General features: G+C 63.5%; 48 protein-coding genes, 1 tRNA gene and 7 pseudogenes (2 of these 56 cut by a window edge). 42 read left to right on the forward strand and 14 right to left on the reverse strand.

The window, feature by feature from the left end:
* The 7 genes and pseudogenes from tnpC (HQ394_RS00215) to HQ394_RS00245 all read left to right on the forward strand — a co-directional run.
* A pseudogene (gene tnpC, locus HQ394_RS00215) lies at positions 1-1077 on the forward strand (IS66 family transposase) (it extends 582 nt beyond the left edge of the window).
* 47 nt (positions 1078-1124) lie between these two features.
* Positions 1125-1247 (forward strand): hypothetical protein, encoded by a 123-nt coding sequence (locus HQ394_RS20320; protein WP_263053750.1) that lies wholly within the window; start codon positions 1125-1127, stop codon positions 1245-1247.
* 12 nt (positions 1248-1259) lie between these two features.
* Positions 1260-1760, forward strand: a pseudogene (locus HQ394_RS00225) (IS91 family transposase); the annotation flags it as partial.
* 5 nt (positions 1761-1765) lie between these two features.
* The gene (tnpA, locus tag HQ394_RS00230) at positions 1766-2260 is read left to right on the forward strand and encodes an IS66-like element accessory protein TnpA (RefSeq protein WP_223291677.1); all 495 of its coding nucleotides are present in this window, start codon (positions 1766-1768) and stop codon (positions 2258-2260) included.
* 62 nt (positions 2261-2322) lie between these two features.
* A pseudogene (gene tnpB, locus HQ394_RS21410) lies at positions 2323-2412 on the forward strand (IS66 family insertion sequence element accessory protein TnpB); the annotation flags it as partial.
* A gap of 261 nt (positions 2413-2673) precedes the next feature.
* The gene (gene tnpC / locus HQ394_RS00240) at positions 2674-4290 is read left to right on the forward strand and encodes an IS66 family transposase (protein WP_190261519.1); all 1617 of its coding nucleotides are present in this window, start codon (positions 2674-2676) and stop codon (positions 4288-4290) included.
* A gap of 40 nt (positions 4291-4330) precedes the next feature.
* Positions 4331-5049 (forward strand): annotated as a pseudogene (locus HQ394_RS00245) (IS91 family transposase); the annotation flags it as partial.
* Positions 5050-5339: 290 nt separating this feature from the next.
* On the opposite strand, the pseudogene HQ394_RS00250 reads toward HQ394_RS00245, so the two are convergent.
* Positions 5340-6695: pseudogene (locus HQ394_RS00250) on the reverse strand (IS1182 family transposase); the annotation flags it as partial.
* A gap of 100 nt (positions 6696-6795) precedes the next feature.
* Here HQ394_RS00250 and HQ394_RS00255 point away from each other — a divergent pair.
* Positions 6796-7329 carry a hypothetical protein gene (locus tag HQ394_RS00255; RefSeq protein ID WP_223291740.1) on the forward strand — a complete coding sequence of 178 codons (534 nt, stop codon included), beginning with the start codon at positions 6796-6798 and terminating at the stop codon, positions 7327-7329.
* Positions 7330-7490: 161 nt separating this feature from the next.
* Here HQ394_RS00255 and istB read toward each other — a convergent pair whose 3' ends face one another.
* The 6 genes from istB to HQ394_RS00280 form a co-directional block, all read right to left on the reverse strand.
* Complete coding sequence (istB, locus tag HQ394_RS00260) at positions 7491-8369, reverse strand: IS21-like element helper ATPase IstB (protein ID WP_317628947.1); 879 nt, start codon at positions 8367-8369, stop codon at positions 7491-7493.
* Positions 8366-9859: an IS21 family transposase gene (istA, locus tag HQ394_RS00265; RefSeq protein ID WP_190261520.1), complete on the reverse strand. Its 1494-nt coding sequence runs from the start codon at positions 9857-9859 to the stop codon at positions 8366-8368. Before istA ends, istB begins: the two co-directional genes overlap by 4 nt.
* A 190-nt stretch (positions 9860-10049) precedes the next feature.
* Positions 10050-10469: a GIY-YIG nuclease family protein gene (locus HQ394_RS00270; protein ID WP_190261521.1), complete on the reverse strand. Its 420-nt coding sequence runs from the start codon at positions 10467-10469 to the stop codon at positions 10050-10052.
* A 724-nt stretch (positions 10470-11193) separates the two neighbouring features.
* Complete coding sequence (locus HQ394_RS19295; RefSeq protein WP_223291741.1) at positions 11194-11358, reverse strand: hypothetical protein; 165 nt, start codon at positions 11356-11358, stop codon at positions 11194-11196.
* Between the two features lie 138 nt (positions 11359-11496).
* Positions 11497-11721 (reverse strand): type II toxin-antitoxin system HicA family toxin, encoded by a 225-nt coding sequence (locus HQ394_RS00275; protein WP_190261522.1) that lies wholly within the window; start codon positions 11719-11721, stop codon positions 11497-11499.
* Positions 11714-11914, reverse strand: a complete 201-nt coding sequence (locus HQ394_RS00280) for a type II toxin-antitoxin system HicB family antitoxin (RefSeq protein ID WP_223291742.1) — start codon at positions 11912-11914, stop codon at positions 11714-11716. Before HQ394_RS00280 ends, HQ394_RS00275 begins: the two co-directional genes overlap by 8 nt.
* A 211-nt stretch (positions 11915-12125) precedes the next feature.
* Here HQ394_RS00280 and HQ394_RS00285 point away from each other — a divergent pair, with 211 nt between their 5' ends.
* Positions 12126-13154, forward strand: coding sequence for an IS110 family RNA-guided transposase (locus tag HQ394_RS00285; protein ID WP_190261523.1), 1029 nt, complete (start codon positions 12126-12128; stop codon positions 13152-13154).
* Between the two features lie 1430 nt (positions 13155-14584).
* Here the strand turns inward: HQ394_RS00285 and HQ394_RS00295 are convergent.
* The 3 genes from HQ394_RS00295 to HQ394_RS00305 form a co-directional block, all read right to left on the reverse strand.
* Positions 14585-18280 carry a vitamin B12-dependent ribonucleotide reductase gene (locus tag HQ394_RS00295; protein ID WP_190261525.1) on the reverse strand — a complete coding sequence of 1232 codons (3696 nt, stop codon included), beginning with the start codon at positions 18278-18280 and terminating at the stop codon, positions 14585-14587.
* Between the two features lie 541 nt (positions 18281-18821).
* Positions 18822-19052: a DUF4170 domain-containing protein gene (locus HQ394_RS00300; protein ID WP_190261526.1), complete on the reverse strand. Its 231-nt coding sequence runs from the start codon at positions 19050-19052 to the stop codon at positions 18822-18824.
* Between the two features lie 169 nt (positions 19053-19221).
* On the reverse strand, positions 19222-19641 hold the full coding sequence (locus tag HQ394_RS00305) for a MucR family transcriptional regulator (RefSeq protein WP_190261527.1): 420 nt from the start codon (positions 19639-19641) through the stop codon (positions 19222-19224).
* A gap of 400 nt (positions 19642-20041) precedes the next feature.
* Here HQ394_RS00305 and rpiB point away from each other — a divergent pair, with 400 nt between their 5' ends.
* From rpiB to HQ394_RS00355, 10 genes are all read left to right on the forward strand, one after another.
* The gene (gene rpiB / locus HQ394_RS00310; protein ID WP_190263038.1) at positions 20042-20485 is read left to right on the forward strand and encodes a ribose 5-phosphate isomerase B; all 444 of its coding nucleotides are present in this window, start codon (positions 20042-20044) and stop codon (positions 20483-20485) included.
* 36 nt (positions 20486-20521) lie between these two features.
* Entirely contained in the window at positions 20522-21832 is a 1311-nt protein-coding gene (glyA, locus tag HQ394_RS00315) for a serine hydroxymethyltransferase (RefSeq protein WP_190261528.1), read from the forward strand.
* A 33-nt stretch (positions 21833-21865) separates the two neighbouring features.
* Entirely contained in the window at positions 21866-22318 is a 453-nt protein-coding gene (gene nrdR, locus HQ394_RS00320) for a transcriptional regulator NrdR (protein ID WP_190261529.1), read from the forward strand.
* 37 nt (positions 22319-22355) lie between these two features.
* The gene (ribD, locus tag HQ394_RS00325) at positions 22356-23450 is read left to right on the forward strand and encodes a bifunctional diaminohydroxyphosphoribosylaminopyrimidine deaminase/5-amino-6-(5-phosphoribosylamino)uracil reductase RibD (RefSeq protein WP_190263039.1); all 1095 of its coding nucleotides are present in this window, start codon (positions 22356-22358) and stop codon (positions 23448-23450) included.
* Positions 23451-23456: 6 nt separating this feature from the next.
* The gene (locus HQ394_RS00330) at positions 23457-24050 is read left to right on the forward strand and encodes a riboflavin synthase (protein ID WP_190261530.1); all 594 of its coding nucleotides are present in this window, start codon (positions 23457-23459) and stop codon (positions 24048-24050) included.
* Entirely contained in the window at positions 24047-25192 is a 1146-nt protein-coding gene (gene ribB, locus HQ394_RS00335; protein ID WP_190261531.1) for a 3,4-dihydroxy-2-butanone-4-phosphate synthase, read from the forward strand. Before HQ394_RS00330 ends, ribB begins: the two co-directional genes overlap by 4 nt.
* Complete coding sequence (gene ribH, locus HQ394_RS00340; RefSeq protein ID WP_190261532.1) at positions 25171-25632, forward strand: 6,7-dimethyl-8-ribityllumazine synthase; 462 nt, start codon at positions 25171-25173, stop codon at positions 25630-25632. Before ribB ends, ribH begins: the two co-directional genes overlap by 22 nt.
* Complete coding sequence (gene thiL, locus HQ394_RS00345; protein ID WP_190261533.1) at positions 25629-27146, forward strand: thiamine-phosphate kinase; 1518 nt, start codon at positions 25629-25631, stop codon at positions 27144-27146. The genes ribH and thiL overlap by 4 nt, the downstream gene beginning before the upstream one ends.
* 253 nt (positions 27147-27399) lie before the next feature.
* A complete protein-coding gene (locus tag HQ394_RS00350) occupies positions 27400-29526 on the forward strand; it encodes a sodium-translocating pyrophosphatase (protein ID WP_190261534.1) in 2127 nt (708 codons plus the stop codon).
* 65 nt (positions 29527-29591) lie between these two features.
* Complete coding sequence (locus HQ394_RS00355; RefSeq protein ID WP_190261535.1) at positions 29592-29900, forward strand: antibiotic biosynthesis monooxygenase family protein; 309 nt, start codon at positions 29592-29594, stop codon at positions 29898-29900.
* Positions 29901-30003: 103 nt separating this feature from the next.
* On the opposite strand, the gene HQ394_RS00360 is transcribed toward HQ394_RS00355, so the two are convergent.
* Positions 30004-30501 (reverse strand): outer membrane protein assembly factor BamE, encoded by a 498-nt coding sequence (locus HQ394_RS00360; protein ID WP_223291743.1) that lies wholly within the window; start codon positions 30499-30501, stop codon positions 30004-30006.
* 78 nt (positions 30502-30579) lie between these two features.
* On the opposite strand from HQ394_RS00360, the gene HQ394_RS00365 reads away from it, so the two are divergent.
* From HQ394_RS00365 to cutA, 7 genes and pseudogenes are all read left to right on the forward strand, one after another.
* On the forward strand, positions 30580-31182 hold the full coding sequence (locus HQ394_RS00365) for a ubiquinol-cytochrome C chaperone family protein (protein WP_190261537.1): 603 nt from the start codon (positions 30580-30582) through the stop codon (positions 31180-31182).
* Between the two features lie 406 nt (positions 31183-31588).
* Positions 31589-32584 (forward strand): annotated as a pseudogene (gene plsX / locus HQ394_RS00370) (phosphate acyltransferase PlsX); the annotation flags it as partial.
* A 54-nt stretch (positions 32585-32638) separates the two neighbouring features.
* Positions 32639-33625 carry a beta-ketoacyl-ACP synthase III gene (locus HQ394_RS00375; protein WP_317629027.1) on the forward strand — a complete coding sequence of 329 codons (987 nt, stop codon included), beginning with the start codon at positions 32639-32641 and terminating at the stop codon, positions 33623-33625.
* A gap of 117 nt (positions 33626-33742) precedes the next feature.
* Positions 33743-34045, forward strand: coding sequence for an integration host factor subunit alpha (locus HQ394_RS00380; protein WP_190261538.1), 303 nt, complete (start codon positions 33743-33745; stop codon positions 34043-34045).
* A 14-nt stretch (positions 34046-34059) separates the two neighbouring features.
* Positions 34060-34497, forward strand: a complete 438-nt coding sequence (locus tag HQ394_RS00385; RefSeq protein ID WP_190261539.1) for a MerR family transcriptional regulator — start codon at positions 34060-34062, stop codon at positions 34495-34497.
* Between the two features lie 58 nt (positions 34498-34555).
* A tRNA-Pro gene (locus tag HQ394_RS00390) sits at positions 34556-34632 on the forward strand.
* A gap of 464 nt (positions 34633-35096) precedes the next feature.
* Positions 35097-35438 (forward strand): divalent-cation tolerance protein CutA, encoded by a 342-nt coding sequence (gene cutA / locus HQ394_RS00395; RefSeq protein ID WP_190261540.1) that lies wholly within the window; start codon positions 35097-35099, stop codon positions 35436-35438.
* Here cutA and HQ394_RS00400 read toward each other — a convergent pair.
* Positions 35419-36582 carry a bifunctional 2-C-methyl-D-erythritol 4-phosphate cytidylyltransferase/2-C-methyl-D-erythritol 2,4-cyclodiphosphate synthase gene (locus HQ394_RS00400; RefSeq protein WP_190261541.1) on the reverse strand — a complete coding sequence of 388 codons (1164 nt, stop codon included), beginning with the start codon at positions 36580-36582 and terminating at the stop codon, positions 35419-35421. The two genes, cutA and HQ394_RS00400, sit on opposite strands and share 20 nt — an antisense overlap.
* A 204-nt stretch (positions 36583-36786) precedes the next feature.
* On the opposite strand from HQ394_RS00400, the gene ccsA reads away from it, so the two are divergent.
* From ccsA to HQ394_RS00465, 13 genes and pseudogenes are all read left to right on the forward strand, one after another.
* Entirely contained in the window at positions 36787-37584 is a 798-nt protein-coding gene (gene ccsA, locus HQ394_RS00405) for a cytochrome c biogenesis protein CcsA (protein ID WP_223291744.1), read from the forward strand.
* A 362-nt stretch (positions 37585-37946) separates the two neighbouring features.
* A complete protein-coding gene (locus tag HQ394_RS00410) occupies positions 37947-39125 on the forward strand; it encodes a two-component system sensor histidine kinase NtrB (RefSeq protein WP_317628972.1) in 1179 nt (392 codons plus the stop codon).
* Positions 39122-40563 (forward strand): annotated as a pseudogene (ntrC, locus tag HQ394_RS00415) (nitrogen regulation protein NR(I)). Before HQ394_RS00410 ends, ntrC begins: the two are co-directional and overlap by 4 nt.
* Complete coding sequence (locus HQ394_RS00420) at positions 40560-42842, forward strand: sensor histidine kinase NtrY-like (protein WP_223291745.1); 2283 nt, start codon at positions 40560-40562, stop codon at positions 42840-42842. Before ntrC ends, HQ394_RS00420 begins: the two are co-directional and overlap by 4 nt.
* A gap of 24 nt (positions 42843-42866) precedes the next feature.
* Complete coding sequence (ntrX, locus tag HQ394_RS00425) at positions 42867-44294, forward strand: nitrogen assimilation response regulator NtrX (protein WP_190261543.1); 1428 nt, start codon at positions 42867-42869, stop codon at positions 44292-44294.
* 47 nt (positions 44295-44341) lie between these two features.
* On the forward strand, positions 44342-45718 hold the full coding sequence (gene trkA / locus HQ394_RS00430) for a Trk system potassium transporter TrkA (RefSeq protein WP_190261544.1): 1377 nt from the start codon (positions 44342-44344) through the stop codon (positions 45716-45718).
* An 11-nt stretch (positions 45719-45729) separates the two neighbouring features.
* Positions 45730-46587, forward strand: coding sequence for a D-amino-acid transaminase (locus HQ394_RS00435; protein ID WP_190261545.1), 858 nt, complete (start codon positions 45730-45732; stop codon positions 46585-46587).
* A 74-nt stretch (positions 46588-46661) separates the two neighbouring features.
* The gene (locus HQ394_RS00440) at positions 46662-47291 is read left to right on the forward strand and encodes an HAD family hydrolase (protein WP_263053752.1); all 630 of its coding nucleotides are present in this window, start codon (positions 46662-46664) and stop codon (positions 47289-47291) included.
* A gap of 144 nt (positions 47292-47435) precedes the next feature.
* Positions 47436-47687 carry an RNA chaperone Hfq gene (hfq, locus tag HQ394_RS00445; RefSeq protein WP_190261547.1) on the forward strand — a complete coding sequence of 84 codons (252 nt, stop codon included), beginning with the start codon at positions 47436-47438 and terminating at the stop codon, positions 47685-47687.
* A gap of 83 nt (positions 47688-47770) precedes the next feature.
* A complete protein-coding gene (gene hflX / locus HQ394_RS00450) occupies positions 47771-49066 on the forward strand; it encodes a GTPase HflX (protein ID WP_223291746.1) in 1296 nt (431 codons plus the stop codon).
* Between the two features lie 249 nt (positions 49067-49315).
* Entirely contained in the window at positions 49316-49585 is a 270-nt protein-coding gene (locus HQ394_RS00455) for a hypothetical protein (protein ID WP_190261549.1), read from the forward strand.
* A gap of 19 nt (positions 49586-49604) precedes the next feature.
* Positions 49605-50435, forward strand: coding sequence for an inositol monophosphatase family protein (locus HQ394_RS00460; protein ID WP_223291747.1), 831 nt, complete (start codon positions 49605-49607; stop codon positions 50433-50435).
* 83 nt (positions 50436-50518) lie between these two features.
* Entirely contained in the window at positions 50519-51409 is an 891-nt protein-coding gene (locus HQ394_RS00465) for an NAD(P)-dependent oxidoreductase (protein ID WP_190261550.1), read from the forward strand.
* 31 nt (positions 51410-51440) lie between these two features.
* On the opposite strand, the gene HQ394_RS00470 is transcribed toward HQ394_RS00465, so the two are convergent.
* A complete protein-coding gene (locus HQ394_RS00470; RefSeq protein WP_190261551.1) occupies positions 51441-52772 on the reverse strand; it encodes a D-amino acid dehydrogenase in 1332 nt (443 codons plus the stop codon).
* A gap of 148 nt (positions 52773-52920) precedes the next feature.
* Here HQ394_RS00470 and HQ394_RS00475 point away from each other — a divergent pair, with 148 nt between their 5' ends.
* From HQ394_RS00475 to HQ394_RS00485, 3 genes are all read left to right on the forward strand, one after another.
* Positions 52921-54312 (forward strand): NAD(P)H-hydrate dehydratase, encoded by a 1392-nt coding sequence (locus HQ394_RS00475; protein ID WP_456151510.1) that lies wholly within the window; start codon positions 52921-52923, stop codon positions 54310-54312.
* Between the two features lie 54 nt (positions 54313-54366).
* Positions 54367-55812 carry a malonyl-CoA decarboxylase gene (locus HQ394_RS00480; RefSeq protein ID WP_190261553.1) on the forward strand — a complete coding sequence of 482 codons (1446 nt, stop codon included), beginning with the start codon at positions 54367-54369 and terminating at the stop codon, positions 55810-55812.
* 123 nt (positions 55813-55935) lie between these two features.
* Positions 55936-56874 carry a complex I NDUFA9 subunit family protein gene (locus HQ394_RS00485; protein ID WP_190261554.1) on the forward strand — a complete coding sequence of 313 codons (939 nt, stop codon included), beginning with the start codon at positions 55936-55938 and terminating at the stop codon, positions 56872-56874.
* A gap of 283 nt (positions 56875-57157) precedes the next feature.
* Here HQ394_RS00485 and HQ394_RS00490 read toward each other — a convergent pair whose 3' ends face one another.
* Positions 57158-57671, reverse strand: partial view of a leucyl aminopeptidase family protein gene (locus tag HQ394_RS00490; RefSeq protein ID WP_190261555.1) — the final stretch only. Its footprint extends 863 nt past the window's final position; only the last 514 of its 1377 coding nucleotides appear in the window; its start codon lies off the right edge, out of view — the gene reads right to left on this strand; it ends in the stop codon at positions 57158-57160.

Below are 57671 nucleotides of genomic sequence, written 5' to 3' on the forward strand. Positions count from 1 at the left end.
ATCGATCGCGTGGGGTGGGTCGCCCGCGGCCGGGCCGGCGCCGGGCTCCTGGCGATGGTCCTCTACGGCAAGTACGGACTTCATTTGCCGCTCAACCGGCAAAGCGAGGGCTTCGCCCGCGAAGGCATCGACATCGACGTCTCGACGCTGGCCGACTGGGTCGGCGCCTGCGCCGCGGCACTGTCGCCGTTGGTCGAACTGATCCGCCGCCATGTGCTGGCGGCCGGGCGCCTCCACGGCGACGATACGACGGTGCCGGTTCTCGCCAAGGGCAAGACGGTGACCGGCCGGCTGTGGACCTACGTCCGCGACGACCGCCCCTTCGGCGGCCCATACCTCGATGGAACCGGGCCGCCGGCGGCGGTGTACGTCTACTCCCGCAGTCGCGAGGGCGAACACCCGCGCCGGCACTTGACCGATTACGCCGGCATTCTGCAGGCCGACGCGTTCGGCGGCTTCAACGCGCTCTACGAGCCGTCGCGCAAGCCGGGGCCGATCACCGAGGCGGCGTGTTGGAGCCACGGCCGGCGCAAGTTCTTCGCGCTGGCAGATGTTGCCAAGGCTCCGCTGGCAATCGAGGCGGTGCGGCGGATCGACGCCGTCTTCGATGCCGAGCGCCCCCTCAATGGGTTGCCCGTCGAGCAGCGGCTGGCGCTGCGCCAATGCCGCGTGGCGCCGCTCGTCGGCGAACTGGAAGCCTGGATGCGACGCGAGCGCGCCCGGCTCTCCCGCCACAACGAGGTGGCGAAGGCGATGGACTACATGTTGAAGCGCTGGCCCGCCTTCACCCGCTTCCTCGAAGATGGGCGGATCTGCCTGACCAACAACGCCGCCGAGCGAGCGTTGCGTGGCATTGCCCTCGGCAGACGCAGCTGGTTGTTCGCGGGATCCGACCGCGGCGGCGAGCGGGCCGCCGCGATCTACACGCTGATCGGGACGGCCAAGCTGAATGACGTCGATCCGCAGGCCTGGCTCGAGGATGTGCTCCGCCGCATCGCCGACCACCCCGCCAGCCGCCTCGCCGAACTCCTCCCCTGGAACTGGCGACCCCAGGCCCTCGACGCCGCCGCAGCCTGAAACGAGGACCACCCGCGGCCTTCGTCGGATGGTTACGCATCATCCAGGTGCTGCTCGGTCACGCCAACCTGTCGAGCACGGCGCGTTACACGCGGGTCTCGAACGTGCTGATCCGGCGAACGCAGAGCCCCCTCGACCGGCTGGCGCTGGAGGTCGTGCCGCCGACCTGACCCGGCCGCATGATGGCGGCTGCATGGGAAGTGGCGGATGTCTTCCGCCGCCACGGCGATTCATATCGGCGCATGCATGACGGTCACCTGGGCCGCGTCGAGCGGCGGGTGATGAGCGCCATCGCCTTGTGCCGGACAGCGGCGCTGGGCGGCCATGCCGAGAGCTGCGCCGATTGCGGCTTCGTTCGCTACGCCTACAACTCCTGCCGCAACCGGCACTGCCCGAAGTGCCAGGGCCGCGCCCGCGTCGCGTGGCTGGCGGCCCGGCAGGCCGAGCTCCTGCCGGTTCCGTACTTCCACGTCGTCTTCACGGTGCCGGCGCCGGCGGCCGAGATCGCCTTCCAGAACAAGCAGACGGTCTACGCCATCCTGTTCCGCACGGCGGCCGAGACGCTGCGCAGGATCGCCGCCGACCCAAAGCACCTCGGCGCCGAGATCGGGCTTGTCGGCGTACTCCACACCTGGGGCCAGACGCTGCGTAACCGTCCGGCGAGGGCCGCCTTCCGACCGGGGCATGAGTGTGGCTTGTCTTTGCACCGGTGCTGACACTGGTGTTTGCACCGATGCGAGAGGCGGTGCGTGGTATGGCGCAGGTTCACGTTCTCACTCACCCCGAGCGGCGGCGGCGGTTCAGCATCGGGCAGAAGCGGGCGATTGTCGCGGCGGCGTTCGCGCCGGGAGCGATCGTTGCGGACGTGGCGCGGCAGGCGGACGTTTGCACCAGTCTGGTTTATCGCTGGCGACGGGAGATCGGGCATGCCGAAGGGTTCGCCGAGGTGCTGGTGAGGCCGCTCGTCGACGCCCGGATCGATCATTGCCGCGATGACGGCGGCGATGACGCGGGTGGCGTGCCGGCGGTCGCGACGGCTGCAGCGGCTCATTCCGGCGCCGGCGAAGGTTCGTCGCTGCCGGCGATCGAGATCGAGTTCTCCGGTGCGTCGCGGGTCCGCATCCCCGCATCGGTGCCGGCGGAGCTGGCGGCGGCGGTGATCGCGGCGCTGCGCCGCCGATGATCCCGGTTCCGGGCGGGGTGCGGGTGTGGCTGGCGGTCGGCCGGACCGACATGCGGCGCGGCATGAACGGCCTGGCGCTGCAGGTGCAGGAGACGCTGAAGCGCGATCCGCATGGCGGCGATCTGTACATTTTTCGCGGGAAACGCGGTGACCTGATCAAGATTCTCTGGCACGACGGGCTCGGGATGTCGCTGTACGCGAAGCGCTTGAGCGTGGCCGGTTCATCTGGCCGTCTCCCGCCGATGGTGTCGTCTCGATCACCCCGGCACAACTCGGCTATCTGCTTGAAGGCATTGACTGGAGGAACCCGCGCCACAGCTTCCGGCCGGACCGGGCGGGCTGACCGCGGCGGCGCGTCGCGGGATAGGTTTTTTCGCGAGTCGAGCGGCCGGTTTTGTGATTCCATCGGCGGCATGACCCCGTCGCCCGACATCCTGCCCGACGATCTCGAAGCGCTGAAGGCGGCGTTGCTGGCCGAGCGGTCGGCCCGGCTCGAGGCGGAGGCGCGGGCGTCGGGCGCCGAGGCGATGGTGGCGCATCTGAAGCTGATGATCGCCAAGCTGAAGCGCGAGCGCTTCGGGCCGTCGTCGGAGCACCGTCGCCGTCTGCTCGACCAGCTGGAACTGCAGTTGGAGGAGCTGGAGGCGACCGCCGCCGAGGATGCCTGTGCCGCCGAAGCGGCTGCGGCCGCCGTGGCAAAGCCCCGCCGTGACGAGAGCGTTGTTCCAGGGACCGGCCGCCGCCGGCCGGTGCGGGCACCGTTGCCGGCGCATCTGCCGCGTGAGCGCGTCGTCATCCCGGCGCCGTCGGTCTGTCCGTGCTGCCAGGGCAAGCTGGTCAAGCTCGGCGAGGACGTCACCGAGACGCTGGAGGTGATCCCCCGGCAGTGGAAGGTGATCCAGACCGTCCGTGAAAAGTTCACCTGCCGGGCGTGCGAGCGGATCACCCAGCCGCCGGCACCGTTCCACCCGATCGCCCGCGGCCGGGCCGGCGCCGGGCTCCTGGCGATGGTCCTCTACGGCAAGTACGGACTTCATTTGCCGCTCAACCGGCAGAGTGAGGGCTTCGCCCGTGAAGGCATCGATCTCGACGTCTCGACGCTCGCCGATTGGGTCGGCGCCTGTGCCGTGGCCCTGTCGCCGCTGGTCGAGTTGCTCCGCCGCCATGTGCTGGCGGCCGGGCGCCTCCACGGTGATGACACCACGGTACCGGTGCTCGCCAAAGGTAAGACCATCACCGGCCGGCTGTGGACCTACGTCCGCGACGATCGCCCCTTCGGCGGCCCACACCTGGACGGAACCGGGCCGCCGGCGGCGGTCTACTTCTACTCCCGCAATCGCGAGGGCGAACACCCGCGCCGGCACTTGACCGATTACGCCGGCATTCTGCAGGCCGACGCGTTCGGCGGCTTCAACGCGCTCTACGAGCCGTCGCGCAAGCCGGGGCCGATCACCGAGGCGGCGTGTTGGAGCCACGGCCGGCGCAAGTTCTTCGCGCTGGCAGATGTTGCCAAGGCTCCGCTGGCAATCGAGGCGGTGCGGCGGATCGACGCCGTCTTCGATGCCGAGCGCCCCCTCAATGGGTTGCCCGTCGAGCAGCGGCTGGCGCTGCGCCAATGCCGCGTGGCACCGCTCGTCGGCGAACTGGAAGCCTGGATGCGACGCGAGCGCGGCCGGCTCTCCCGCCACAACGAGCTGGCGAAGGCGATGGACTACATGTTGAAGCGCTGGCCCGCCTTCACCCGCTTCCTCGAAGATGGGCGGATCTGCCTGACCAACAACGCCGCCGAGCGAGCGTTGCGTGGCATTGCCCTCGGCAGACGCAGCTGGTTGTTCGCGGGATCCGACCGCGGCGGCGAGCGGGCCGCCGCGATCTACACGCTGATCGGGACGGCCAAGCTGAATGACGTCGATCCGCAGGCCTGGCTCGAGGATGTGCTCCGCCGCATCGCCGACCACCCCGCCAGCCGCCTCGCCGAACTCCTCCCCTGGAACTGGCGACCCCAGGCCCTCGACGCCGCCGCAGCCTGAAACGAGGACCACCCGCGGCCTTCGTCGGATGGTTACGACGCTGCAGCATCATCCCTATGTCCATTGCGTCGTGCCGGGTGGTGGCCCGTCGCTCGACGGCGCCCGCTGGATCGCCTGCCGGCCGGGCTTCTTCTTGCCGGTCCGCGTCCTCTCTCGACTCTTCCGCCGGCTGTTCCTCGACGAACTGCGTGTCGCCTTCGAGGCCGGCCAGCTCTGCTTCTGCGGCGATCTCGCCCACCTCGCCGACCCGGGCGTCTTCGCTGTTCGCCTCTGCGACCTGCGGCGCGTGGAATGGGTCGTCTATGCGAAGCCGCCGTTCGGCGGACCCGAGCAGGTGCTGGCGTACCTCGGCCGCTACACCCACCGCGTCGCCATTGCAAACTCGCGCCTCGTGACCGTGACCGAGGATGAAGTCGCCTTCCGCTGGAGGGACTATCGCCACCACGGCAAGTCGAAGGTCATGACCCTGGGCGCCGACGAGTTCATCCGCCGCTTCCTGCTTCACACCCTGNNCCGGACGGCTTTCATCGCATCCGTCACTATGGCTTCCTCGCCAATGGCCATCGCGCCACGAACCTGGCGCTGTGCCGCCAGCTGTTGGGCGCTCCATCGAACATTGAGCCCGCCACGGACGCCCCACCGGAGTCGAAGGAAACCACTGCGTTCGAGCGCTGCCCCTGCTGCGGCGGCGCAATGATCACCTTCGCCATCCTCCTGCTACCATCGTCCCGTCCCCCGTTTCGGCAGGACACCTCATGAGCCGCCCGCATGCTTGCCGCCGCTCCTCCAGACCGGCACCGTCGCTGTCGTGTGCCGGCACGCACCGTCTTGCCCAACAGCTTTCCCGGCAGCGCCAGGGCCGGCGTGGCGCCGCTCGAACGCGCAGTTCCGTTCGCCGCCAGCATCGATCGCCTAGCAGCCTGTCGGACTTGCGTCTCGGGCGTCGCCGGACCTGCGTAGGGATCGGTGCGTCGGCGCCTCTGTCAGCGCCATTTTGGGCGGTGCGGTCGCGCTGGCGCGCCTGCGGAACTGGCCGCGCAGGCTAGACGGCGCGGCTGAGGTGCGAACATCCGCTTCAGGTTCCATGCCATGGTTACAAGCCTCCACTCGCCACGGGCGGCATTGAGCCCGCGCAGCAGGAACTGCCGGAACCCCAGCACGGACTTGATGATGCCAAACACTGGCTCGGGCGTCTGCTTGCGCAGGGCGTAGAGCGCGCGGCCCTGCGGCGTGCGCAGCCGATACGCCATCGCCTGAACCGGGGTGGGGTCTTCGGGCGCCGGTGGCGCCGCAGCGAAGCGCTCTTGCAGGCTGAGATGATGCGCCTCGCGACCAAGTGCGATCAGCGGTTCGATCCCGCCGGCCACACAGGCCTGCACATTCGCCTCGCTGAAGTAGCCATTGTCCGCCAACAGCATGTCCGGCCTGCCGAGCACGTCCGGCAGAGTGCCGATCTTGTCCAGCATGGGTGTAAGCTGCTGCTTGTCGTTGGGCGCCTGCACCACGTCGGCGACCACCACCAGCAGACTGCCCGCCGCCACCGCCGCCTGCGCATTGTAGCACTGCTCAAAACCGCCGCCCGCCACCGCCATGATGCGGCTTTCCTCGTCGGTCAGATTGATCTGATCCGTGGGCAGCGGCGTCGCCACCGGCGGCTTCGGCTCACGGCCCGTGGGCTTCTTGCCGGTGGCCGCTGCCTTGGCGTCCCGTGCTGCGAGTTTCGCCTGATGGTCTGCCTGCTCCCGTTCGAAGCGTTCCTTCGCGCGGGCCTCGATCTTCGCCCGGGCCTCGGCGAGCCTGGACAACCGTTCCTCACGTCGCGCCAGTTCGTCGGGGATCGACATGCCGTCAGCGATGTCCACCTGGTCCGCCGCTTCTGCCTTGGCCATGAGATCGGCCACTTCGGCCTGCAGTTGGGCCTCCAGCTTGCCCGCATGGTCATAGGACAGCGCGCTGTGCCGGCTGGCATTGGCGTGGACCTTGGTCCCGTCGAGCCCGACCGTTCCCAGCTTCAGCACGCCCATCTCGCGCGCGAGCACCAGCACCTGGACGAACAGCTTCTCGATCTGCGGCAGAAAGCGTCGGCGGAACGCGGCGATGGTGTCATGGTCCGGATGATCGTTCGCCGCGATGAAGCGGAACGCCACGCTGTCATAGGTCGCCCGCTCCAGCTTGCGGCTGGAGAACACCCCGGTGGCGTAGCCGTAGATCAGAATGCCCAGCAGAAGGCTGGGGTGGTAGGACGCTTCCCCAGAGCCACGGTAGCTGCCGGTCATCGGCCGCAGATCCAGCCCCGCGATCACCTCCACCACGAACCGCGCCAAGTGCCGCTGCGGAAGCCACTCGTCCACCGACGGCGGCATCAGAAATCCGCTGTCGCGGTCGATCGGGCGGAAGTTGCTCATGCCGAAGAGGTCCGGGCCGGGGGCGTGAATCCATGCCCGGATTCTATAACCCACAGCTCCGCCTCGCGTTAAGTCCGACAGGCTGCTAGGCGATCACCGTATGCTGTGCGGCGACAGCACGAAGGCCGACGACGTCATCCGCGTCATGAACGGCGAGAAGGCAATCCTGTTCGCCACCGACCCGCCGTATCTCGTCGACTACGACGGCACCAATCATCCGTCGAAGCAGGGCGCGGCTGACAAGAACAAAGATTGGGGCAACAGCTACGGCATCACCTGGGACGACTCCAGCCAAGGCCCGGAACTCTACGAGGGTTTCATAAAAGCCGCCATCGAGCACGCGATCCTGCCGAACGCCGCTTGGTACTGCTGGCACGCCAGCCGCCGCCAGGCGATGGTCGAAGGCGTGTGGGAGAAGTTCGGCGCCTTCGTCCACCAGCAGATCGTCTGGGCGAAGGACCGCGGCATTTTGACGCGCTCGTATTACCTCTGGCAGCACGAGCCCTGTTTCTTCGGTTGGCTGAAGGGCAACAAGCCGCCCCGGGTGTCGGACGATTATCCGAGCACGGTGTGTGCCTTATGCCGAAGTCGGCATAAGGCGCATTATGCCGACCTCCGGATTATGCCGACGTAGGCTGGTAAGGTTCTGATTGTCCTCATGTCTGTTGTGTCAACGGCGGAGCAATTCTGGGCCACTGTAGCGGAGTCAAAGCAGGCCATTTGGGCGAGAGCGGTGCAATCACGGCAAGGGGCCCGATCGGGCCCCCTTGCCGTGCGTCGGCTTTGCCTCGGGGATCAGGGCTTGCTGGTTTTGCCGGTCTCGGGATCGACGGTCTCGGCGGTGGTCTGGTTTTGCTCCGCCCGATCGGCTGCGGTGGGGGGACGGCGACGTCCGGCGGATTGCTTCAACCGGTAGCTGTCGCCGTTCATGGTGAGGATATGGACGTGGTGGGTCAGGCGGTCGAGCAGCGCGCCGGTGAGCCGTTCCGATCCCAGCACCGAGGTCCAGTCCTCGAACGGCAGATTGGAGGTGACGAGGGTCGAGCCGCGCTCGTAGCGCTGGGAGAACACCTCGAACAGAAGTTCCGCCCCGGTCGGCGACAGCGGCAGGTAACCGAGTTCGTCGACGATGAGCAACATCACCGACTGGAGATCGCGTTGCAGCTTCAGCAAGCGGCGCTCGTCACGCGCCTCCATCAACTGGTGCACGAGGGCGGCTGCGGTGGTGAAGGCGACGGTGAACCCCTTCTGGCAGGCGGCAAGAGCGAGGGCGAGCCCGACATGGGTCTTGCCGGTGCCACTGTTGCCGAGCGCGATGACGTTCTCCCGGCGCAGGATGAACTCGCAGCGGGCCAGCTCGAGCACCAGCATCTTGTTGAGGCTGGGAATCGCGGTGAAGTCGAAGGTGTCGAGGCTTTTGACCGCCGGGAAGCGTGCTGCCTTGATCCGCCGCTCGACCATTCGGCGTTCTCGGTCGATCAGTTCGAGTTCCACCAGGCGCAGCAGATAGCGGGGATGATCGACGCCGTCGCGTGCGCATTCGCGGGCGATCTTGTCGTATTCCCGCAGAACGGTCGGCAGCTTCAACTGCTTGAGGTGATGCGCCAGCAGAACCTGCGGTGTGCCGCTTGTCGTTCCCGCCGGCATCGCATCAGCGCCCGCCTTGCCGGTCATGCCGTTGTCCCGGGAACGAGAACGGCGTAGTCAGCCGCCGCCGTCATCCTGACGTCCATTTTCGGCAGATGTGGATAGGCCGTCAGGTCGAGCCGGGCCGGCCGCCGCTCGACGCGCGCCAGAGCAATCTGCTTGACCGCATCAAAGCCGATGACGCCGAGCCGGATCGCTTCGCTGACCGCGCTCGCCACCATCTCCATCGGGATCGCCTCCATCAGCCGCAGCACCTGGATGAACTCCCGCCTGCCGCGGTTGCCCATGCGCGCCTCGAGGAGATGGCGCAGGTGCTGGAACGCCTCCGGCAGATCCCAGTCTTTCAGCGCCGCCGCCTGGTCGAGGGCATTCGGCTTCGTCTCGATCAGCGCCAGATAGTGCAGCGGCTCGAATACGAAGGTGCCCGTGCCATAGCAGCGACGATGCCGGGCGATCGCCTCGCCGGCACAAAGGATCACCACCTCGTCGACGAAGCCCTTCACCACAACATCCCGGAAGCCGTATGCCGTCGGTACCGAGTAGTCGTTGCCGCGGTAGCGGACCAGGGCGGTCGATGAGACACGGGCCGCCCGCTTCTCGCTCGGCTCCAATGGCACCGCCGGCAAATCCCGGAAGGCTTCGAGGTCGGCGACGAGACGCTCGCCGATGGTTTCGCCGTGGCGACCGGCGCGTTCGCCTCGTCGCTGCCGGCAGCGCTCTTCCAGCATGGCATTGAGATCGTCGAAGCTTGCCGCCTGGGGGATCGGCGTCAGGAAGTTCGATCGAGCATACTTCACCAGCCCCTCGACCTTGCCCTTGTCGTTGCCCTTGCCGGGACGGCCGAAGCGATCCTGGAACAGGTAATGGCTCTGCAGTTCCGTAAAGGCCCGGGTGCGCTCCCGCCTGCCGTCGCCGCAGATCTTCGCCACCGCGAGCGTCGTGTTGTCGTAAAGCACCGACAACGGCACGCCGCCGAAGAATGCGAATGCCGACACATGCCCGTCGAGGAAGGCTTCCGTCGTCTCCGCCGGATAGGCCTTCACGAAAGGAGTATCCGATTGCGGCAGGTCCATGCAGAAGAAGTGGATCTTCTGCCGGACGCCGCCGATCACGCCGATCGCCTCGCCAAAGTCGACCTGCGCATGACCGGACGGATGAGCCAACGGCACGAAGGTCTCCCGCAATCTCCCCCGAGCAACCCGGACGTAGTCCCTCACCACCGTCAGACCGCCGGCATAACCGTGCTCGTCGCGCAGTCGCTCGAAGATCCGCTTGGCCGAATGCCGCTGCTTCGAAGGCGCCGTCCTGTCGGCCTCGAGGATGGCGTCGATCACCGGCAGCAGCACCCCGAGCTTCGGCTTCTTCACCGGCTTCGTTCGCGTGTAGCCGGGCGGCAACGAGAACCGGCACATCTTCGAAACCGTCTCACGGCTCAGCCCGAACACCCGGGCCGCCTCACGCCGGCTGTTGCCCTCGATGAAAACGAAATGCCGAACGGCGGCGTAGACTTCCGGCAAACATCCCCGGCCGCCCCCACAAAAAAGAGACAGCCTAACCACTGGCCAGATTTTACTCCGGCGCGGCAGCACCAATCACCGCCGCTACGTGGCCTAATTTGTCACCGCCATACACAGCGATCCGCTGCGCTTCGGCTTTTGGCTATGATCCACTTCGAGGGTGGTTGCCGGATGCTATCTTCGCAATGAGCTAGCGGCTGCTCCTGTTCAGCTTGGGCTTGTACCGCGCTAACAGAACGCATTCCTCATCGAGATATGCTGATATCTCTCCGAGCGGCGTATGCACTGTGGTTCCTGGGCGAGCATAGATGATGCCGTGACACCCTTCGTGCAACGCATCCCGCCATCGATGACCCTCCTCAATCGGCGTTGCTGATTTCTCGCCATTCAGTGCCTTTGATACATCTCGCCGCCATGCGCCGAACCGCTTTTTCAAAGGTGCCTTGCTGGAACCGACGCGGACGATTTCATCCTCAACCGTGAAAGCGTATACGCATTTTTTGAGCGCTGTCGTTTCAAGATCGGTCAGCTCAATACGAAACTGATTCTCCTCGATCCAGAATTCGGCGACCGGCTTCAAACCATATTCTTTAATCTTTTCCGCGTGCATGGTGCTCCCCGTTGAGAAATCTATTACACAGCACGTGACGTAGCCAGTGTGTGGACGGCCCCCGGGTGCAAGGGTTGAGGGCGAAAAATCTGATCTGGTGCGATGGCAGTCGTGTGTCCGGCCTGTTTTGCGCGGCACGCTGTCCGCTGGCCCAGATGGGTTCCGCGATCCACGCCCAAACGGATGGGCGGCCTTGATGGCCACCAGGCTACCCGGGCTCTTTAGATCGTCGGCTCGACCGATCAGCATCTCTCCGTCCTCAGCCCTGCACCTGCGGCATCAACGAGTGGTCAAGCGGTTGCCGGCTGGCGATACGCCTCTCCACTCGTCATCATGGCCCAGACGATGCGGGCCATCTTGTTGGCCAGCGCGCATAGGGCGGAATAGCCCCTTGGCGTATTCCGCCGGATGTTGCAGCCTCGAAGTCTGCCGTACTATTGGCAACTCTAAATAGAGGGCATCTCCTTAGTCCTACTGCGTCATACGGCGCAATATGCAAGAGTTATTGCGCCCTATGCGGATTGATTGACCCCGGCTGGAACACGTTGACACTATGGGGGAAGATCCTGGCGTGTCGGCGTTTACCTATCGCCGATCCCGATCTCCCCGTGTTGTGACGCTGTGGGCACCATAGCGGACCGCAACGCGGCATTGTCCTGCAACGACGCGCCTGGGATATCGCTGCAGTACTTTCGCTCTGAGGACAAAGGGTGTGGCCGAAGGCTCAGCAACGCCCCTTCTTCGCCTGTCCGGGCGGGCAGAAACCACCGTCGTTGCCGGAGTCGATGTCGATAGTGGCCGGCTTCACCCTGACGGACGGCCCGTCCACGCGAGCGGTACACGACGCTAGCAGCGCCAGTATCAGCGCGGCAGAGAGCACTCTGAACATTGACGCAAAATCCTCGTCAGACGGTTGGGCGCACATGTGCGAAGCGGAGGATACACCGTCGCCGGGTTTCGACGATGTGAGGGTCATTACAGACGCAGGCGCAAGCCGAGCTCGAAGCGTTGGTTATGGGATTTCTGATCAGTTCGTTCGAAATGCATCCATGAACTGCTCAGGCGTGACGCCGGCCTGTTTCAGGACGCCGATGAGCGTTCCAGTTTTCAGCTCTCGATGATTTGGGACCACGCAACCTACGGCACCGCGTCGCATGACGATGTGGCTGCCGCGCTGTCGGGCGACGACAAAGCCTAGCGATTCAAGTGTTCTGACGACCTCCACGGCGGAAACGCGCGGCAGCTTACCCACGGACCTCCACCTCGAACGTGGTCACAAGCGGGCGCCCCGAGGCGACGAGCGGAAACTCTTCGAGATAAAGCGCTGTCGCCTCGCGAAGATTGGCCAGCGCCTCTTCCACCGTTTCACCTTGCGTCGTCGTTCCGGTCTCGGGATTGAAGGCGGTCAGCCCACCTTCCGTGGCAGGCATGAGAACGGCGGTCAACAGCATGTCTACCTCTCGAAACATGGTTGGTAAGTAGGGTATTCCGAGCCTGGACCGCTGCCAAGCGGAACGTCGGAGAGGGAGGAGAAGCGGACTCGATTTCACAGCCGGCGATCGACGCACCTGATGCTGTGGACGGCTCTCCACCCGGCATCGGAGTGCCATAGAGTGGTTATTGCTGAGGTAACCACGCTGAAAAGGAGAGCCGCCCGTGGGACAGGTTACGACGATTGGTCTTGATATCGCCAAGTCCGTATTTCAGGTCCATGGCGTCGACGCCGATGGACAGGTCGTCCTCCGCCAGCGCCTGACCCGCGCCCGCGTCTTGCCATTTTTCCGCAAACAGCCGGCATGCCGCGTCGGCATCGAGGCGTGCGCCACGGCGCACCACTGGGCGCGTGAACTCCTCACCCTTGGCCATGAAGTCCGGCTGATGCCGCCGGCCTACGTCAAACCCTACGTCAAGCGGCAGAAGAACGACGCCGCCGACGCCGAAGCGATCTGCGAGGCGGTCGGGCGGCCAACCATGCGCTTCGTCACACCGAAGACGGTCGAGCAGCAGAGCGTGATGATGCTGCATCGCGTCCGGCTGATGCTGACCCGCCAGCGCACCCAGGTCGGCAACGCGATCCGGGCGCACCTGGCCGAACTGGGCATCGTGGCGCCGGTCGGCCGCAAGGGGCTGGCGAGCCTGCTCGCGATCATCGCCGACGAGACCGACGCACGGCTGCCGGCGGCCATGCGCTGTTGCCTCGCAATGCTGGCCGAACAGCTGCAGCTTCTGAGTGTGCAGATCCAAGAGAACGACCGTGCCATCCGTGAAACGATCCGCACCAGCGAGGTCGCCCGCCGGCTGATGGCAATCCCCGGCGTCGGTCCGCTGCTCGCCAGTGCCCTGGTCGCCAGCATTGCCGATCCGGCCACGTTCAAGTCCGGCCGCAACCTCGCCGCCTGGATCGGCCTCGTTCCGAAGCAGAACTCGAGCGGCGGCAAGGAGCGATTGGGGAGCATCAGCAAGCAGGGCAACCGCTATCTGCGGCAGTTGCTGGTTGTCGGCGCGCTGGCCGTCATCCGCCAAGCCCAGCGATACGGCAGCAAGCGGGCCTGGCTGATCGGGCTGATGGGCCGGCGGGCCACCCGGGTCGCGGCGGTGGCCCTTGCCAACAAAACGGCGCGGATGGCCTGGGCGATCATGACCTCGGGTGAATCCTACCGCGAGCCGAAGGCGGCCACGGCCTGATCTTGGAAGTAAAGACGCGATCCACCGAGCAGGACAAGGAGATTGGCAAGGGCAATCAGGCAGGTGATGCGGACAACGGTCGACACCGTCGGGGCGGGAAAACCCATTTATCCCAGCGCACGTCTTTCGAGTGCGGGCTCTTGGTTGGGACTCGTCCCCGCGAAGAAGGCATCAGGGCCTGCGGCCATGTACGCGCCGCATCACAAGGCCGAACACATGGTCGCACCGACCAACGCCGCAGATCTCGCACGAAAATCCTTGCCAACGGAGAGCCGTCCACACATGGGATATCGCGACCTCCCGCAGCTTTACTGATCATGCCTCGGAGCGCTGCGGTTTGGCGCGGCAAAGAGCGGGTGCGGCAGAGGTGGTTTATTGTCGAAGGCTGGGCCGAAGATGTGGCGCCAGTGGGTGAGGGCGGCGGGGGTGTCGTTTTGGCGCTCCAGGTCGGCGGCGAGGCGGGCGGTTCGATGCGCCTGTTCTGCCGCGGGCCGCCAGCGGTCGCCGAGGGCTACGTGCTCGATGGTCCCTGGAACCGGCAGTGAGCGGCCGCTTTGCGCAACGAGCCAGAAGAAGAAATCGCGCACCATCCAGTCGTAGAAGAGGAGACTGCGGCGGCGGTAGATCCAGGCCAGGAGAAACTCCACCACCAGGAGTTCGATGGCAAAGCCGCTGAGAGGCACCTNGCACCGCGTTCCGCCCGCCTTGACCAGACGGATAAGATGCCGTGCCTTGCCATGGCTGAGGCCATCGGCATGCTCCAGCGCCCGTTGCTGCGCCTCCACATCCAACTGTCGCCAGCGCACCGGCGCTGCCAGCCGCGGCGCACCGACGACGAGGACGCCACCGGTGGCGCAGCGGTACGCCGGCAGCAGCCGCGCCCGAATCGGTGCCCCCACCGCCGTCCGGTCGCTGCGAACACTGATCCATCCCTGCCGGTCGATTGCCACCGCGCCGTAGCGCTGGTTGAGCAGTTCGGTGATCCGCTGCAGCGCCGGCGAGGNTCGCCGGCCGGCCGGAGCGGCCCGCCTGGGTCGGCCGCGCTGCATCGCCCAGCACCAGCAGCAGATCGAGGGTGCTGTCGCCGGCGAGCGCCGTGGCGTGCGCGTGGGCACCCAGGATCCGCAGCGGCGGCAGACCGGCGCAGAGCCGCGGCTCGACAANNCGGCACGGACCCGCAACCAGCGGGTCAGCAGCGCCTCGATGTCGGTGGCGGTGGCGGCGATCGCGGCCGTCGTTGCCGCGTTCGGTGTCAGGTCGCAGAGGAAGCCGGCGAAACGCCGTACCACGTGCTGCCAGAGCGGCGGTGACAGGCGGTAGCCGTCCATGCGCCGCCTATGCCGGCAAGGACGGGCCGTGTGCGGCGCAGGCAAACACCGCAGCACGGCCCAAGGTGGCCGGGAGGGACCGGCAGAGGCAGAGCGTCGATCCTAGGAGCATCCGGTAGTCGAGCCGCAGGTCATGCATTTCAGGCAGGTGCCATTACGAACCAACGTGAAATTACCACACTCGTTGCAGGAGTCGCCCTCGTAGCCCTGCAGCTTGGCAAGCCGGGCGAGTTCCGCCTGGGCGGCGCGCGGGTCACCCGGTTCGGCCGCAGCGAAGGCGAGGGAGGCCGTCTCGTCGCGGGCGAGGGCGATGCTATTGCTGTTCACGGCAACGCTGGTAAAGCTCTCGCTGCTCGCTTCGCTCGCCACCACCTCGCTGCTGCTGCCGCTGCGCGAGCCCTGGTAGACCTTGAAGCGGTTGCGGACGTAGCCGCGGCTGGCGAAGCGGGTCACCACCGGAATCGGGTCGTCCTCCACCTCGCGACTGGCCGGTGATGCCGACGACGGATTCCCGACCGTATCGAAGTGGAGATCGTCGGGGACGGTGTGGGCGAGGTCGAAGCGGCCAAGGTAGGAAACGGCGAGTTCACGGAAGATGTAGTCGAGGATCGACGTCGCCATCTTGATCGAGTCGTTGCCTTCCACCATGCCGGCCGGCTCGAACCGGGTGAAGGTGAAGGCCTCGACAAACTCTTCAAGCGGGACGCCGTACTGCATGCCGATCGAAATGGCGATGGCGAAGTTGTTCATCAGGCTGCGGAAGGCGGCGCCCTCCTTGTGCATGTCGATGAAGATCTCGCCGATGCGGCCGTCTTCGTATTCGCCGGTGCGCAGATACACCTTGTGACCGCCCACCTTGGCCTTCTGGGTGTAGCCNNCCTTGCGCCGGTTCGGCAGCCCCAGGCGCTGCGGCCGGGCCACCACTCGCTCGATCACCCGTTCGGTGATTCGCTCCGCCTGCAGGGCCGCCGGCTGCTGCAGCACGTCCTCGATCGCCTCGTCGGCATCGTCATCGATGTCTTCGAACAGCGCCGCCGACAGCGGCTGGGACAGTTTCGATCCGTCGCGGTAGAGAGCCGTCGCCTTCAGACCCAGTTGCCAAGCGAGCAGGTAGGCGTGCTTGCAGTCGTCGATGCTGGCGGCGTGCGGCATGTTGATCGTCTTCGAGATGGCACCGCTGATGAAAGGTTGCACCGCCGCCATCATCCGGATGTGGCTTTCCACCGAAAGCGAGCGGGTGCCGGTGCGGCCGCAGGCGCTGGCGCAATCGAAGACGGGCAGATGCTCCGGCCGCAGGCCGGGCGCACCCTCCAGCGTCATCGTGCCGCAGACATAATTATTGGCGGCATCGATCTCGCTGCGGGCGAAGCCGAGCGCGCTCAGCAGGCAGAAGCCAGGGGCGGCCTGCTGTTCGACGGTGATGCCGAGACGCTCGCTGCAGAAGGCCTCGCCCAGGGTCCAGCGATTGAAGACGAAGCGAATGTCGAAGGCGTCGGCGAGGGCGGCTTCGACGGTGCCGATCGCCTCATCGGTGAAGCCGCAGCGCTGCAGTGCGGCATGATCAATGGCGGGCGAGCCAGCCAGGGTGCCGTGACCGACGGCGTGGCGAATGATGTCGTCGATGCTGTCGCGGTCATAGCCGAGCCGCGCCAGCGCTGCCGGAACGAGGCGGTTGATGATCTTGAAGTAGCCACCACCGGCCAGCTTCTTGAACTTGACCAGGGCGAAATCAGGCTCGATGCCGGTGGTATCGCAGTCCATGACTAGGCCAATGGTCCCGGTGGGCGCGATCACCGTCGTCTGCGCGTTGCGGAAACCGTAGGCTTCGCCAAGGATGAGCGCCTGATCCCAGGCGGCGGCAGCAGCGACGGCCAGCGGCCGGTCCGGAACATGGATCGCTTCCAGCGGCACCGGCGGCGTCGACAGGTCGTCGTAGCCATTGCGGGCGCCATGCGCTGCCCGGTGGTGGTTGCGCATCACCCGCAGCATAGCCGCCCGATTTTCCTCGAAGCGGGGGAAGGCGCCCAACGCACGCGCCATCTCCGCCGAAGTGGCATAGGCGGTGCCGGACATCAGGGCGCTGATCGCCGCGGCAATGCTCCGCGCCTCCACCGAATCGTAAGGGATGGCGGCGGCCATCAGGTAGCCGCCGATGTTGGCAAAGCCGAGACCGAGGGTGCGGAATTCGTAGGAAAGCTGGGCGATCCGGCGTGAGGGGTACTGCGCCATCATCACCGAGATTTCGAGCACCATCGTCCACAGCCGCACCGCGTGGGCGAAGGCATCCACATCGAGGCTGCCGTCCTCGCGTTGGAAAGCGACCAGGTTGAGCGAGGCGAGATTGCAGGCCGTGTCGTCGAGGAACATGTACTCGGAGCACGGATTCGAGGCGTTGATGCGGCCGCTGACCGGGCAAGTATGCCAAGCGTTGATGGTGGTATCGAACTGCAGCCCCGGATCGGCACAGCTCCAGGCCGCATAGGCGATGCTGTCCCACAGGGTGCGGGCGCGCAGGCGCTTGGCCACCGTGTGGTCGGTGCGCCGGGTCAGTTCCCAGTCGCCATCCTTGCGCACTTGGTCGAGGAACGCGTCGGAGACGCGGACGCTGTTGTTGGCGTTCTGCCCGGCGACGGTGAGATAGGCCTCGGAGTCCCAATCGGTATCGAACACCGGGAAGCTGATCTCCCGCTGGCCCTGGCGGGCGAGTTCGAGCACCCGCTGGATCATCGCCTCGGGGATCATGCTGCGCCGGGCGGCGCGGATCGCCTTTTTCAACGCCGGATTGCGGGCGGGATCGAAGCGCCCATCGCCGTCGCCGCTCAAACAGGCGGCCAGCACCGCCGCCAGTCGGCGTTCGGCCATCCGCGAGCCGGCAACGAGGGCGGCAACCTTCTGTTCCTCGCGCACTTTCCAGCCGATGAAGGCTTCCACGTCCGGATGGTCGATATCAACGACCACCATCTTCGCCGCCCGTCGGGTGGTGCCGCCGGACTTGATGGCGCCCGCCGCCCGATCGCCGATGCGCAGGAAGCTCATCAGCCCCGAGGACTTGCCGCCGCCCGACAGCCGCTCGCCTTCGGCGCGCAGACGGGAGAAGTTGGTTCCCGAGCCTGAACCGTATTTGAACAGGCGTGCTTCGCGGACCCACAGATCCATGATGCCGCCCTCGTTGACCAGATCGTCGTCGATGCTCTGGATGAAGCAGGCGTGCGGCTGCGGCCGCTCGTAGGCTGACTCCGACGCTGCCACCTCGCCGGTGCTCTCATCGACGTAGTAGTGACCCTGCGCCGGACCGTCGATGCCGTAGGCCCAGTGCAGCCCGGTGTTGAACCATTGCGGTGAGTTGGGGGCGGCTTTCTGGGTCGCCAGCATGAAGCAGAGTTCGTCATGGAAGGCGCGCGCGTCGGCGGCGGTATCGAAGTAGCCGCCCTTCCAGCCCCAATAGGTCCAGGTGCCGGCCATCCGGTCGAAGACTTGCTTGGCGCTCTGCTCGCCGCCGGCGCGGGCGGCCTCGGGCAGTTGAGCCAGCGCGGCCGCATCGCCCGTGTGCCGCCACAGCCATGCCGGCATGCCCTTCTCCTCCACCGCGCAGAGTTGGGTGGGGATGCCGGCCTTGCGCAGGTACTTTTGCGCCAGCACATCGCAGGCGACCTGCGACCAGGCGGNCGGAACTTCCAACTGCTCCTGGCGGAAGACGACCGAGCCATCGGGATTGCGGATCTCGCTTGATCCGGTGCGAAACTCGATGCTGGCGTAGGGGGAACGGTCCGGATCGGTGAACAGCCGCGCTATCTTCATGTCTACGCCGTTTCTCTGCCTGTTTTGCTGTCTGGCCATGTTGGGGAAGCGACCGACGGCAGCCACTCAGCCACAACATCATGGGGCCCTGCTCAGAGTTAGGACCATACCTTGATGTCAGTGTTCAGGCAACGACATTTTGTCCTAGCCTGGCGGCCAACTTACCGCATATTGTGCATAACCCCCATACAGGGGGCAGCTAAGCGCGTTGAGCGAGCCGATCACAGGCCGATGCGGGTCGAGCGCGCCGGCGCCAGCCGCGAGGCTGGTGCTGTAGCGCACCGATCCGGCGCCGGTATATGGATCACACGCGAGCGCGCATTTGACTTTTTGCAGGCAAAGGGGGAACGGCCGACGTCCGTGGACATCCAGGGCGGACCGGCAGGAGAGCCAAGTCAGCCGGCAGTCATCGGCACGTCTGGCTGCATCAAGACCAGAGACGGTATCCTTTGATAACCGGCCCACATACCCAACAGGGCCTCAGCAGATCTTCGATCTGCGGCACCAACCAGTCGCTCCAGTCGATGACGAGCGATGCGAGCTAAGCGCCCTCGTCCTCGTCCGGCTCCATCAGGCGATGCAGATGGACGATGACGTACTTGGTATGGGCGTGGTCCACATTACGGTGGCTTGCCGCGCGCCACGCCTTGAGCGCTTCAGCGTAGCTGGGGAAGATGCCAACCACATCGAGAGCCGCCGTGTCGACAAAATCCTGACCGCGCGGGTCTGCGACCTCGCCACCGAAAACCAGGTGCAGGAGCTGCTTTTCCATCACTGTGTTTTTCCAAGGTTAAAGGTAAAGCGCCAACAACACCCAACACGAAAGGGTTATGCAGCAACACCCAAAAATGAACAGAAACGATAAACAGACGATTGGCACCAGCACTCGACCGATGGCAAAAGCGGGTTAAGCCCGCTCTAGACGATCTGGGGGCAGCCGTTTAACCGTCCTTCTTGCCAAGTCCGATTTTCTTGGCAAATTCCGACCGCTGCCGGGCGTAATTCGGCGCAACCATAGGATAGTCGGGAGGCAGGTTCCATTTGGCGCGGTAATCTTCAGGAGTCATGCTGTAATTGGTCCTGAGATGCCGCTTAAGCATCTTTAGTTTCTTGCCGTCTTCAAGACAGACCAGATATTCTGGAGTGACTGATTTGCGAATGGTCGTTGCCGGCTTGGGCAACTCGGTCATCACTTCAACAGTCTCGACTTCCAGAGAAGTCAGCGAGTTGAAAACGCTATTGATTATTTCAGGTATCTGAGTGGTGGATACTTGGTTGTTGCTCAGATATGCGGCGACGACATCAACCGCCATGCGCAGGAGGTCATCGCGTGTTACCTTGTCGCTTGCCGTATCAGTCATGATGCCGCCACCAAAAAAACGCTAATTGAAACGACTTACTTCTAGCATGCTATGTCGCGTCGTTGTCAAGGGTGTTTAAAGACATTCGCAGTATTCGATCCCTGGTTCTGCCCACTCACCGCGTCGAAGTCGCAGTTTGTCGCTCTAATCGCCAAGGCAATTGGTTGAACTTTTCCCCCGATCAGGTGACATGCCATCCAGGGTCATTTTGTTGCCTGATCACGTTGGTGGATGAAGGCACTTTGCCGTGGAGGGAGATGAGGTGGGTAAGACAGGCGGGCGCGGTCGCTTTGCCAAATTCGGCGATAGCTTGTGGCGACCTAGTCATGCGCGGCGATATGTGGTATAGGCGCAGCAGTCTAAAATCAATACATTACGCTTCGAGGATGCGGTGGGGTTGGTGGCGAAGGACCCGGTGGCTGTCGCGAGCGATCACGCCGGTTATGAGTTGAAAATGTTGCTGGCAGAGGAACTCCGGGCGCTTGAGCATCCGGTTTTAGATCTGGGATCCGGTGACGGTCAGCGGGCTGATTACCCGGACATGGCTTACGCGCTCGTTCACGCCTTGCGGGCGGGACAAGCAGTGCGCGGAGTTCTGGTCTGCGGCAGCGGCATCGGCATATCGATGGCAGCGAACCGCTTTCCGGATGTCCGCGCCGCGCTGGTGCATGACGCACTGGGGGCGCGACTGGCACGGCAGCACAACGACGCCAATGTCATATGTTTCGGTGGACGGATGATCGGAGCGGAGGTAGCTCGGGACTGCCTGCGCATCTTTCTCGAAACCGAGTTCGACGGCGGGCGCCATTGTCCGCGGATCGAGAAACTTGCTAATCCGGTCTGATCCGCACGCAAACAGATCTCTAGGGAGACGAAGGACATGACAACGGCCGTCAGGCGCGGGGAGGCTTTGACCGACGAAGGGATGTTTTCGGCGCGGCTGGAGGATGCCGACCCCGAGCTCTTCGCGGCAATCCGGCAGGAATTGGTGCGGCAGCAGCAGCACGTGGAACTGATCGCGTCCGAAAACATCGTGTCGCGTGCAGTACTGGAGGCGCAAGGCTCGGTCCTCACCAACAAATATGCCGAGGGTTATCCGGGTCGACGCTATTACGGCGGTTGCGAATACGTAGACATTGCCGAGTCGCTGGCGGAAAGTCGCGTTCGCGCCCTTTTCGGCTGCGAATTCGCCAACGTCCAGCCGCACTCGGGAGCGCAGGCGAATACTGCGGTGTTCCTTGCCCTGCTGCAGCCGGGTGACACGGTGATGGGCATGTCGCTCGCCGCTGGTGGTCACCTGACCCACGGCGCGGCGCCGGCGCTGTCTGGCAAGTGGTTCAATGCGGTCCAGTACGGCGTCCGCCGCGACGACTCGCGGATCGATTACGACGAAGTGCAGCGACTGGCGGAAACGCATCGGCCCAAGCTAATCATCGCCGGTGGCTCGGCGTATCCGCGGATCATCGATTTTGCCCGCTTCCGCGCCATCGCCGACAGCATCGATGCCTACCTGATGGTGGACATGGCGCACTTCGCCGGGCTGGTGGCGGGCGGTGCGCACCCGAGCCCGTTCCCGCACGCGCATGTAGTCACATCGACGACGCACAAAACGTTGCGTGGTCCGCGCGGCGGTCTGATTCTCACCCAGGATCCAGATCTCGCCAAGCGAATCAACTCTGCCGTCTTCCCCGGCCTGCAGGGTGGGCCGCTGATGCACGTNGTTGCCGCCAAGGCGGTGGCCTTCGGCGAAGCGTTGCGGCCGGAATTCCGTCGTTATGCCGCCGATGTGGTGGAAAATGCCGGCGCCTTTGCGCTGCAATTGCAGACCCGCGGGTTCGACATCGTCTCCGGCGGTACGGATACGCATCTGATGCTGGTTGACCTGCGCTCCAAGCAACTCACCGGCAAGGCAGCGGCGGCCAGCCTTGGCCACGCGCACCTTACCTGCAACAAAAACGGCATTCCCTTCGATCCGGCAAAGCCGGCGGTAACATCGGGGATCCGCCTCGGCACACCTGCGGGAACCACCCGNGGGTTCGGACCGGTGGAATTTCAGCGCATCGCCGACATGATCGCCGAGGTTCTCGACTCGCTGATTCGCAACCCTGACAACAACGCCGACGCGGAAGCGGCGGTGCGCGAGAAAGTTCTGGCGCTGTGTGGGCGCTTTCCGATCTACCCGTCGCTGTGAGTGTGTGAGCTGTGAGCGTGTGAGGAGTGGGGCATGCGGTGTCCGTTCTGTGGCCATGACGATACCCAGGTAAAGGATCTGCGCCCCACTGAAGACCACGCGGCCATTCGCCGCCGACGCTACTGCCCGGCGTGCGGCGCCCGTTGGACCACGTTCGAGCGGGTGCATCTGCGCGAGTTGACCGTGATCAAGAAGAACGGCGAACGGACGACGTTCGATCGCGAGAAGCTGCTGCGATCGCTCCGGATCGCCCTCCGCAAGCGGCCGGTGGATGACGATCGCATCGAGCGCGTGGTCAACAGCATTCAACGCCGGCTGGAGACGCTGGGGGAATCGGAGATTCCGTCGAAGGTCATCGGTGAAATGGCCATGGAACAATTGGCCCAGCTCGATCAGGTGGGCTACGTCCGCTTTGCCTCCGTCTATCGGAATTTCCGCGAGGCCAAGGATTTCGAGGATTTCGTGGAAAGCCTCAGTGATCGCTGACGGCGGGGGCTCGCCGGCCGACGACATGCACGAGTTCATGCAAACGGCGCTCAGTCTTGCCAAGCGTGGACTCGGACAAACTTGGCCCAATCCGACGGTCGGTTGCCTGATCGTCCGCGACGGCCAGCCCGTGGGCAGAGGATGGACGCAACCAGGNGGGCGTCCGCATGCGGAGACGCAAGCGCTTGCCCGCGCCGGCGATTTGGCAAGCGGCGCCACCGCGGTCGTCACCCTGGAGCCCTGCGTGCATCATGGCGCCACGCCGCCCTGCGTCGATGCGCTCTTGAGCGCCGGGGTGCGGCGGGTGGTGATCGCGATCGAAGATCCGGATCCGCGCGTTGCCGGGCGCGGGATCGCCGCCCTCAGTGCCGCCGGTGTCGAGGTGTCGGTTGGTCTGCTGGCAGCGCCGGCGAAGCGGCTGAACCATGGCTTTATCCTTCGCATCACCGCGCGGCGGCCGATGTTTACGCTCAAGGTTGCCTCGACGCTGGATGGTCGTATTGCCACCGGCAGCGGCGAGAGTCGCTGGATCACCGGCGACGAGGCGCGGGCACGGGCCCATTGGCTGCGCGCCAGCCACGACGCGGTGCTGATCGGCAGCGAAACGGCGGTGCAGGATGACCCAGACCTCACCTGTCGGCTGCCGGGGTTGGCACCGCGATCGCCGTTGCGAATTGTCGCCGATGGCCGCCGCCGCGTCCTCTCGGCAAGCCGACTGATGCAGACGGCGGCGACCTATCCCACTTGGGTGCTGAGCGGGACTGACAGTGACTCGCGCGCGAACTGGCCGCTATTGCCGGCGTTGCTTCCGCCTGGTGTGACGCTGATAGGGGTGGACAGGGACGCCGGCGGCCAATTAGATCCGGTGTCCATTGCCCACACCCTGGCCGACCGTGGTCTTACGCGTGTGCTCATCGAAGGTGGTGGAGTGCTCGCGGCCTCCTTCCTGAAGGCCGGTCTGGTAGATCGGCTCGCTTGGTTCCATGCACCGAAAATCATCGGATCGGGTGGACGACCAGCGATAGCGGATGCGAAGGTCGAGCGCCTGATTGATGCGCATCAGTTTCGCCGCGACAGCGTCCATCAGGTCGGCTGCGATATCGTCGAAACGTACGATAGACTTGAACAGTAGAAATGAATGTTTACTGGTATTATAACTAACATTGGTGAAGTGGAGGAAATTCGCGAGCAAGGGGATCGCTGGTTTCGCTTTCGCACCGATTTTGATCTGTCCGCCGTGCCGCTCGGAGCCTCCATTGCCTGTTCCGGCGTTTGCCTGACCGTGATCGAGACGGGGGTGGACTGGTTTGCCGTGACCGCCTCGGGCGAGACACTGGCGCGAACCACCATGCGCGACTGGTCCGTCGGTACCCGCATCAACCTCGAACGGGCGCTGCGTCTGGGCGACGAACTTGGCGGCCATATCGTCAGCGGGCACGTGGATGACACCGCCCTTATCGCCACGATCGAAGACGACGGAGCGTCGAAGTGCTTTACCTTTCGCGTGCCGCCGCGGTTTGCCCGCTACCTCGCGCCAAAGGGATCGGTGGCGCTTGACGGCATTTCACTGACGGTGAACGCGGTGCTCGACACCACGTTCACCGTCAACATCATTCCGCACACGCTTGCCGTGACGACGCTGGGTAGCAATCGAACGGGCGATCTGGTCAATTTCGAAGTCGATCTGCTGGCCCGCTACGTGGCCCGCCAACTTGGGACGGATTCGGCGTGAACGAAGCTTTGGAGTTGTCACCGATCGAGGACGTCATCGAAGACGCCCGCAATGGACGGATGTTCATCCTGATCGATGACGAGAACCGTGAAAACGAAGGCGACCTGGTTGTTCCGGCGCAGATGGCAACGCCGGATGCGATCAATTTCATGGCCCGCTTCGGGCGAGGGCTGATCTGCTTGGCATTGACCCGGCAGCGGGTGGCGGAGTTGAAGCTGCCGCTGATGCCCAGGCGCAATACCTCGCGGCACGAGACCGCTTTCACCGTCTCCATCGAAGCGCGCGAAGGCGTTTCCACCGGCATTTCCGCCTCGGATCGGGCGCGGACGGTTGCCGCGGCGATCGATCCCGGCAAGGGTGGTGACGATCTGGTCTCGCCTGGGCACGTGTTTCCCCTGGAAGCGCGCGATGGTGGCGTCCTGGTGCGCGCCGGGCACACGGAAGCGGCGGTGGATATTGCTCGTCTTGCCGGCCTCAACGCCTCGGGCGTCATCTGCGAGATCATGAACGACGACGGGACGATGGCGCGGACGCCGGACCTGCTGCTGTTTGCCCGCCGCCATGGGCTCAAGGTGGCTACCATCGCCGATCTGATCGCCTACCGTCTGCGCCACGATCGCATCGTTGATCGCCTGCTCGAAGCTGCCTTCGACAGCCACTACGGCGGCGCCTTCCGCCTCTACGTCTACATCAATCGTGTTGCCTACGCCGAGCATCTGGCGCTGGTGAAGGGCGATCTTGCTGACGAAGGTCCGATCCTGGTGCGCATGCACGCGCTGCATGTTCTCGACGACATCCTGGGCGATGCGCGCAGCGGCAAGGCGAACGAGTTGCATGATGCGATGGAGATGATCGGCAAGGTGGGGCGNGGGGTGATCGTATTGATTCGCGAGCCGTACGCGGCCAGTCTCTCCGACCGGGTTCGTGCTCGCCTCGTTCACGCGGAGGAGCACGCCGGGTCGTTGCGTGACTACGGCGTCGGCGCGCAGATTCTCGTTGATCTTGGTGTTCGCGAAATGATTCTATTGTCGAACACACAGAGGACCGTCGTCGGTCTACAGGGGTATGGTTTATCCATTGTTGGCCAGGAACAGATCGCTATTTCGGCAGAAGGTGACAAATGTCTCGGCCCCACGTATTGATCGTCGAGGCACGGTTTTACCAAGACCTTGCCGATCAGTTATTTTCCGGTGTTGCTGCGGTACTTGACGCTGCGGATGTAACTTATGAGCGGCAGTGGGTGTTTGGTAGTTTCGAACTGCCTGCCGCCATTCGCTTTGCCCTCGATGCACCGCCTGAAGGTGATGCGCCGCGGCGGTTCGATGGCTTCATCGCCCTTGGCTGCGTCATCGAAGGGGAGACCGATCATTACGAGCACATCTGTCGCGAGGAGAGCCGCGGGCTGATGGATCTCTCCTACCAGTTCGCGGCGCCGCTGGGGTTTGGTCTGCTCACCTGCCGCACCTACGAGCAGGCGATCGCGCGGGCTGCCGTCGATCGTAAGAACAAGGGGGCCGATGCTGCCCACGCATGCCTGCGGATGATCGAACTCAAGCGGACGCTGTCGCAGGCACGCCCATGAAGCCGCCGCAGCGTGTCGGTAGCCAGCTGTCGCGCAGCGCGGCGCGGTTGGCGGCCGTCCAGGCCATCTACGAAATGGAGGTTACGGGCGCCGCGGCGGATACCATTCTCGAGAACTTCCTTCGCCAGCGTTGGCCCTGGTCGGGCGCCATGGAGGCATTGCCGCCACCCGACCTGGATCTGCTGACGCGTCTGATCCAAGGCGTGCAGGCGAGTACGGAGGATCTGGACAGCGCCATCGATACCATCCTCGAAGGCCGGCAGGGCTCGACACGGATTGAATTGCTGTTGCGGTCCATCCTCCGCGCCGGCGCCTACGAGCTGCGCGCGTTGCCGGAGATACCGGCGAAGGTTGTCATCAACGAGTACATCAACCTGGGGCACGCGTTCTACTCCTCCGGCGAGCCGGCACTGGTGAATGCGGTGCTCGACCGACTGGCCGCNGCGCTACCGCGACAATCTCCCGGCGACACCCTGAGACGACGGCGGCCGCCGGTGTCAGGGGAGTTCGACCTCATCCATCGCTTCTTTCGCCCCCTGGCAACTGCGCCGGGTGCGTTGGGGCTGAGCGACGATGCGGCGCTGCTGGCGGTGGGTACTGCAGACGACCTCGTGCTCACCACCGATACCATTGTCGAGTCGGTGCACTTCCTGCCGGGTGACCCGGCAGACAGCGTCGGCGGCAAGCTTCTCGGCGTCAATCTGTCCGACTTGGCGGCGATGGGGGCCGAGCCGCTGGCCTATCTACTGTCGGTGGCTGTGCCGCAGGCTTGGTCGGACGAACGACGCGAGGCGTGGCTGGGCGGATTTGCCCGTGGTCTGGCGCAGATGCAGCCGCTGTTTCGCCAGGGCCTGCTGGGAGGCGACACCGTCGCGGCTCCTGCCGATCTCTGCCTGACCGCCACCGCACTCGGCCGTGTTCCCTCAGGCAGTGCGCTCAGGCGCACGGGTGCCCGGATCGGCGATGCGATCTTCGTTTCCGGCACCATCGGCGATGCGGCGCTCGGCCTGCGACTGGCGACGGATGGGCTGCCACCGGGCGTTGCCACTGCAGCGGCGGCGACGCTGATCGATCGTTACCGCTGGCCGCGCCCGCGCGTCACCCTCGGTCCTCGCCTGCGAGGGCTGGTGCACGCGGCGGCCGATGTATCGGACGGCCTCGTCGCCGACCTAGCGCACATCTGCCGTGCATCGGGGGTGACGGCGGAGATCGACGCGACGGCGATCCCGCTGTCCGATGCCGCGCTCCACGTGCTCCAGTTCGCTCCGGCCTTACGTTCGCTCATCCTCACCGGCGGCGACGACTACGAATTGATCTTTACCGCACCGGCAGCAAACCGGGCAGCAATCGATGCGGCCGCAGTTGCAGCAGAGGTTGCAATTAGCTGCATCGGCACGATCGGGCCGGCGTCAGTGCCACCAGAGGCCGAACCGGTGCGGGTGATGGTGGCAGGCGTGACGATGGCGCTCGAAAGCACGGGCTTCGAGCACTTCTCTTGCAATCGCAAGAAATAGTCTTTCCGTTTCCGGCACCTCACTGTCCGTTCAGGCAGCCAATTCGATTGGTTGCTGGCAATGCACAAGCACCGACACGCTGTTTATGCTGCAGTGCAGCAGCGGCGTATTTTGGTCGGTGTGTTGCGATCGGCGTGTTCATCTGTCATGTTTACCAATCTGTTCCGGTAAAACGACAAACATCCACGCTGAAGGCGGGAGAGCGAAAGCGATAGCCCTCCCATCGACGGTGATAAAGAGGGGGCCAGATATCATGGCAGCTGACTACTCGGGCGTTTATTTGTTCGTCATCGTCTGCGGACTTGTAGCGCTCGCCTATGGGGCATATGCAAGTAAATCTGTTCTAAGTGCCAGTGCAGGTACGGCACGAATGCGAGAAATATCCGGCGCGGTGCAGGAAGGCGCGGCCGCCTATCTTAATCGGCAATACAGTACGATCGGTATCGTTGGTGTTGTCGTCGCCGTTCTGCTGTTATTCCTGCTCGGCTGGAAAGTTGCGGTCGGCTACGCCATTGGTGCCACCCTTTCCGGTGCTGCCGGCTATGTCGGGATGAACGTATCGGTACGCGCCAATGTTCGCGTCGCCGACGCTTCCCGGCACGGACTTGCGCGTGGTCTATCGGTTGCGTTCAAGGCGGGCGCCGTCACCGGGATGCTGGTTGCCGGCCTCGCACTGATTGCGGTTGCGGCGTACTTTGGTTTCCTTGTTTTTGTGCTTGATGCGCAAGGGCGGGATCTGGTCGATCCGCTGGTGGCACTCGGCTTCGGTGCCTCGCTGATTTCAATCTTCGCCCGCCTCGGCGGTGGCATCTTCACCAAAGGAGCCGATGTCGGCGCCGACCTTGTGGGCAAGCTCGAAGCGGGCATCCCGGAGGATGATCCACGCAACCCGGCGGTGATCGCCGACAACGTCGGCGACAACGTCGGCGACTGCGCTGGCATGGCGGCCGATCTGTTCGAGACTTACGTCGTCACCGTCGTCGCGACGATGGTGCTGGGATCGATCTTCTTCTATGGTAAGCCGGAAATGGGCGCGATCCTGATCTATCCGCTCGTGATCTGTGCTGCCTGCCTTGTCGCCTCGGTGATTTCAACCTTCTTTGTCCGTCTCGGCGCCAGCAACAACATCATGGGGGCGCTGTATAAGGGCTTCATTGCCTGTGCCGTCATGTCGGCGGTAGCGCTGTGGCCGGTAACCTCCTGGGTCATCGGCATGGACACGCCGCTCGTTGCCGGCGGTCACAGCTTCACCGGCTGGTCGTTGTTCCTATGCGGGATCATTGGCCTCGTCGTGACCGGACTGATCATCTGGGTCACCGAGTATTACACCGGGACCAATTTCCGTCCGGTCAAAATCATCGCCGCCGCCTCACAAACGGGCCACGCTACCAATATCATTCAGGGGCTTGCCATCTCGATGGAGGCAACAGCGATCCCGGCGGTGATCATATGCATTGCCATCATCATGACCTATTCGCTGGCGGGCCTGTTCGGCATCGCGATCGCGGTCACCGCAATGCTGGCGGTGGCGGGAATGGTGGTTGCCCTTGATGCGTACGGACCGGTGACCGACAACGCCGGCGGCATTGCCGCGATGGCCGACCTTGATGCCGATGTGCGCAAGACTACTGACGCGCTCGACGCAGTCGGCAACACGACAAAGGCGGTTACCAAGGGGTACGCCATCGGCTCGGCCGGCCTGGGCGCCCTAGTGCTGTTCGCCGCCTACACCCAGGATCTGACGTTCTTCAGTTCCAATCCGCGGGACTATCCGTATTTCGCCGGTATTGCAGTCGACTTCAGTCTGTCCAATCCATATGTGGTCGTCGGCCTGCTGCTCGGCGGCCTGCTGCCGTATCTGTTTGGTGCGATGGGGATGACCGCCGTCGGTCGTGCGGCTGCCTCGGTGGTGATCGAAGTTCGCCGGCAGTTCAAGGAAATCAAGGGAATCATGGAAGGTTCGGCGAAGCCGGAATATGGGCGCTGCGTCGACATGCTGACCAAGGCAGCGATCAAGGAGATGATCGTGCCGTCGCTGTTCCCGGTGCTGGCGCCGGTCGTCTTGTTCGTCATCATCAATCTGATCGCCGGCAAGTCGGCAGCGTTCTCGGCCTTGGGCGCCATGTTGCTCGGCGTCATCGTCACCGGACTGTTCGTTGCCATCTCGATGACCGCGGGCGGCGGCGCCTGGGACAACGCCAAGAAGTACATTGAGGATGGTCATTTCGGCGGCAAGGGGTCCAACGCCCACAAGGCGGCGGTCACCGGCGATACCGTCGGCGATCCCTACAAGGATACCGCCGGTCCGGCGGTCAACCCGATGATCAAGATCACCAACATCGTCGCATTGCTGTTGCTGGCGATTTTAGCGCATTATTAGGCGAACGTCGTGTCGAGGCGACCGCCGGTCGGCGGCGACCGAACCGTCACAAGGGGAGTGAAGGGGTGTCCGTCGTCCTGATCAATGCGTTCGACGTTCCGGAAGGCAAGCAGGCGGAAGCGCTTGCCTTCTGGGAGCGGGTTGCCACGTTCATGCGCGTGCAGCCGGGATTTATCTCAACCCGGATGCATCGGGCGGTCGTGCCCTGGGCACGCTTCGAACTGGTGAACATCGCCGAGTGGGAGTCCGTGGCCCACTTCGAAGCGGTGGTCGGCAGCGAAGGCTTCCGTCGACTGGTTGAGCCCTACATACAAACCTTTCCGCACTTTCCGGGACTTTACGAAGTCATGCAGGCTGAGGACGCCAGCGGATAGCGCGATCGGCGATGCGGTGGTGGTGTCACTTACCGCTTCCCGCATGCGGGCTCCCGAGGAGCCCGCCGGTACCCGCCGCGTAGCGACGCAGGGAGGTCTTCAACTATCGCTTGGGACCTTCTTCCTTGTTGAATTTGCCAAGGTTACCAAGCAGTTGTTGGATCACGGTGGGGGACTGACCGAAGGACGGGGTCTCGCGGCTGACAATCTCCACTTCCCGTCCGCTCTCCAGACCGACCAATCGCACCGAGCCGAGGACTGCCTGATCATCGAACAACAGCACCACCACCTGCCGCTCGACCGTTTCCGGTGCAAAGAAGGCAAGGGTGCTCTCACGATCGCTCATGTAGTACCAGGTGTTGTCGTCGAAGGGAGGCGTGCTCGATGGTGATCCGAGCAACCCCACCACGTCCGCCTTCGATTGCTTGCCGGGTGCCAGACGGGCAAGTTCATCGGCATCGATCGGGTTACCATGGACGGCGACACGTCCTTCACAGGCGCCTAGCGACAGACCGCCAAGGGCGATAAGGCTCAACCAGGCGACGGCGGCGAGGGGCGATCGACCTTGCTTCGACCGTGGTGTTTGTGGTCGTTGCATCATCAACGGTTCGCGCTGAAGGTGGTAGAGTGGCAATCATGCGGCCAAGTCAAAAAGCGCGTTTGAACGGTGTTCATATCCATGCTTACTGCAGCCCTCCAAAGTCTCGGCCAGCGGGTTCGCCGCTTCCTCGGCGCACCGAACGACGGTGCCAGCGCCGGGGAGACGTTACCCTCCGCCGCGGTTGCCCGGCAACTGTATCGTGAAATCGTCGCTCAGGCCCGCTCCCCGATTTTTTACGAAGCCTATGCGGTTCCGGATACTCCCGATGGCCGCTTCGATATGATTGCGCTGCATGCAGCGTTGCTGATGCATCGCCTGCGCGGCGATACTTCGGTGCCGCCCGCTGTCGCCCAGGCCGTGTTCGATCACATGTTCGCCGAATTTGACGAATCGCTGCGCGAGATGGGCGTCGGTGACCTGCGGGTGGGCAAGGTGGTGAAGGGCATGGCGCGGGCATTCTATGGCCGGCTTGGAAGCTACGGCACCTGCCTAGATCAGAGCGACCAGGCAGGGCTGGGTGAAGCGCTCCGCCGCAACGTTTATCGGCATGGCGTTGCCGACGAGCGGGTGATTGGCGCGCTCGCGGACTACGTTATCGGCGAAGCTGCGCGCCTGAAGACACGGGACGGCGCCCGTTTGCTAGCCGAGGGACCAAACTTCCAACCGCCGGCGCTGCCTTGAGCGGAGTAGCCCTCCTGCCGGTTCCGGCGGTGCGACCGTCGCGCTGCCGAATAGCGGGCCGCGGCTGCGAACGCTACCGTGCCCGGAATGCTGCTTGCGGGAGTAGGGCAATTTGACTAAGTGTCCCGTCGCAGGCGAGTGGCAGAGGACGCGTAAGAAGTGGAGCAGTTGGTCTCATCTCGTCACTTCACGGCGCATTGACTTGTTTGACGGAGCAGCACGGGGAGTTGCGCCTTCGTTGGTTCGCTGATCGCCATCTCGATGCTGGCGCATAAGTCAGCATTTTCGCGCTAAATGAGATACAATTGCGGCTAGTCGAGGGGGGCCACCTTCTCGCCGACGGCATTGGTCAGGAAAGCCGAACCCATCGCGTGGCGACCATTCCAGACAGGGAAAACGACCGAAGTTGGCAGATTCGATAACGATTGCGATCGATGGCATGGGCGGCGACCAGGCGCCCCGGATGGTCATCGACGGACTGAGGCGATTTCGCGAGCCGGGAGTGGATGTTCGATTTCTCGTATACGGTCAGGCGCAGGAACTGCTACCGCTGGTGCGCCGTCATAAGAAGCTATGTGACGGGATTGAAGTCCGAGACACGCCAGACGTGATCACCAATACGGCGAAGCCATCGGTTGCCCTTCGTACCGGTCGGAACTCCAGCATGCGTCAGGCGATCGACGCAGTTGTCAGGGGCGAAGCGCACGGCATTGTCTCCGCTGGCAACACCGGTGCGCTGATGGCAATGGCGAAGGTCGTCTTCAAGACGCTCCCAGGCGTCGATCGCCCGGCGATCGCTTCGGTCTTTCCGACGATGCGCGGCAAGACGGTGCTCCTGGATCTCGGTGCCAACATCGAATGCAGCGCCGAAAATCTGGTGCAATTTGCCATCATGGGGGAGGTTTTTGCTCGTCAGGTCCTGGGGCTGCCCCGTCCGACCGTTGGCATCCTCAATGTTGGCGAGGAGCAGCTGAAGGGCAACGATGCGGTGCGCAAGGCCGCGGCGGTGCTGCAATCCAGCGCCCTGGCGCTTGATTTCCACGGCTTCGTCGAGGGCAACGACATCGCTGCCGGAACTGTGGATGTGGTGGTGACAGATGGTTTCACCGGCAACGTCGCGCTGAAAACAGCCGAGGGCACGGCCAAACTGTATGCGCACCTGCTACGATCGGCGCTGACCGGCAGCCTGCTCGGGCGGATTGGTGCCATCTTCGCCAGGCCGGCCCTGCAGGCCATGCGCCACCATGTGGACCCCCGCCTTTACAATGGTGCCATGTTCCTCGGATTGAATGGCGTTTGCGTTAAGAGCCATGGCGGTGCCGATGGCCTGGGCTTTTGCAATGCGGTGCGCGTCGCAGTGCAGTTGATCGCGGATCGGGTCAACGAGGGGATAAAGCAGGACTTCCTTTGCCTCGACCAAACAACAAATAGNCAATCCAAAGTTTGCAGCACAGTAATGGATAGAATATATGCGCGAATCATCGGTTGCGGATCCTATCTGCCGCAGCGGGTGGTGACGAACGAGGAGCTTGCTCTGCAGGTTAATACGTCCAATGACTGGATCGTTACTCGCACCGGCATCCGCCAACGGCATATGGCTGCTGAGGGAGAGTTGACGTCGGACCTGGCTTCACACGCTGCGGCGCGGGCCCTTGAGGCGGCGACGCTGAGCGCCGACCAGGTGGATCTGGTTGTTGTGGCGACCAGCACGCCGGACGACACCTTTCCGGCGACGGCGACGCAGGTACAACGCAAGCTCGGCATGACCCGCGGCATTGCCTTCGATGTGCAGGCGGTATGTTCCGGCTTTGTCTACGCGCTGGCTATTGCCGATAATTTTATCAAGGCCGGGCAGGTGCGTACCGCCCTCGTCATTGGCGCCGAAACCTACACCCGCATCGTCGACTGGGAGGACCGTGCAACCTGCGTCCTGTTCGGCGATGGTGCCGGCGCCGTGCTGCTGCGCGGCGAAATCGAAACGCCAGATCAGGATAAGGCAGTCCGCCAGGGTATCCTCTCGACCCACCTGCACGCGGACGGACGCTACCGTGACATTCTGTTTATGGACGGAGGCCCATCATCGACGCAGACAGTCGGCCACCTGCGCATGTCCGGCAAGGAAGTCTATCGGCATGCGGTGTCGTCCCTGGCGTCGGTGGCTGCAGAGGCACTCACCACCAACGGCTTCACCGTTGCGGACGTGAACTGGCTGGTACCGCACCAGGCCAACATGCGCATTCTTGATAGCCTCTGCAAACGGCTTGGCGTGGATCACGAGCGACTGGTCGTCACCGTCGATCGGCATGCCAATACCTCGGCCGCTTCGATCCCGCTTGCCGTTGACGAGGCGGTGCGTGATGGTCGGGTGCAGCCGGGTGATCTCGTTCTGCTGGCGGCGATCGGCGGGGGCTTGACCTGNGGGGCGGCCCTGGTGCGCTGGTAAATCGGCGCTTCGCATGATTGTTATTGCTTTCCAAAGAGATACGTGGCAACTGTTGGCGCATTGACGCAATTTATGCGCGGATGTAGGTTAAACTGAAGGGATTGGGGTGCATTCCGCATGTCTGAAAAGACGATCACCCGCGCTTACCTGACAGAGGCCGTCTACCAGGAGGTGGGGCTGTCGCGGAACGATTCGGCGGATCTGCTGGAATCGGTCCTGGCGGAAATTACCGAGGCGCTGACGCGCGGCGAAACCGTCAAGCTTTCCTCCTTTGGCAGTTTTTCCATTCGTCAGAAAGGGCGGCGCATCGGGCGCAACCCGAAAACCGGTGAAGAGGTGCCGATACTGCCGCGTCGGGTGCTGGTTTTCCGCCCGTCGCAGGTGCTCAAGAGCCGAATCAACCGGGGCCTGGACGGATAGCACGTCGTGAGGTGATGGCCGCTCTCGATGAACACAGGCAACTTGAGCCGGCACGCCGAAAATCAGCAGCAGCCTTTCGCACCATTGCCGAGGTCGCTGGCGAACTAGATCTGCCAGCGCACGTCTTGCGCTTTTGGGAGAGCAAGTTTCCCCAGATCAAGCCGCTGAAACGGCGCGGCGGTCGCCGGTATTATCGTCCAGAAGACGTCACACTGCTGCGGTATATCCGCTCGCTGCTTTACACCGAAGGCTATACCATCCGTGGCGTCCAGAAATTGCTGCGGGAGGCGGGTGGAGGCAGCCCGGAGCCGCTCGTGCCACCGGCAACAAGCAATGAGCTCGAGACGGCAGGGGGTGGGGCAGAGGGCGATGAGCCCGTTTCCTCGAGCCTCAGCGAAATCCTTGCCGAACTGGAGGCGATCCGCGCTTTGCTTGATGGCGGCAAGCCGTGATTTCGTAGCAGAGCTGTTGTGCAATACCGCGTCCCCTGCCTATAGTGCCGCCCTGGCTCGGAGCGTGGCGCAGCTTGGTAGCGCACTAGACTGGGGGTCTAGGGGTCGCCGGTTCGAATCCGGCCGCTCCGACCAGTATGCCGCAGGCGATCCCTAGCCTGCTGCTGAATAACCCTTCCGCGTTTGCCTTATTTTTGGATGTTTGCGTGGCGCCATCGCCACCTCAGGCGCGGCTACCGCCGATGTTCCAGGCGGTGATGCCTGTTTTCTAAGCATGTCTGCGTCCGCCGCCCGGTTTTGACGTCTTCAAGCGATGCGATGGCCGCGCGAGAGGTCCGAGTATCGGTTGAAAGCTGCGCCAAAGGCGGTGGGCAGCGACGGAATGAGGCTATTTGGCCGACTGGCATAGGTGTTGCATTGATTAGCGCGGCAACCAGGGTGTTTCCCTACCCTCCGCCCAGTAGCCGATGTCGGTGATGGGCCGCCGCGTTGCCCCCTCAGAGACCCGGAAGACTTGAAGGGTCCGCGCATTGCGCGGACCCTTTTTTATCCGCGTGATGCAGCTAGAGAGCCTGCTGGTCGCAGAGGAGGCGGATGGGATGGGTGAAAGCGCGGAGATTGTCGTGGTGTATGTGACGGCCGCCACCGACGCAGAGGCGCGCGCGCTCGCAGCATCGGTGGTCAACGAACGGCTTGCGGCTTGTGCCAATATTCTGCCGCCAATCCGTTCCATCTATTGGTGGCAGGGCGCGGTAGAGGAAAGCGTCGAGGTGGCGCTGCTGCTGAAGACGCGGGCCGACCTTGTTCCGGCGCTGAGCAAACGCGTCCGCGCCCTCCACTCCTACGCCTGTCCCTGCATCGTCGCTTTACCGGTGGTGGGCGGCAATGCCGCCTATTTGGCGTGGATCTCCAGCGAGACGACTACGAAGCGGAGCGACTGACGGTCGCAATCGCCTGGGCAGCGATTCCTTCCTCGCGACCGGTAAAGCCCAGGCGCTCGGTGGTCGTCGCCTTGACGCTCACCCGGTCGGCGGCGATGGCGAGAATTTCGGCAATTCGCTGCTGCATCGCCGGGCGATGCGGGCCGATCTTTGGTCGCTCGCAGATCAGCGTCAGATCCACATGGACGATCGTACCGCCCCAGTCGCGTACCAGCGCGGCCGCATGGGCAAGAAAGAGATGCGACGGCGCCCNCCGCCACTTGGCATCGGAGGNGGGAAAGTGGCTGCCGATATCTCCCGCGCCGATGGCACCCAGCAGTGCATCGGTGAGCGCGTGCAAGGCGACGTCGGCATCGGAATGACCTTCGAGGCCGGCACTGTGGGCGATTGGCACGCCCCNCAGCACCACCCGGTCGCCCGGGCCGAAGCGGTGGACGTCGAAACCAAGACCGGTGCGGGTTTCCTGTGGGCGCTCCATCATCCGTTCCTGCCGTGTGAGGTCCTCTTCGGAGGTAATCTTGATGTTGTCCTCGCTGCCGGCAACCAGGGCGACGCGCAGCCCTGCCGTCTCGGCAATGGCAGCATCGTCGGTGAGTTCGGCGCCGCGCAGGGCCCGGTGGGCGGTGAGAATCGCATCGAAATGAAAGCCTTGCGGCGTCTGTGCCCGCCAGAGCCCAGCCCGCTCGACCGTGGTGGCGACTCGGGTCGGACCGTCGGTGGCCGCCTTCTTCAGCGTATCGACCACCGGCACCGCCGGAAGCGCCGCCGGAGCCTGCTCCAGGGCATCTAGCACCCGGTCGATGAGTGCCGCGTCAACAGCCGGCCGCGCCGCGTCGTGGATCAGCACGTAGGCAGGAGAGGTTGCCGAGAGACCCTCAAGGCCGCGGCAAACCGAATCCTGCCGCGTGGCACCTCCGGCAAGCGGTGGCGGCAGGTCGAGCCCGGCGACGGCCGCGTCGTAGCAGTCGCGGTCGTCGGGATGAATGACAACCTGCACCCGATGCACCCGCGGGTGAGCGAGAAACACACTCAGTGTCCGTCGAAGCAGCGGCAAACCCGCCAACAGACGGTACTGCTTCGGCATTCCTTGACCGAAGCGGGTTCCGCGGCCGGCGGCAACGATAAGGGCGACAGTCTCGCGCATGACAGATGTGAATTCAGTAAGGGGGAGGTGATAGTGGGGTGACAGGTGCAACGCTGGATATTCCCGCGCGTCTGCAGGATAACATTGCGCCCTGGGTGGCGGCAGCCGAATTTACGCTGGCGCGGATACCCTGACTGCAGCATCGGAAGGGACGGTGACGTCGACATGTGGCAGAGCTGGTTAGCAGTCGCCGGCGCGGTGCCCATGGCATTGCACGGGGCGAGACGGCAGCCCCGCCGGGACGCCTGGACGCTGATTTCGCCATTGGTTGCGCTCGCCGGTGTGCTCTGCTGGGTTGTTAGCATCTTTGCTCCGGTCACCCTCGGCCACTGGCCGGCAACGCTTGCCAGCACCATGCTGACCAGCGCCGCCGCCAACCTGACGTTGTTCGTGATTCTTTGCTTGGTGGTTCGCGAGGCCTGGCGTCTCACCGGCTTGGTGGGCATTCATTCGCTGATTACCCTTATTTTCGCTGCTATGTGGACGAGCAATCCCGCAGCAGCGACGACAGAGGAAATCTACCTTTCCCCTTGGGCCGTTACGCACATTGCCACCGCGCTTCCCACCTACGCCCTGGTAACGCTGGCGGCGATCGCCGCCTTCGCCGCCTTCCTGCAACAATCGACCTTGAAGCAAAAACGGCCATCGCCGTTCAGTCGTGGTCTGCCCTCGCTCGCCGACTGCGACGTACTGCAGTTGCGCTTGTTGCAGATCGGCGAGGCGGTGCTGGCGCTGGGGCTGATGACCGGCATGGCGCTGGAATACGTCAATACCGGCCACCTCCTCATCCTCAATCACAAGATCGTGCTTACGGCGTCGGCATTCGTGGTCATCGGCGCGATGCTGATCGCCCATCAGCGCAGTGGCCTGCGTGGTCGTCGGGCGGCACAACTGGTATTGCTGGGCTATCTGCTGCTAACGTTGGGCTATCCGGGCGTCAAGTTCGTCACCGATATCGTGCTTGCATCCGTGCTCGCCAGTGGGGTGAACGGCCTTGGCTAAAGACAGGGCAAGCTTTCGCTGCAATACCCTGTTGCTCATGGAATAGGCAAAGCGTACAGTCTCGGGAAGTTGGTTTCAGCACTGGTTGGCGATCGCGAACGCCAAACATGCTAATCCGGGTGCGAAAGGCTGTCGTGGACACCTTCAGTCTGTCTGGTCGGTGCTCAGCGGAAAAAGACGCTGGGGTCGGCGCGTTGCCATATGCGCTTCGCGCCATGGTGTTAGCCGCTCCGTGGGGGCGAGTCGCAAGAACGCCGGCGATCGAACGGCGTGGCATGTTGCCTCCATATTCGCCCTAGTCGGCAAGGATCACATTCTCGTCCCCTGCGAGACTAAAAGACTCAGAGCGGTACCAGCTTGTCTTGTTCATAAAGGCTGACGAGCGCAAGAATGGAGATGAAAGATTGGGTTTCATGGGAGATGTGAAGAGCAGACTGTGGGGCGGTGGGTCTACTCCTCCACGTGTACTCGACATGGACCTCGTGTTGAACGCGATGCCGTCCGTTGTGTTTCTTGTAGATGCCGAACATGAAATTCAGTACGCCAACACTGCCGCCGAACAGTTTTTTCAGCACAGCGAAGCGAACCTGCGACGGCAACGTCTGGAACACTTGCTGCCCGCCGACAATCCCTTGTTCTCTCTTGTGCGCCAGGCCTTCGCCGGCAGCCAATCGGTGTCGGAATATCACGTGACGTTGGCCAGTCCACGCATCGGCCACCATACGATGAACATTCAGGCAGCGCCGGTGGGCGATCCGGTCCAGGCGGTGGTGGTCTCGATGCAGGAGCGAACCCTGGCGGCAAAGATCGATCGCCAACTGACGCATCGCGGCGCTGCCCGTTCGGTGTCGGCCATGGCGGCGATGCTCGCGCATGAAGTGAAGAATCCACTGGCCGGCATCCGTGGCGCGGCACAGTTGCTTGAGCAGAGCGCGCGACAGGAAGATCGTTCGCTGACCCAACTCATCCGCGACGAGGCCGATCGGATCTGCGGGCTCGTGGATCGGATGGAAGTGTTTTCGGTCAACGGGCCACTGCAGCGCGGCGCGGTCAATATTCATGAGGTTCTCGGACGGGTGCGGACCCTGGCCGAGAACAGCTTCGGCAAACACCTGCAGTTCACCGAGAACTACGATCCTTCGCTGCCACCTGTTCTGGGCGACCGGGATCAACTGGTTCAAGTCTTTCTTAACTTGGTCAAGAATGCTGCCGAAGCGGCGCCGGAGGAGGGCGGCGAGGTGGTGGTCAGCACGTCTTATTCCCATGGCGTCCGATTCGCTGTTTCCGGTCGTCACTCCCGGCTGAAACTCCCGCTCGTCGTCACCGTTCAGGACAATGGCGAAGGCATCCCGGAGGACATCAAACAGCACCTGTTCGATCCCTTCGTGACCTCGAAGCCGCGCGGTAGCGGTCTGGGCCTGGCCCTGGTTGCCAAGATCATCGGCGACCACGGTGGGGTGATCGAATGGGAAAACCAGCCACGTCGCACTTTGTTTCGGGTGATGTTACCCATCGCCGCGGCGTCGGAGGAGCAATCGTGACCGCACACACTGTCCTTGTTGCCGACGATGATACGGGTATCCGCACGGTGATTGGCCAGGCGCTGGAGCGTGCCGGCTACCAGACGCGGGTGACCGGCAACGCGGCGACGCTCTGGCGGTGGGTCAGTGACGGCCAGGGCGATGTGGTGATCACCGATGTGGTGATGCCGGACGAAAACGGCCTCGACCTCATTCCGCGCATTCGCAAAATCCGCCCGGAACTGCGGGTGATCGTGATGAGTGCGCAAAACACGCTGCTGACCGCGGTGAAGGCGACCGAGCGGGGGCGTTCGAGTACCTGCCGAAGCCCTTCGACCTGAACGAGTTGATCGCCGTCGTCCGCCGAGCGCTGGAATCGCCGCGGCAGATCACCGCGGCGGCGACCACCGCCGAGGATGCGGCCGACGAAAAGCTGCCACTCATCGGCCGCTCACCGGCGATGCAGGAGATCTATCGGACGCTGGCGCGGTTGATGGCCACCGATCTCACCGTCCTGATCACCGGCGAATCCGGGACTGGCAAGGAACTGGTGGCGCGCGCCCTGCACGATTACGGCAAACGTCGAGCGGGCCCCTTCGTCGCCATCAATATGGCGGCCATACCGCGCGAGCTGATCGAGAGCGAACTGTTTGGTCACGAGAAGGGCGCCTTTACCGGCGCCACCCATCGGAGTGCCGGCCGGTTCGAGCAGTCGGAAGGCGGCACGCTGTTTCTCGATGAGATCGGCGACATGCCGGCGGAGGCGCAGACACGGCTGCTACGGGTGCTGCAGGAAGGTGAATACACCACCGTTGGCGGCCGGGCGGCGATCAGGGCCAACGTGCGTATCGTCGCCGCGACTCACCACGACCTGCGCCAGCTGATCAGCCAGGGGCAATTTCGCGAGGACCTGTACTTCCGCCTGAACGTGGTGCCGATTCGCCTGCCGCCCTTGCGCGAACGCACGGTGGATATTCCGGAACTGATCCGCCACTTCATGGGACGGACAGGCAGCGAGGGGCTGCTGCCGAAGTTGATCGACGCGGCGGCGATGGAACGGCTGAAAGCCTACCGCTGGCCCGGCAACGTGCGCGAACTGGAGAACTTGGTTCGCCGGCTGGCGGCGCTGTATTCGGAAGAGGTCATCGGTGTCGATGTGGTCGAAGCCGAACTCGCCGACGTGTCCTCCTCTTCGATTGAGCCCGACGCCGATGGGCTGGGCGGTTCGGTTGAGCGGCACCTGCGCACCTATTTCGGTATCCACGGTGATACGCTGCCGGCTGCCGGGCTGTTCGACCGGGTGATCCGGGAGGTGGAGCGGCCAATGATCATGCTGACGCTTGAGGCGACACGTGGAAACCAGATTCGCGCCGCCGAGGTGCTCGGCCTTAATCGCAACACGCTGCGGAAGAAAATACGCGAGCTGAATATTCCCGTCATTCGCGGGGGAACGAGGTGACGTCAGCGGCGAGGGGACAGTCACTCCGGCGACTCGCTCTCGGCTGGAAGAGTCTCGACCGTCGCCATGATCTGGAACGCAAGCTGGCGTTTGCCGTGGCGGTGGCTGCCCTGGTTTGCGGCGTCGCCACTGTGGCGATGTGGACCGGGGCGACTGGTTTCGGCCCGAATCCGCAGACGGTCATCGTTCTCCTCTACCTCGACTCGATCCTGCTGCTGCTGCTTGGCGCGATCGTCGCAGTCAAATTGGTGCGAGTCTGGGCGGAACGCCGGCGTGGCCTTGCGGGTTCTGGTCTGCATGTGCGGATCGTGGTGTTATTCAGCGTCGTGGCCGTTACCCCGGCGATTCTGGTCGCCGCGTTCTCGGCGTTGTTTCTCAATTTCGGCATTCAGGCTTGGTTCAGCGAGCGCGTTCGCACCGCCATCGAATCATCGGACCGAGTGGCGCGCGCCTACCTGCACGAGCACCAGCAAAGCATCGGCGCCGACGCTTTTGCCATCGCCAACGAGCTCAACAAGAGTGCCGGGGAACTGATGCAGGACCCGCGGCTGTTTGAAGAGCGGCTGTCGGTATTGGCTGCGCTGCGCGGCCTCTCCGAGGTGGTCGTCGTCGACGGTAGCGGCCACGTGGTGGCGCAGGCCTCGCTCAGCCTGTCGCTCGATAAGGACATGATCCCGTGGCAGGCGGTGGATGACGCGACCAAGGGACAGATCGTCATCCTGACCAACGCCCCCGACGATCGGGTGCGGGCGGCGATCAAGCTTAACCGTTTCATTGACGCCTATCTCGTCGTTGGCCGTTTCATCGATCCGGCGGTGCAGGAGCCCATCGAGCAGACGGAACGGGCAGTGGCTCAGTACCGCCGGCTCGAGGAAAGCCGCGAAGGCATTCTGATCACCTTCGTAATGATTTTTGGCTTGGTGGCGTTGCTACTGCTGCTGGCGGCGGTGTGGATCGGCTTGACGTTGGCTTCGCAGATAACCCGACCCATCAGTACGCTGATTGCCGCCGCCGAGCGCGTGCGCCACGGTGACCTTTCGATTCGGGTGAAGTCCGATGCTTCGGTAGGCGAGATCGGCACCCTCAATCGCGCCTTCAACCGCATGACCGGTCAGTTGCAGAGTCAACAGGAGACGCTGATCGAGGCCAACAGCAGCCTCGACGAGCGACGGCGCTTTACCGAAGCGGTGCTCAGCGGCGTCTCCGCCGGGGTCATCGGTCTCGACGCGCACGGATTGATCAAGCTGCCAAACCGACCCGCCTCGGAATTGCTCGGTGTCAATCTCGAGCAGGCAAAAGGGGTGGCACTGAAGGACGTGGCACCGGAAATGGCAAAGCTGCTTGAACTGGCAGTGGAGCGACCGGATCGGCAATGGCAGTCGGAGGTTCGGCTGGTTCGCGATGGGCGATCACACACCTTTGTGGCGCGGATCGTCGCCGAACGAGTGGATGGCGAAGTGGTGGGCTATGTGGTCACCTTCGACGATATTACCGCCCTGGTATCGGCAGAGCGCAAAGCGGCGTGGGCGGACGTGGCACGTCGCATTGCGCACGAAATCAAGAACCCACTGACACCAATTCAACTTGCATCGGAGCGGCTGAAGCGCCGATATCTTAAGGAAATAAAGACGGATCCTGAAACATTCATCGCCTGTACTGAAACGATTATTCGCCATGTTGAAGATATAGGCCGAATGGTTGATGAGTTTTCCTCCTTTGCCCGCATGCCACGGCCACAGCTTCAGATGGAAGATTTGCGAATGATTGTGGAGCAGGCGGTCTTTCTTGAACGCAACCGCTATCCAAAAATATCCATCTCGACCATATTGCCGCCGGAGCAAGTAATGCTCCTCTGCGACAATCGGCAGATTGCGCAAGTGATTGTGAATCTCCTCAAGAACGCGGCGGAGGCGATCGTCGGTCGCGAGTCAACCGTGGATATCCCATTGCCTCCGGGCGAAATCACCGTCAGTATCACTGCCCGTTGCGTGCGAGGAGAGAGCGAGATCGAACTGGCCGTCGAAGACAACGGAAGGGGGTTGCCGCTTGAGAACAGGGATCGCCTCACCGAACCGTACGTGACCACCCGGGCAAAGGGCACCGGTTTGGGTTTGGCGATCGTCAAAAAAATTCTGGAGGATCATCAAGGAGAACTGGTCCTGACCGATCGGGAAGGTGGAGGAACAAAGGTCGTGTTAGTGTTTCACGGCAGCGCTGCGCAGGATCGCCATCAGATTGACGAAGTCCGGGCAAAGCAACCAACCACAGTCGCACCCTGACAACGGCGATCGAACATCGCGCTCATGTCAAACATCCGAACTTCTTACGCTGAAGACATTCTTATCGTTGATGACGAGGCGGATATCCGCAGCCTCGTTGGCGGTCTTCTGAGCGATGAGGGCTACGAGACGCGCGAAGCGGCGGATAGTGATGCCACGCTCGCCGCGATCAGCGCCCGTCGTCCCGGCCTCGTCCTGCTGGACATCTGGCTGCAAGGCAGTCGCCTCGACGGCATGGAACTGCTCGAAGTGCTGAAGCGTGATCATCCGCACCTTTCGGTGGTGATCATGAGCGGTCACGGCAACATCGAGACGGCGGTTCAGGCGATCAAACTCGGCGCGTACGATTTCATCGAGAAGCCATTCAAGGCGGACCGGATGATTCTCATCGTCAACCGCGCCATCGAGGCAGCGCGGCTAAAACGTGAGAACGAGGAACTGCGCCTGCGTACGGGCAACTACTGGGAACTCATCGGTCAGTCGGTGGTGGTTAGCCAGTTGCGCCAGTCGATCGAACGGGTTGCTCCCACCAACAGCCGGGTGCTGATTTCCGGTCCGGCCGGCACCGGCAAGGAGTTGGTTGCGCGCCTCATTCACATGCAGTCACGGCGTGGCAGCGGGCCGTTCGTCGTTGTCAACTGCGCCTCCATGGCCCCCGAGCGGATGGAAGTGGAGCTCTTCGGCATCGAAGGGTCAAGCGATGGCGAAGGGGCAAGCCGCAAGGTCGGAACCTTTGAGGCCGCCCACAACGGCACGCTTTACCTCGACGAAGTGGCGGACATGCCGGCGGAAACGCAGGGCAAGATCGTCCGAGTGCTGCAGGAGCAGGTGTTTTTCCGCGTTGGCGGACGGACCAAGGTCGAGGTGAACGTTCGGGTGATCGCGTCGACGACACGTGATCTCACCGAGGAAATCCGTCTGGGGCGGTTTCGTGAGGACCTCTTCTACCGGCTCAGTGTGGTGCCGGTGAAAGTGCCGGCGCTGCGCGAGCGTCGCGACGATATTGCCTTGCTCGCCCGCCACTTCATGCTTCGAGCGGCGGAGAGTTGCGGCCAGCGGGCGCGCGAGATCAGCGAGGATGCGATGGCCTCGCTGCAAACCTACGACTGGCCGGGCAACGTGCGCGAATTGCGCAACATCATTGAACGGTTGCTGATCATGGCACCCGGCAGCACGGAAGATCCCATCCGCGCTGATATGCTGCCGGCGGAGTTCGATTCAAAACTGGCATCGACGCGGCGGGCCGATCGCAGCAGCGAGATCATGGGGTTGCCGCTGAAGAACGCCCGCGAGATTTTTGAACGTGAGTACCTGCTGGCGCAAGTGAACCGCTTTGGAGGTAATATTTCGCGCACGGCCGCGTTCGTCGGCATGGAACGGTCAGCGTTGCACCGGAAATTAAAATCATTGGGTATTCAAGGCGATGAAAAAACAAGACAACCCCAGGAATAGTCCATCCCCTTGAGTAGCATTTCTTCCGCAAGATTACGCGGACTCTCATGAAAATCCTGATCTGCGGTGCGGGTCAGGTAGGGTATAATATTGCCCGCCACCTGGCGATGGAAGGGAACGACGTGGTCGTTGTCGACCAGTCGCCTGATCTGGTGCGCCGGATTAATGACAGTCTTGATGCCCAGGGCATTGTCGGCCACGCCTCTCGTCCGGATGTGCTTGAGCGAGCGGGGGCGGGCGACGCCGATATGCTCATCGCCGTCACCCAAACCGACGAAGTGAACATGGTGGCCTGCCAGGTGGCTCACTCCGTGTTCGAAGTGCCGATGAAGATCGCCCGCATCCGTAACCAGAGCTACCTGGATCCGGCATGGGCGAACCTGTTCTCGCGCGAGCACTTGCCCATCGACGTTATCATCTCGCCGGAGCTCGAGGTGGCAAAGGCCATCGGCCGCCGCCTGCTCGTTCCCGGCTGCTTCGAGATGATTTCCTTGGCCGAGGATAAGGTGCGCCTGCTGGGTGTCCGCTGCGGCGCCAACTGCCCCTTGATCAATACCCGCATGCGCGAACTCTCGCAGCTGTTCCCGTCGCTGAACATCATCATCGTCGGCATGCTGCGCAACGACGAGCCGATTCGCCTCACCGGCGACGATCACATCCTGGTGGGTGATGACGTCTACTTCGTCGTCGAAACAAGTCAGCTGTCGCGGGCAATGGCGGCCTTCGGTCATGAAGAGCCGGAGACCCGGCGGCTGTTGATCTGTGGCGCCGGTAGCATCGCACTGCAGCTGGCGAAACTGGTTGAGCAGGACTTTCCGGACGTCATGGTCAAGATCATCGAGGCCAGCGCCGAACGGGCCGCTGCGGTCGCCAGCATGCTGAGCGGAACCGTGGTCCTGCACGGCGATGTCCTTGATCCGGTAATTCTGGAAGAAGCAGGGGTGGTCACCACCGACACCGTCGTCGCGGTCACCGACGATGATGAAACCAATGTGCTGGGTTCGCTGCTGGCCAAGCGTCACGGCGCCAGCCGGGCGATTACGCTGCTGAACAAGGAAACATACGAGCCGCTGGTGAAGACGCTGGGCATCGATGTCATCGTCAGTCCCCGCAACATCACCGCATCCACCATTCTGCAGCACGTACGTCGTGGCCGAATCTATTCGGTGCATACCTTACGCGAGGGATTCGGCGAGCTGATCGAAGCGGAAGCACTGGAGACGTCGAGCCTGGTTGGCGCGCCCTTGCGTGATATCAAGCTGCCGCCCGGGGTCATGGTCGGTGCCATTGTCCGCAATGGCGATTTCATCAGTCCGCGCGGTGCCACGGTCATTCAAAACAAGGATCGCGTGGTCTTGTTTGCCGTTTCCGAAGCTGTTCGCAAGGTTGAGCGCCTGTTCTCGGTCCGGCTGGAATATTTCTGAGAAAGAGACGAATGGGGCATATCAGCTACGTCAACGGCCACTATGTACGGCATGCTCGGGCCCGGGTGCATATCGAAGACCGGGGTTTTCAGTTCGCCGATGGTGTGTACGAGGTGTTCGCCATTCGCCGAGGGCGCGTGCTGGACGCTGAGCGGCATTTCGAGCGTTTGACCCGCTCGCTGGCGGCCTTGCGCATCCCGGCACCCATGTCGCGGGCGGCGCTTCAGATGGTTTTTGCTGAATTGATCCGGCGCAACAACTCTCCGGCAAACGGTGTCCTCTATCTGCAGATTACCCGTGGGGTGGCGCCGCGAACCCACGCCTTTCCGCCGCGGGCAGTGCCGACACTGGTGGCTACTGTGAACTCCTTGCGGCCCGTTGATCCCGAGGTGCTGCGTGCCGGGGTCAGCGTGATCAGCCTGCCGGACATCCGCTGGCGCCGACCGGACATCAAGTCGGTCTCGCTATTGCCGAACGTGCTGGCCAAACAGCAAGCGCTGGAGGCGGGGGCCTACGAGGCATGGTTGCTCGATGATTCGGGAATGGTGACCGAAGGGACCGCGTCCAATGCCTGGATTGTCACCGCCGACGGCGACCTGGTAACCAGGCCAGCCGATATGAGTATCCTGAACGGGATTACCCGGCTGGTGGTCCTCGAACTGGCGCATCGTTCTAACATTCGTACGGTGGAACGGCCGTTCAGCCTTGCCGAGGCGAAGGCCGCCAAGGAGGCCTTTCTCACCGGGACCACATCCCTGGTCAAACCGGTGATTCGCATCGATGGCGCGACAATTGGCGATGGCCGCATGGGAACAATCACCGCGGCGTTGCAGGCGGCCTACCTCGAACGCTTAGAGGACGAAGAGTAAACCGGTCGATGATCCACTCACCAAGACGTGAACGCGGATCGGACGATGCACGGCCATTATCCCGGCCACGGGCGGTGATCTTTGACTGGGACAATACTTTGATCGACAGCTGGTCGGCAATCCAGGATGCGCAAAATCACACCCTCGTTGCCTTCGATATGCGTCCCTGGACAATGGAGGAAACGCGCCAGCGCGTCCGCGGCTCGATGCGGGAAACCTACCCGACGTTATTTGGCGACAAATGGGAAGAGGCGGGGAAAGTATTTCATAGCCGGTTTATGGAACGGCATCTTGAAAACATGGTGCCGTTACCCGATGCAGAAGACATGCTTGCTACTTTGAGTGAAGTGGGGCTTTACTTGGCAGTCGTCAGCAACAAAAAGGGGGATCTTTTGCGTACAGAGGTGGCGCACTTGAATTGGTCACGATACTTTTCCCGTGTCGTTGGTGCGCAGGATGCGGTCCGCGACAAGCCGTCGCCCGAACCGGTCATGCTAGCGCTGGATGGCAGCAATATCGCCTCCCGGGACGATGTCTGGTTTGTGGGTGATACGGATGTGGATTTGGAGTGCGCAGTCCGCGCCGGATGTGTTCCAGTGCTGCTACGCGAGACGGCCCCCGAAGCAAAGGAGTTCGTCGACTACCCACCGGTTGTGCATGTATCAGGGTGTTTGACGCTTTCAAAGGTACTGCAGACGCTGTAAGGTTAAGCGTATCCGCACGCTTGCCATCTTCTATCGGTGGCCGCAGCTGCAGGGAGCAAAAACGACGCAGCGAGCCGAATAAGTTAATTGGGGGAACCAAATAACAAATCGGCGACGTGCGCGAGTTGTAAAAGGATCGGACCGATGTCCTCGGAAAAATCACAAAATGTGCAGGACGTGTTTCTTAACCATGTCCGAAAAAACAAGACGCCAGTAACGATCTTCCTTGTCAACGGGGTGAAGCTTCAGGGTATTATAACTTGGTTCGATCAATTCTCAGTTTTGTTGCGACGTGACGGTCATACTCAGCTTGTTTATAAGCACGCGATTTCAACCGTTATGCCGTCCATACAGATACAGCTCTTTGAGCCTGATAAAGAGAATTCAGTCGCTTGATCTGAACCGTTCGGTCTTCAGTGATCGCTGACACACGCTCGCTTTCAAGCACAAAGCTTTGTATTGTCATTCATCCGCACTTCGTGAAAGGGCGGAGTGCTTCGGCTGCGGATCCGGAGGCGCGGCTGGCGGAGGCCGTTGCTCTTGTCAACGCTCTTGGTTTGGTGGTGGCGCATGCCGAGGTGGTGAACCTGCCGGTGCCGCATCCGGGAACCCTGTTCGGCGCGGGAACCGTCGATCGTCTGGCTGAGCTGATCGGTGCGCTGGCTGAGGACAGCGTCGCCGATCCGCTGCGTATTGCCTTTATCGATTCGGCAATGAGCCCGGTCCAGCAGCGCAACCTCGAACGACGCTGGCAGTGCAAGGTTCTCGACCGTACTGCGCTGATCCTGGAGATTTTCGGCGATCGGGCACGTACCGCCGAGGGCGAGCTTCAGGTCGAACTGGCAGCACTCAATTACCAGAAAAGTCGACTGGTACGCAGTTGGACCCACCTGGAGCGGCAGCGCGGTGGCCATGGTTTTCTCGGCGGACCGGGCGAGGCACAGATCGAAACCGACCGCCGGCTGATCCGCGAACGGATCACCAAACTCCGGCAGCAATTGGCTTCGGTCCGTCGTACCCGCGCCCTGCATCGTCGCGCCCGCAAGCGCGTCCCGTTCCCCGTCGTTGCTCTCGTCGGCTATACCAACGCTGGAAAATCGACGCTGTTCAATCGCTTGACGGAAGCGGAGGTGTTTGCAGCCGATCAGGTTTTCGCAACCCTCGATCCGACGATGCGACTGGTTCGCCTGCCATCCGGGAGGTGCATCATCCTCTCCGATACGGTCGGATTTATTTCCGATCTGCCAATCGAACTGATCGAGGCTTTCCGCGCTACCCTTGAGGAAGTGACCGAGGCCGATTTCATCGTCCATGTCCGCGATGTCTCGCAACCGGACAGCGACCGGCAAAAGGCGGACGTCAACAGCGTGTTGGCCAGCCTTGGCCTCGGCGACAGCGAGCCCGAGAATCTGCTTGAGGCGCTGAACAAGACGGATCTGCTGGCGGACGAAGAGCGTGAGCAACTGGCAAACCGGCTTCGTCGCGACCAGCGGCCAGGCATTATGCTGTCGGCGAAAACCGGCGAGGGGTGCTCTGACCTCCTGGCGACCCTTGACAGCTGTCTGGCGAGCCAGGCGCTGTGCGTGGAGCTGCATCTGCCATTGCAGGCCGGCGCCGAGCTGGCGTGGCTCTACGCTCACGCCGAAGTGATCGAGCGCCACGACACCTCCGCTGGTATCAACCTGCGCTTGCGGCTGAGTCCTGCCGATGCTGCTCGCTTCTTCCGTCGCTATCCGGATCTGGGGTCGATCGAGTCCTGCGCGGTGAAGAACTGAAGGTGCAGGCAGAAACCTCTGCGCAGCTGCAGCAGGCCTGCCGTAACATGCGACCTGCTGCAACCAACTGATCGCCCATGGCTGCCGGTTGCCTCCCGGCCTGTGATCTCTATGATCAAACGCTTACAAAGGCGTGAGCGAGGATCCCTGCGGCTGCCGGCGTCAATCCAGGGCTCGGCGGGCCGGCAGCAGTCGCAGCGAGAGGCGGGGGCCGTCTCGCGTCATCCTTAGGCAAGCGAGGCGCAGTCCATGGCCCAGGCCGAGGCACAAGACCGTTGGCGACGTAAGAATCAGCTGGTCAAGACCCAGCTCAATGTCATGGCGCGCCGGCAGACGCACCACGCGCTTGATCATATCGCTGCCCAGTTTGAGCTTCGCGGCAAAGGCGAAGCCGTCGCGTTCTGCTCTTTCGTGACCCGGGCGCTGCTGCAACGGGCGGAGTACGATCCCGAAGTTGCCCGGATGGTGGAGGATTTCGCCACCGGTTATCACCGTGATCGGGAGATCTACGCCGCGTGATCCCCTTGGATTTCTGTCGATGATGCTTGCCATCCCTTCCGATGTCGTCCTTACCGAGCTCATCCGCGACGTGGCCGCGGCCGAGATCTTGCCGCGTTTTCGCAACCTGGCAACGCACGAAGTCCGCGCCAAGTCGAGCCCGCTGGATCTGGTCACCGAGGCGGATATCGCCGCCGAGCGTCTGCTGACCGCAGCGCTGTCGTCGCTGCTGCCGGGCAGCCGGGTGGTCGGCGAAGAGGCCTGCGAGGCCGCTCCGCAGACCCTCGACTGGCTTGCCGGGTCCGATCCGGTGTGGCTGGTGGACCCGGTCGACGGGACGGTGAACTTCGCCCATGGCCGCGAATGCTTTGCCGTGGTGATTGCGCTCTGTCTCGGCGGTGCCACTGTCGCCGGCTGGATTTATGATCCGATCAACGCGCGGATGGTCCGCGCCCGTGCCGGCGAAGGCGCTTGGCAGGAGGATGCGGGCGGGACGGTGCAACGACTGCGGATCGCTGCGCCGGAGCAGGTGGCGGCGATGTCCGGCTCCCTGCCGTACCGATTGGCGTCGGCGTTGCGGACGCGCGCGGCCACCCATGCGGTTGTCCTGCCGCGCCAGATCAGCCGGGTGGGTTCCACAGGCCGTGAATATGCCGAACTGGCCCGCGGCCAGTTGGATTTTGCCGCCTACACCCGACTTAAGCCTTGGGATCATGCGGCAGGCGTGCTGATCCATCAGGAGGCAGGCGGCTACGGTCGTCTGCGCGCCGGCCCGACGCCCTATCGCCCGTCACCGCTCATCGGCGAAGGCACCCTGTTGCTGGCGCCGACACCGGACGCCTGGCAGCGGCTCGACGCGATGCTTGGGTAAGCAAGGGTAAACCAAAGTGTCAGCAGCGAGTCCCGGCAGGGCATATGGCGCCGGCCGGGACGCAGCGAAGGAGGACATGGACGATGCGAGCCGCATTCATTGGCCTTGGTGTCATGGGCTTCCCGATGGCGGGCCATCTGCAGAGCGCCGGCCATCAGGTCACCGTCTACAACCGTTCAGCGGCGAAGGCTGACGCCTGGGTCGAGCGCTATGGCGGTTGCACGGCACCCACACCGGCTGAAGCCGCACAGGGCGCCGATGTGGTCATGACCTGCGTTGGCAACGACCACGATGTGCGTGAGGTGGTGTTGGGTGTACACGGCGCGCTGCTGGCGATGTCAGCTGGCAGCGTTCTCGTCGATCATACCACCGCTTCAGCGGCTTTGGCGCGTGAGCTGGCGGCGGCTTCGGCGGCAAGTGGCGTCGGCTTCCTCGATGCGCCGGTGTCCGGCGGCCAACAAGGCGCCGAGGGCGGTCGTCTGTCGATCATGGTCGGTGGTGAGGAAGCGACCTACGAGCGGATCAAGCCGGTTCTCGCCGCCTATGGCAAGGCGATCACCCGCATCGGCCCCGTCGGCAGCGGCCAGCTGACCAAGATGGTCAATCAAATCTGCCTCGCCGGGCTGACGCAGGCCCTGGCCGAGGCCCTCGCCTTCGTCGAGCATGCCGGCCTTGATGGTTCGATCGTGCTGCAGGCGATCTCCCAAGGGGCAGCGCAGTCGTGGATGATGGATCACCGCGCTGGCACCATGCTGGATGACAAGTTCGATTTTGGCTTCGCCGTCAACTGGATGCGCAAGGATCTGTCCATCTGTCTCGATACGGCGCGATCGCTCGGGGCATCCTTGCCGGTGACCGCCGTCGTCGATCAGTTCTTTGCCGATTTGCAGCGGGACGGAGGAGGGCGGCGCGACATTACCAGCCTCATTCGCCGGCTGCGCGGCAGCGATGTGGCGACACCCGCGGTCGATTGAGCGCCGCATCACGACGATCGCCGCTTCGGCTTCAGTGGAAGCGGTCGAGGCCGAGGCCGTCGAGCGAAATCGCCGGCGGCCGTCCGAGAACGGCATCGGCAACGACACGTCCAGAGCCGCAGGCCATCGTCCACCCCAAGGTGCCGTGACCGGTATTGAGGAAGAGATTGCGGATTGGCGTCGCACCGATGATCGGCACGCCGTCCGGCGTTGACGGCCGCAGTCCGGCCCAGAACTCCGCCCTGTCCACATCGCCGCAGTGGGGAAACAGTTCGGTGGCTTTGGCGAGCATGAACTGCGCCCGGGCGTCGTCGATCCGGGCGTCGTAACCGGTGAATTCGGCGGTACCGGCGATGCGTAGCCGATCGCCCAGCCGGCTGTAGACCATCTTGAATTCATCGTCGATCAGGCTGACCGTCGGTGCCAGCGACGGCGCGACGATCGGCATAGTCACCGAGTAGCNCCTGCCGGGATAGACCGGCAGGCGAAGACCGAGCGGGCGCACCAATCGCGGCGAAAAGCTGCCGCAGGCGACGACGAAGCGTTCGCCGGTGATCGTCCCGGTGCTGGTTTTGAGAGCTTCGACGCGTCCGTACGATTCGACCAGGGAATTCACTTCGGTCGCATAGCGAAAGGTGACGCCCTGGGCAGCGCAGTGCTGGCTCAGTTCCATGGTGAACTTGTACGCGTCCCCGCTTTCATCGTCGGGACTGAAAATGCCGCCAATGAGCTGCGGCGCCACCGCGCTCAGCGCCGGTTCGAGGGCGACGCAGTCGGCGGCGCTGATGATCCGCCGCTCGCAGCCGAGGCTTGCCATGACGTCCACCAGCGGCAGCGCTGCCTCGTACTCGGCGCGGTCGCGAAAGATATGCAGAATGCCCCGCTGCAGCGCATCGTAGTGCAGGTCGTTCTCGTTCCGTAGGCGGGCGATCTCCCTTCGGCTGTAAAGGGCGAGGCGCAGCGCACGCTCGACGTTCCTTCGCACCCGGGCGGTGGTGCAGTTGCCGAGAAAGCGCCATAGCCAGCCGAACAGCAGCGGATCCCAGCGCAGGTGCAGCAGCAGCGGCGCATCGCTGCGGCCGAGCCATTTCAATGCCTTCCACGGTGTTGCCGGGGTCGCCCAGGGCGTTACATGGTTGGCGGAGATTTGGCCGCCATTGGCGAAGCTGGTCTCCAGGCCGCAGTCGGGCTGGCGTTCCACCACCGTCACCTGGGCACCCTGACGGGCCAGATAGAAGGCGGTGGTTATGCCGACAACACCGGCGCCGATGACGACGACAGAGGGGGAGGGCGCGTGCTGGGTCACTGAATCCGCGGACGACTGGAGATGGTTTGGTTCTCCTGTATATGCGGCTTTTGCCATTGCGTCGCCAAGCCCCGTTATTATGCTTCCTCGTGGCTGTGAAGCGATGGTGGATCGATGGCAGGGCGGCGCGAACTCCTTTTCGTCGAAGAAATGTATCGCAGCCGATGCGGCGGCTGCCGCTGCCGGAGTGCCGAGCCTCAGTCTGATGGAGGCGGCCGGGACGGCGGTTGCGCGTGCCGTCCGGAACCTCGGAGCGCCGCGGCGGGTAGCCGTGCTCTGCGGGCCGGGTAACAACGGTGGTGACGGCTATGTAGTAGCGCGGCTGCTTGCGGCGCGCGGCTGGCCGGTCGGCGTGTTCGCGCTGGGCGATCCGGCGACGCTGCGCGGCGATGCCGCCATCAATGCTGGCCGCTGGAGCGGCCCGGTAAAGCCCTTGGCGATTTCCTGCCTCGATGATGCGCCGCTCGTCGTCGATGCCCTGTTCGGCGCTGGTTTGACCCGGCCGATCGACGGCGTGGCAGCCGAGGTGATCGATGCCATCAATCAGCGCCGGCTCGATTGTATCGGTGTCGACGTACCGAGTGGTGTCGATGGCAACACCGGTGCGGTACGCGGCACCGCACCCCTGTGTCGGGCAACGGTGACGTTTTTTCGCGCCAAGCCGGGGCATCTGCTGCTGCCCGGCCGCGATCTGGTGGGTGAGTTGATCGTTGCCGACATCGGCATTCCCGAAGCGGTGCTGGACTCCATCACGCCCATGGCGTTTGCCAATGAACCAGCCGCGTGGCTTGATTGCTTCCCCTGGCCGCGCGCGGGCGGCAACAAGTATTCCCGCGGCCACGCTCTGGTGATCGGTGGCGATGCGATGACCGGTGCCGCACGCCTGGCGGCAGCGGCGGCGCGGCGTGTGGGCTCTGGTTTGGTCACCATCGCCGCTGATGCTGCCGCTTTTGCCATCTACGCCAGCGACCAGCCGGGAACGATCGTCGCCAATCTGGCGGGCGCCGAGGCCTTCGGCGACCTGATCGCCGATNNCTCGCGCAAGAACGCCATCCTGATCGGCCCTGGCGCCGGGGCGGACACCCGCACCCGCGACCGCGTGCTGGCCATCCTCGGTCAGCGTCGGACCACGGTACTCGATGCGGACGCCCTGACGGTGTTTCGCGATGATCCGGCGACGCTGTTCCAGGCCATCGACGGTCCCTGCATTCTGACCCCGCACGACGGCGAGTTCGCCAGGCTGTTTTGCGCCACGGGCGACAAGATCACCCGGACCCGGGCGGCGGCGGCGGCAAGTGGGGCGGTGGTCCTGCTCAAGGGATCGGATACGGTGATCGCTGCGCCCGACGGCCGGCTGGCGATCAACACCTCTGCCCCGCCGGAGTTGGCGACCGCGGGGAGTGGCGACGTGCTGGCGGGGATCATTCTCGGTCTCGCCGCCCAGGGGCTCGCCGCATTTGAGGCGGCGTGCGCCGGCGCCTATATCCATGGTCGGGGTGGCAGCAAGGTCGGGTGCGGCCTGATTGCCGAGGATATCATTACGACGGTGCCTGCGGTTCTGGATGAGCTGCGTCGATTCCGGCGGGCCGGCGGATGAACGATCGGTCCGGCTTGGCGTGCCATAAGCGCAGGTGAGGAGGTCAGAAGAAACATGACGAGAACACTGGCTCGGGTAGAAGAAACCCGCGGCGGCTTTCGCCAGGCGCTGCGCTCGTTGCGAATTCGCTGGCAGTCGATCGCCGGCGCCGACTACGACGCGGCCTGGGCGAGCACGCGGCCTGACCTGCCAGACGACGATATTCCACGCATTCGCGAACAGTTGCGCTCCTGTCTTGAGCGTCGCGGCGGCGATGTGGCCGCCCGTTCAAGAGCGGCGGCGCTCGGACAGTCCTATCTCGCCCTCGATGCTTCCGGCCGCGAACGCTTTCTGCGCGTGCTTGCCGAAGATTTCGATGTGGACGAGACGGAGGTGGAGAAAGCGGTCGCAGTCTTGAAAGAGGCGTCTGATCCGGATGCGCGTCGAATGGCCCGCCGCAAGCTTCGCCAGGCGCTGGAGGCGCCGCGCGTGCGCCTGCTCACCCAGTTCAACAGCCTGCCGGAAGGGGTGAAGTTTCTCGTCAACATGCGCGCCGAGCTATTGCCCTTGGCGCATCGCGACTCGNNGGCACTTGGGCAACTACAGGACGACATTCGTAGTCTGCTCGCCACCTGGTTCGACGTTGATTTCCTCGAATTGCGCCGCATCACCTGGGACACTGCTTCTGGCGCGTTGCTCGAGCGGCTGATTGCCTACGAGGCGGTGCATCCCATCGAGAGCTGGGACGACCTGAAGAATCGCCTCGACTTCGACCGGCGATATTTCGCCTTTTTCCATCCGCGGATGCCGAACGAGCCGCTGATCTTCATTGAGGTCGCCCTGGTGGATGGTATGGCCGGCAACGTCCAGACGCTGCTGGATCCCACTGCGCCGGTGCATGATCCGAAGGAAGCGGATACAGCGATCTTCTACTCGATCTCCAACGCGCAGCGGGGCCTCGACGGCATCAGCTTCGGCAACTTCCTGATCAAGCGGGTAGTCGACCAGCTCTCGCATGAATTTCCCGACATCAAGACCTACGCGACGCTGTCACCGATTCCCAGCTTCATGCCGTGGCTGCACAAAGTGCTCGCCGACGGTGACTCGGGGCTGTTGCTGCCCGCTGAACGCAAGGCGCTCGCTTCCAGCCTGGGCGTTGACAAGGGCGCCAAGGGATGGCTGCGGGAAGTCCTCGAGCGGACCGATTGGTGCAACGATACCAGCTTGAGCAAGGCGCTGCGGCCGATCCTGACGCGGCTGTGCGCGCGCTATCTGGTCAAGGAGAGCCGGAGCAACGGTACGGCGCTTGATCCTGTTGCCCATTTTCACCTCAACAACGGTGCACGGGTGGAGCGCATCAACTGGATGGCCGATCGTTCGCAGAAGGGGCTCAGCCAATCGGCGGGAATGATGATCAACTATCGCTACGACCTGAGCCGGATCGATGCCAATCATGAAGGGTACCGGACCGGCGGCAAGCGCGCCGTTTCATCGGCCGTCCGCGGGCTGCTCAGCGATTAGCACGCCATCCGACGCTCGATCGACGTCATCGGAGCCGCCACAAGCGGCTCGCGCCGTTGACGGGCGCAGCGTTGTGGGTTAAGCGCCGGGGATATACGCCGTTCGCAGCCGGGGAGTCATGCGATGTCGAGACAGTTGGTCACCATCTTCGGCGGGTCGGGGTTTGTCGGCCGGCACGTTGTTCGTCGTCTGGCAGCAGACGGCTGGCTTTGCCGTGTCGCCGTGCGCAACCCGGATTCAGCGACATTCCTCAAGGTGGATGGCGACCCCGGTCAGGTGGTGCCCTTTGCCGCTGACGTGACCGACATGAAAAGTGTCGAGCGTGCCGTGGTCGGTGCCAAGCGCGTCGTCAACCTTGTGGGTATCCTTTACCAGAAGGGACGGCGAACCTTTCAGCGGGTGCACGTGGACGGGGCGGCCAACGTTGCCAAGGCGGCACGCGCGGCGGGGGTAGAGCGGCTGGTGCAGATGTCGGCGATCGGTGCCGATCCGAATTCGCCCGCCGCGTACGGACGGACCAAAGCCGCCGGCGAAGCCGCCGCAAAGGCAGCGTTCGATGAGGTGTCGATCGTCCGGCCCAGCGTCGTCTTCGGTCCGGAAGACGATTTCTTCAATCGATTTGCGGCGATGGCGCGCATATCGCCGGTGCTACCGGAGTTTCCGGCGAAGTTCCAGCCTGTTTACGTCGCCGATGTGGCGAGTGCCATCGCGCGGATTCTCGACGATCCGGACACCCGCGGCAAGACTTACGAGTTGGGTGGCCCGCGGGTAATCACCTTCCACGAATTTCTTGAACTCGTCCTCCGCGTTACCGGTCGCCATCGGCCGATCGTCGCCATACCCATGTCGCTGGCAGCGCTGCAGGCGACGTTCCTTGAGCTGTTGCCGGTCCCGCCGCTGACCCGCGATCAGTTGAAGCTGCTCGGGCGCGACAATGTGGTTTCGCCGGGTGCGTTAACGCTCAGTGATCTCGGCATTTCGCCCACCACCATGGAGGCGGTGCTGCCAACCTACCTCCACCGCTATCGGCCGCAGACGAAGCAGCGCAAGCGGCTGGCCTGACTTCTTCATCATCCAAGATCTGAGCTTTCGGCCGCAAGAGAGCGCACGCACGCAAAGCGGCGGCCGGCAAAGCCGGCCGCAGGTGAGTGTAATGCGGAGGAAGCAAGGGACCCAATCGGAGGATGGTCCCGGCAATCGACGTCAAGCCGTTGCGCCGGGCAGGGGTATACGCCTGAGGGAGGCGTGCACCGGACGCCCGCGTGCAAGTTCATTATCGCCAGCGTCCAGCAGCATTACGCCGGTGCTACGGTCATGGATCACCTAAGCGGCGGCAAAAGCCCGATCAGCGACTGAAGCGTTGCTCGATCAGCCCATAAAGCGCGCGCATCCCCATCGCTTCGCCGCCTTCCGGACGGCCAGGGCGGCTGTCCGTATTCCAGGCCATCACATCCAGATGCACCCACGGTCGAACCGGCGCCGCGAACTCGGCGAGGAACAGGGCGGCAAGAATGGCGCCGGCAAAGGGCGTATCCGGGGCGTTGGTGAGGTCTGCCGTCTTGCCATCGAGGTGCCGGCGATAGGGCTGCCAGAGCGGCAACCGCCACAGCGGGTCACCCACTTCAGTGCCGATGGCGAGGAGACGCTCGGCGAGAGCGTCATCGGGCGTGAACATGGCTGGGACTTCGCTGCCAAGCGCGACCCGGGCGGCGCCGGTTAGCGTCGCCACATCGACCAGCAGCGCCGGGTCCTCGGTTGCCGCCTCCGTTAGCGCATCGGCGAGGATGACCCGACCTTCTGCGTCGGTGTTGCCGATCTCGACGCTAAGGCCCTTGCGGGTGCGGATCACATCGAGCGGC

The organism is Defluviicoccus vanus (genome assembly GCF_014672695.1).
GTDB lineage: Bacteria > Pseudomonadota > Alphaproteobacteria > Rhodospirillales > Defluviicoccaceae > Defluviicoccus > Defluviicoccus vanus.

Excerpts from the sequence above, each read along its gene's own strand:
- tnpC (WP_190261519.1), top strand. The coding sequence starts at position 2,674 with ATGACCCCGTCGCCCGACATCCTGCCCGACGATCTCGAAGCGCTGAAG.
- HQ394_RS00255 (WP_223291740.1), top strand. The coding sequence starts at position 6,796 with ATGCTGTGCGGCGACAGCACGAAGGCCGACGACGTCATCCGCGTCATG.
- istB (WP_317628947.1), bottom strand. The coding sequence starts at position 8,369 with ATGACCGGCAAGGCGGGCGCTGATGCGATGCCGGCGGGAACGACAAGC.
- HQ394_RS00270 (WP_190261521.1), bottom strand. The coding sequence starts at position 10,469 with ATGCACGCGGAAAAGATTAAAGAATATGGTTTGAAGCCGGTCGCCGAA.
- HQ394_RS19295 (WP_223291741.1), bottom strand. The coding sequence starts at position 11,358 with ATGTTCAGAGTGCTCTCTGCCGCGCTGATACTGGCGCTGCTAGCGTCG.
- HQ394_RS00300 (WP_190261526.1), bottom strand. The coding sequence starts at position 19,052 with ATGGAAAAGCAGCTCCTGCACCTGGTTTTCGGTGGCGAGGTCGCAGAC.
- HQ394_RS00305 (WP_190261527.1), bottom strand. The coding sequence starts at position 19,641 with ATGACTGATACGGCAAGCGACAAGGTAACACGCGATGACCTCCTGCGC.
- nrdR (WP_190261529.1), top strand. The coding sequence starts at position 21,866 with ATGCGGTGTCCGTTCTGTGGCCATGACGATACCCAGGTAAAGGATCTG.
- HQ394_RS00330 (WP_190261530.1), top strand. The coding sequence starts at position 23,457 with ATGTTTACTGGTATTATAACTAACATTGGTGAAGTGGAGGAAATTCGC.
- ribH (WP_190261532.1), top strand. The coding sequence starts at position 25,171 with ATGTCTCGGCCCCACGTATTGATCGTCGAGGCACGGTTTTACCAAGAC.
- HQ394_RS00350 (WP_190261534.1), top strand. The coding sequence starts at position 27,400 with ATGGCAGCTGACTACTCGGGCGTTTATTTGTTCGTCATCGTCTGCGGA.
- HQ394_RS00360 (WP_223291743.1), bottom strand. The coding sequence starts at position 30,501 with ATGATGCAACGACCACAAACACCACGGTCGAAGCAAGGTCGATCGCCC.
- HQ394_RS00365 (WP_190261537.1), top strand. The coding sequence starts at position 30,580 with ATGCTTACTGCAGCCCTCCAAAGTCTCGGCCAGCGGGTTCGCCGCTTC.
- HQ394_RS00380 (WP_190261538.1), top strand. The coding sequence starts at position 33,743 with ATGTCTGAAAAGACGATCACCCGCGCTTACCTGACAGAGGCCGTCTAC.
- HQ394_RS00385 (WP_190261539.1), top strand. The coding sequence starts at position 34,060 with ATGGCCGCTCTCGATGAACACAGGCAACTTGAGCCGGCACGCCGAAAA.
- cutA (WP_190261540.1), top strand. The coding sequence starts at position 35,097 with ATGGGTGAAAGCGCGGAGATTGTCGTGGTGTATGTGACGGCCGCCACC.
- ccsA (WP_223291744.1), top strand. The coding sequence starts at position 36,787 with ATGGCATTGCACGGGGCGAGACGGCAGCCCCGCCGGGACGCCTGGACG.
- ntrX (WP_190261543.1), top strand. The coding sequence starts at position 42,867 with ATGTCAAACATCCGAACTTCTTACGCTGAAGACATTCTTATCGTTGAT.
- trkA (WP_190261544.1), top strand. The coding sequence starts at position 44,342 with ATGAAAATCCTGATCTGCGGTGCGGGTCAGGTAGGGTATAATATTGCC.
- HQ394_RS00435 (WP_190261545.1), top strand. The coding sequence starts at position 45,730 with ATGGGGCATATCAGCTACGTCAACGGCCACTATGTACGGCATGCTCGG.
- hfq (WP_190261547.1), top strand. The coding sequence starts at position 47,436 with ATGTCCTCGGAAAAATCACAAAATGTGCAGGACGTGTTTCTTAACCAT.
- HQ394_RS00455 (WP_190261549.1), top strand. The coding sequence starts at position 49,316 with ATGGCCCAGGCCGAGGCACAAGACCGTTGGCGACGTAAGAATCAGCTG.
- HQ394_RS00460 (WP_223291747.1), top strand. The coding sequence starts at position 49,605 with ATGATGCTTGCCATCCCTTCCGATGTCGTCCTTACCGAGCTCATCCGC.
- HQ394_RS00465 (WP_190261550.1), top strand. The coding sequence starts at position 50,519 with ATGCGAGCCGCATTCATTGGCCTTGGTGTCATGGGCTTCCCGATGGCG.
- HQ394_RS00485 (WP_190261554.1), top strand. The coding sequence starts at position 55,936 with ATGTCGAGACAGTTGGTCACCATCTTCGGCGGGTCGGGGTTTGTCGGC.